The organism is uncultured Desulfobulbus sp. (genome assembly GCF_963662935.2).
Taxonomy (GTDB): domain Bacteria; phylum Desulfobacterota; class Desulfobulbia; order Desulfobulbales; family Desulfobulbaceae; genus Desulfobulbus.
Window position 1 is genome coordinate 865073 of the sequence record NZ_CAXXTL010000001.1, and the last position, 57671, is coordinate 922743.

Below are 57671 nucleotides of genomic sequence, written 5' to 3' on the forward strand. Positions count from 1 at the left end.
GATACTAACCTCACCCTGCATGTGGTCGGCCACACCGACAATGTCGGCAGTTATGACGCCAACCTCACCCTGTCCAAACGACGGGCCGAGGCAGTGGTCGCCGCCTTGACCAGCGAACACGGCATCAGCGCCGGCCGCCTGACCGCCAACGGCGTGGCCAACCTGGCCCCGGTGGCCGTTAACAGCACCGACGAGGGCCGCGCCAAGAACCGCCGGGTGGAGCTTGTGCCCCGGTAATTCTCCCGGTTAATAAAAAAAAACGGGGATATCGGCTGGCTTGCCGATATCCCCGTTGTGCTGTGCAGCAGGGGCCGAATGCACTCCCTCATTAGCCCGGCTCCGCCGTTCTTTCCCGCCTGTTTTCCCCTTACTTCTTGGCTGACTTTCTCAGAATTGCATAAATGGCCTGCTCAAGTGCCTGGTTGAAGGCATAAGGGCGATCAAGCATGAGGAAATGATCGGTATCTTTGAGCGTAATGGTTGCAAATGATTGCATGTGGCGACGATTCGCCTCGTAATCGACTGGCCAGAGGTCGCCGTTGACGCTGAAGACCGGCACTTTGATGCCGTCAAAGATGCGGGCCGCCTCGCCGGAAATGAACTGAGCCATCATCTCCTCCATGGCGCTGAGGGCAACAAACGGCGGTGCCGAGGAAATGTCGGCGAGTATCCATTCACGGATTTGGGGATCGGTGCTGGGCAGAATCATGGATTGGGCAAATTTACGACTTTCTCCCTGAAAATCATCGATCAAAGGGGCGATCATCTGGTCCAGTTCGGCGCGGGTCATGGGATATTCGATGTTGTCAAAGGTATCGACGCCAATCAGACCAATCACCCGCTCCGGCATCAACCGAGCCGCCTCGGCAATAACCGGCCCGCCCATGGAGTGGCCAACCAGAATCACAGTGGAACTGCCCGTGGGCTCGGTTACCGCCCGCACATCCTCGCCAAAGGCCCGCATGGTGTACCGGCCCCGGAGCAGGCCCGAATGGCCATGACCGGCAAGATCAAGGACCACCACTCGGTATTTTTTGGAAAACTCTTCTATCTGGGCGCGCCAGTAACGCGAATCGCAACTCCAGCCATGGACAAAGACCAAGGTGGGCTCGCCCGTACCGTAGATCTCATAGGAAATGGGCGTTCCGTCCTTGGAAATGGCCACCTGCGGCCAGGGAGTTGTTGCCTGGCTGGCCTGGATCGTGGTGGCCGCCAGCATGAATGCCAGCAGCAGGCTGGTCAAAACTGATGTCCTCTTGGTGAACAGCTGGTGAAAAAATCTGTGGTTTCTGGCGGTGATCATGGCTCCTCCTTGCTTTTTTACGCGCTGAAAAAATTTAAAGGTAGATCGTCACCTGCAAGACGATCTCCACCGGTTCTTCCTTATTGGACTTCCAGGGGCCGAATGGCCGTTATCCACGGCTCATAACGGCTGCCGCAGACTAACTCCACCTCATAACGCGGTTGTTTCCATTCGCTCAGCGGCGATTTCTGCTGTGGCAGAATGGCTTCCAGCACCAGACGATGCTCCAGGAGCACATGCACCTTGGCGGGACTGATCGATTCGAGGTACCCGGCTGCCCACTGCCGGTCCCCCTCATTGCGGTAGGTCAGGCTGACCACCCCTCGGGTAATGATGAATCGTGTAGGATCGTTGTACATTGCCCTGAGCTGCCGGGGATCGGTTCCTGCATCAACAGCAAACAACCGCGATTGGGTGAGTTCTTCCGATTGAACTCTCTTTTTTGCTTGTTGCCGGGCCGAAAGCAAACCTTTATCCGCCGGGTTGGCTCGCAACACTTCTTCCTCTTTTTCCAAGGCCCGCTCCGCCCGCCTAACCGCTTCCCGGTAGGCCGGACCGTTGTACTCCAGGGCCACAAAGACTTCCCTTGACTCCGACTCCCTGTCCCTCAGGTTGCCGGACGAAGCGCCATCGACAAACCGAAACCCCAGTTCCTCGAGCTTTTTTCCTTTGAGCCAGGAGGGCAGGCGATCATTGACGTCGTTTTCTTCCCTGCCCAGGGCCCGCCAGGTCAAACGCAGACGCAGACCACTGTTTTCCTTTTCCGACAACACATTGATCTTCGGTAGTTCGCGCTCAGTCAGCCACAGACGGGCGTCAGGATTGCCTTTTCTGTTGGTCTCCACTCCAGAGAGAACCGTGAAGTTCACCCCTGCCAGCAGGACAAATCCGGCGGCAAATAAAAGACCGGTGAGGAGGGACGATTTCATGCCGCTCCCTCCCCTTTTTGCCGGATAGAGGCATGCCGCATCCACTTCAAGACCAGCAGCATCAGGATCGCAGTCATTGCTATGGCCAAGAAAAACTGATATTTGGGCATCCAGTCCCACCACCAGTCATAAAACTTGGTGTAGAGAAACAGGGTGAAAAAGGTGTTGCCCGTGTTGACCACCTCCGGCCAGCCTTTTCTGATGCCGAGCAAGATAGCCACGGCACTGACAACAAAGCCAATAATCTGGTAGAGATACTCGACCTGCTCCTTGGGCAACTCAAGATAACTGACGGTGCCCCAATTACTGAGAATCAGCACCGGCAGGAAAAAGAGCAGCATCGCGAACACCCGGTACACAATGGCAAAACCGGTGTATCGCCGATGGGGAAGAAGGGGGACCAGAAAAAGAAACAAGGCGGCAGGAAAAAAACTCTCCGGCCGCTCACCAAACGAAATCCAATAGCAGCCGTTCCAGGTAGCCGCCTGTGCGGACAGAAATGCGGCAAAACTGATGATGCCCATGGCCAGCAGCAGGCGGGCATCGGCGGCGTAGGCAAGGAGAAAAGCGAACATCGCCCAGATCAAAAAGGCATTGGGCGTGGGCGCAATGTTGAAAATCTGGCCGAGCATGGAAAGGTTGAGCACAAAACAGACCAGACTGACGAGGGCAAACAGTTTGGAAAAATAGCCGGATTTTTCCAGCCGGACCGCCCCCATGGTGAGCACCAAGCCCAAAATAGGCATGGTGACCAGGATGATCACCTGCATTTTGGTGGCGATCCCGCCCCAGTACTGGAAATACAAAAAGTAGACACTGGCCGCCAGCCCCAAGGCCCCAAGGAAGGAGGTTATCCGCATGCCGAAGCTCAATTGCTTCTCTTGATTGGTGGCGTCGATGTCGAAGGCGGCGGCAAGGCGGTCCAGGAGTTGGCTATGATACCTCGCCAATGATGCCTGCTGGTCAGTATCAAGGGTGACAACATGCTCCCGCTCGATGATGCCCAGTTCAGCGCGAAAGGACTCTATCTGGTCGGCCCGCTGCTGCGCCTCGGTTTTTGATTGTATCTGCATAGTCTTACTTTAAGAAATGGGACACGTTGGCGTGCTCTTCACCGTGCAAGAAACAGCTGCAACGCCTCGGCAATGTGGCCGATCTGCTGGGGACAGACCGAGTGGTCCATGGGATAGGTACGGAAGGCCACGGCGTAGCCGCGATCCTTGAGAAATTCGGCGGCACGGATGCCCAGCGTCTGAGGTACAACCGGGTCGTGTAAGCCGTGCTGGATTTCAATCGGTAGGTCACGGTTGGCCTCGCTGAGGGTAATGGAATCGCTGGTGGCAAAATAGGTCGACATGGCAATCAGGCCGCCGAGCGGTTGAGGGTGACTGAGGCTCACCTGATAGGCCACGGCCCCGCCCTGGGAAAAACCGGCCAGGATGATCCGGCGGCTGACGATACCGCGTTCCAGCTCACGTTCAACGAGGCGGTTGACGGCCGCCGCCGAAACCAGCAGCTGGGCAGCATCAACCTTGCGGTCGATATCCATTTCCAGGATGTCGAACCAGGCGGGCATGACATACCCTCCATTGACTGTCACCGGAATCGACGGCGCATGGGGAAAGATGAACCGGATGCCCAATTCAGCAGGCAGGTTCAGTTCCGGGACGATGGGGGCGAAGTCGTGACCGTCGGCTCCCAGACCGTGCAACCAGATGACGGTGGCGTCCGGGTTGCTGCGTGTTTCCTGCTCAATGGCCGGCAAAAGGGACATACAAACCTCCGCTGTGATGAATGGATGGGGAAGGGGCCGGGAAGCGGCTAAACGCGGCACTATAGCACGACTGCGATCCAATGTTCAATAATGCGGGTGAAAAACAGCGGGTTGCACCGATACAGGAGGAACTCTTCACCCCAGATCCGGCTCGAATTTGTAGCCGACACTGTAGACCGAGCGGATCAGGTCGCAGCCAGGCCGAACCTGCTCCATCTTGCGCCGTAGTTTTTTGATATGGCTGTCAATGGTGCGGTCATTGACGATACGCTGATCGGCATAGATACGCTCCATCAGCTGATCGCGGCTGTAGATCAGGCAGGGACGGGCGTGGAGAAAGGCGAGCAGTTTGAACTCGACGGCGGTGAGATCGAGGTTGCGGCCATCAAGGGTGGCCCGCATAGTGGGTGGGTCGAGCAGCAGTCCCTGGTCCGGCTGGGTTTGACCAGAGGTGCGGCGGAGCACGGCTTTGACGCGGGCTACCACCTCGCGGGGGCTGAAGGGCTTGCAGATGTAATCGTCCGCGCCCAGTTCCAGGCCAAGCAGCCGGTCGATCTCTTCGATCCGGGCCGTGACCATGATGATCGGCACGGTGGAAAAGGTGCGAACATCCTTGCAGATCTCCATGCCATCGCGACTGGGAAGCATCAGGTCCAAGAGGATCAGATCCGGCCGCTCCGCCCGCACCCAGGAGGCCACGCCCCTCCCCTCGCCCAACCAGTGGCTGGCAAAACCGGCGGCGTGGAGATAATCGTCCAGGATTGACGCCAGGCGCGCTTCGTCTTCAACAATCAAAATTCGTTGCATGGGTTCAGCCGTTTTGAGGGAAGGTGATGGTGATATCCAGGCCGCCAAGATTGGACTTCGCGGCAGTGATGGTCCCATCATGGGCCTCGACAATCGTTTTGCACAGGGCCAATCCCAGACCAGCACCGCCATGAGCCCGGCTGCGCGATCCCTCGACCCGGTAGAGTCGCTCAAACAGACGTTCCAAGGCCTCCTCAGGCACACCGGGGCCGGAATCCCTGAATCGGAGCAGCACACCAGCCGCCCCAGCCGTCAAGCTCACCAGCAAGTTCCCACCGGAATCGGTATAGCGCAACGAGTTAGAGAGCAGATTGGTCAACAACTGGCGCAGCCGTTCAGCGTCACCAAACATGACCAGGGGCTGCCCCGGTCCATCAAAAGACAGGGCAATATCCTGGGTCTCGAATTGATTGTGGTACGATTGCACCGTCTGGGCAACCAAAGCCTCTAAATCGAGCTCCTCTTTGCGATAGGTCAGCGCCCCGATGTCGGCCAGGGACAGTTCGTAGAGATCGTCGATCAGGCGGCTGAGGTGGAGTATCTCGGAGTGGAGCACGTCCATGGTCTGCGGCGTCAATTGGCGGATACCGTCCTGCACTGCCTCTACTTCGCCCCGCAACACTGCCAGTGGAGTCCGCAGTTCATGGGAGATGTCCGCCACCCAGCGGCGGCGGAGTTGTTCGTTGTGCTCCAGGGTCTGGGCCAAGCTGTTGAAATCACGGGCCAGTTGTCCCAGTTCATCGGTACTGACCGAGGGCACCCGGATGTCGTAGTGCCCCGAGGCCAGACGGTTGGTGGCGGAGGCCAGAATGGTAATCCTTCGTACCAGTCGGCCTGCCAGGGGAATGGACAGCAGGGCTGCGCCAGCGGCAACACCCAGGGCAATGACGATCAGGGCATGGTGTTGTTCCTGGACAAATTGCCGCACCCGAATATCGGCCAGAATACGCGGCGGTACCAGGCCGAGGAAACCGATTTTTTTATCCCCGACCTTAAGCGGCTCAAAATACGGCGGTTGCGGCCAGGGTTCGGCCGGACCGTACAAGACCTTCCGCTCGGCATCGAGCAGCAACACCCGCAGTTCAAAGATCTGCTCACCCTTGGGCAGTGGCGGTCGCGGCGGTTCCAGTCGCAGCAAGGATGGGCCAGGCTCAGAGGCGCGGCCACCCTGCCGTTTATAGGGATTAAACAGAGGGTGATGCTGGGGGCTACTGCCTGTCACCAATTCCATCCAGGTGGTGGGCGTCTCTTGGAGAAAATTCCAGTGTTGTTTGTCGGCGTAGTATTCCTCCAGGGTGTGAGCCAGATTTTCCAGCCGCTCTTTTTCAACCTGATGGACATAGCGAAACGCGCCGCGCTCAAAGCTCATCCGGGTGATCACAAACATGCCGACAATGACGCAGCAGGCGGTGGCCAGGAAGGCAAAAAAGAGGCGGTAGCGGATGCCGATGGTCAGTTTTCTCTTCATCAAGGGTGTTCCTCCTCGCATTTTCCTACCACAACCGTGCCAGCCGCTTCCACCCTCTTTTTACCAGAAGACGTATTTCCTTTATTCCTCCACATTTTTTGCAAATTTACCGGGTACCGTGCAACCGTCGCCATCAATGGGCGCAGAGCGTGGAGTAAACAAGCACAACCAACCGGAGCCCCTCATGCAACCCAAAGGATTAGTAACCACCGTGTTGATCATCACCCTCGTGCTCGCCGCACCTGCTCTCGGCCAGATGACATTCGACAACACCATGCAGGAACCGACTGCCGGAAGAGAACGTCCTTGTGGTCGGCCACCTGAAGCCTTTATAGCCTGCAAGGGCAAAAAGGTCGGCGAGGCCGTGCTCATCGAGACTCCACACGGCGATGAAATTGCGGCAGTGTGCAAATATAGGGATGAGCGATTGGTCGCCCAGCCATTGAACGGACCACCACCACGACCGGACAACGAAAAGGAATAACTGGGTATCCAACGCAGGCTGGAGGATCGGGTTCAGAGAAATTTCCCTGACCGTTTTCCTCCAGCACACACCATCTCAAAGGGGCCTGGCACGCTGGTTTTCCGGCGACGAGGGTTAAAACATAGAATAAAATTGTAGGAATCCGCCATGAACACGATGCTCACAACTGACAAAAAACCCATCTCCAGAAACAGCCTTCTACGCGAATGGGCCACCCCCTTCACCATGGGCGCCTTTGCCCTGAGTGCGTTGACCGGGGTCCTGCTTTTTTTTAAGATTAATCTTGGCCTGGTCAAGCCAGTGCATGAGTGGCTGAGCTGGTTCTTGGTTATCGGTACGGTCTTCCACCTGCTTGCCAATTGGCGTCCCACAGTGCTTTATTTTTCTCGGCCTGTTGGTAAAACCATTTTCGTGGTCTTTTTGCTACTGATCTGCGGGTCGTTGCTTCCTTTCGGCGCAGGAGGGAAACGTCAACATCCCGCCAGTTCAATAGCGGAAGCCCTGACGCATGCGCCGCTTTCGGCGGTAGCCCAGGTCGCCAACCATAGTCCGGATGAAACCCTTGCGTTGCTCAAAACGCAAGGGATCAACCTCTTTAGCGGAGACCCAACCATTCAGGAGATTGCGGATAATAACCACCGGCGCGCCCTGGATCTCCTTGCCGTGATTTTTTAACAAAAATCAACGCTGTAACAAAAATTGACAACAAAAAGAACAGACTAGGTCTAGGCATTCCGTCTCGCATGCGATATTGTTTGGCGGAAATGGCGTGGTTTCCCGCCGATTGCGCGCGAAACCCAGACCTTCCAAGCAAACTGTACGTTGTCTTTCTTTCCGGTACCAGGTGACTCTTTGAACAGAACGACTGTGAACAAAAAATACCGCTGGCGTTATTGGCTGTTGGTGGCGGGTTTCGCGACCCTCGGAGCGGCAGTGGCTTTTTTTTATTTCCGTGGCGACAAGCAACCCGGTTATATGACCGCACCGGTCAGCCGTGGCGATATTGAAACCACGGTACTGGCCAGCGGCACGGTGGAATCGGATAATCTGGTCAGCGTCGGCGCCCAGGTTTCCGGCCAACTCGAATCATTGAAGGTGGAACTGGGTGATACGGTCAAGGCGGGGCAACTGGTCGCCCAAATCGACAGCCTGCCGCAGCAGAACACCCTGCGCACCAAAACTGCAGCCCTGGCGGCGGTCCGGGCTCAGAAACAGGCCAAGGAGGCCTCGCTGGCCCTGGCGGAGCTGACCTACAAGCGGCAGATGCAGATGCTCAAGGGCGAGGCTGCCTCCCGTGAAGATTTTGAAACCGCGGAGGCCAATCTTAAGGTGCTGCGCTCGGAGATTGCCGCCCTGGACGCTCAGATCGAACAGGCCAAAATTGCCGTCGATACCGCCCAACTCGACCTGGGCTACACCAAGATCAGTTCGCCCATTGACGGCGTGGTTGTTGCCATCATCACCAAGGAAGGCCAGACCGTGAACGCCAACCAATCGGCCCCGACCATTATCAAGGTGGCCCGGCTCGACCAGATGACCATCAAGGTCGAGATTTCCGAGGCTGACGTGGTCCGGGTCAAACCAGGGCAAAAGGTCTATTTTACCATCCTAGGTGAGCCGGACAATCGCTACCCGGCGGTTTTGAAATCCATTGAGCCGGCCCCGCAATCCATTGCCACCGAAAGCTCGTCGGGCAGCTCCTCCAGCACATCCACCAGTTCCTCCAGCACCGCCATTTTCTATATGGGTATCCTCGATGTACCCAATACCGACGGCAAGTTGCGCATATCCATGACCACCCAGGTCAATATCGTCCTGGCCGAGGCCAAGAATGCACTGATGATCCCTTCAGCCGCCTTGGGCGACAAGGGAAAAGACGGGCTGCACCCGGTACGGGTAGAGGCAAGTCCCGACAAGCTTGAAGAGCAACGGGTGAAAATTGGCCTGAACAACAATGTCCAAGCCGAAGTGCTCGAAGGTCTGCGTGAGGGACAACGGGTGGTGATCGGCGAGCAGATGAACGGCGGGACCGCTACAGGCTCGACCCAGCAGCGGCGGCCGCCGATGCCGCGCATGTTCTGATGGAAACACCTCTGATCGAACTGCGGGGGGTCTGCCGCGACTACCCTGCCGGCGACGAGTTACTGACCGTTCTCAACAGCATCGATTTGACCATCGCCTCCGGTGAAATGGTGGCCATTGTCGGCGCCTCCGGATCCGGCAAGTCGACGCTGATGAACATCATCGGCTGCCTCGACCGGCCGAGCCGTGGCACGTACCGGGTCAACGGCCAGGAAACCGGGCAGCTGGAGCCGGACGAACTGGCCTTCCTGCGCCGTGAACATTTTGGCTTTATCTTTCAGCGATATCACTTGCTGGCCAGTCTCTCGACCCTGGCCAATGTCGAGATGCCGGCCATCTATGCGGGGATTGATACCAAGGCCCGGCAAGACCGCGCCCGCCATTTATTGGCCCGCCTGGGCATGGCTGACCGGCTCGAGCATGCTCCCGGTCAACTTTCCGGCGGCCAGCAGCAACGGGTTTCCATTGCCCGGGCCCTGATCAACGGCGGATCGGTCATTCTCGCCGACGAGCCCACCGGCGCCCTCGACACGGTCAGCGGCAACGAGGTGATGAAGATCCTCAAGGAGCTCAACGACGACGGGCATACCCTTGTTCTGGTGACCCACAATATGCAGGTGGCCGAACATGCCGATCGAATCATTGAACTCAGCGACGGCAAAATCATTGCCGACCGGCGGATCAAGCCAACCTCGCGAACCGACACCCTCGTCCCGGCAGCCTTTGTCACCGCCCATCCCTGGCGCGCCCACTACGACCGCTTTACCGAGGCCTTCCGCATGGCCCTAGCAGCCATGGCCTCCCACCGGCTGCGCACCCTGCTGACCATGCTCGGCATCATCATCGGCATCGCCTCGGTGGTTTCGGTGGTGGCACTGGGCGAAGGTTCCCGGCAGCGCATTCTCAAAGATATCAGTGCGATGGGCACCAACACCATCAGTATTTATTCCGGCAAGGATTGGGGGGATCTACGTTCCGGCAAAATCCGCACCCTCGTCCCCCGTGACGCCGATGCCCTGAGTCAGCAACCCTATGTCGATACCGTCACTCCGCAGATCAGCAAATCGGTGACCCTGCTTTACCGCAATATCAGCGTCACCGCCCAGGTGAACGGCGTGGGCGAGCACTATTTCAGGGTGCGGGGCATGGAGCTGGCGGAGGGACAACTCTTTGAAAACGATAGCGTTCGCCGCAGCGCCCAAGACGTGGTTATCGACCAGAACACCCGTCGCTCCCTGTTCGGCGACCATCCAGACAAGGTACTGGGTGAGGTGGTGATGCTGGGCAAGGTCCCCTGCCGGATCATCGGGGTGACCAAAAAGGCCGATACCAGCTTCGGCGACACTGAAAGTCTCAACATCTGGGTGCCCTACACCACGGCCATGAACCGGCTGACTGGCCAACAGTACCTGCGCAGCATCACCGTGCGGGTGGCAGACAATGTGACCACGGCCATTGCCGAACAAAGCATCGTCAAGCTGCTCACCCAGCGCCATGGCACCAAGGATTTTTTTGTTTCCAACCTGGACGCCATTCGCCAAACCATTGAAAAAACCACCCAGACCATGACTCTGCTCATTTCTTCCATTGCCCTGATTTCGCTTTTGGTCGGCGGCATCGGTGTCATGAATATCATGCTGGTCTCGGTGACCGAACGGACTCAGGAGATCGGGGTGCGCATGGCCGTGGGTGCCCGCCACAGCGACATTATGCAGCAATTTCTGATCGAGGCCGTGCTGGTCTGCCTGATGGGCGGTTTACTCGGTGTGGGCCTGGCTCTGGGTATCGGGGTCGCCGTTTCGCTTTCCGGTGCCGACTTTAAAATGATCTATTCCACCACCGCTATCGTCAGCGCTTTCCTCTGCTCCACTATCATTGGCGTAATGTTTGGTTTTCTCCCCGCCCGCAACGCCGCCCGGCTCGATCCGGTTATTGCCCTGACGAGAGAATAAGGACGACTATGAAAACATGTATATGCCTATATTTCGGCATTTTTATCCTAGCTTTTTCGCTGACGGGGTGCGCGGCTCTAATGCACACACCCTACCAGACACCTCAGGTCACCCTGCCAAGCACCTGGACCCATCAAGGAGAAATCAATGGATCGGCCCAGGATCGCTGGTGGGAAGAATTTGGCGATCTGGCGTTGAATCATTTGGTAGCCGAGGCATTGCAACGCAACAACGATCTGGCCGCGGCAACCATACGCGTGCGTCAGGCGCAACTGCAGGCGGAACAGGCCGGCAGCGAACGTCTGCCGAGTTTTTCGGTGCAGGGCAACGGCGAGATCAGCCGCTATCTTGGGTCTGGAAACAGGGAGATTCGCAACGCTGCGGCCTCGGCTGCGGTCAGCTACGAATTGGATCTCTGGGGTAAACTTGGAAGTAGCTATGGCGCTGCCCGTTGGGAGGCCATGGCCACCGAAGAAGACCGTGCTGGCACCGCACTCTCTCTGATCGGCACAACCGCCTCGTTCTACTGGCAAATCGGCTCATTGAATCAGCGAATCCGTCAATCCGAAGCCAGCATCGCGTATGCCCGGAAGACCCTGCAGCTGGTGCAGGTGCAAAAAACGGCCGGAGCAGCTTCCAGCCTGGAGATTCTTGAAGCCGAAGGCAACCTCGCCAGCCAGGAGGCCAGCCACACCATCCTGATCCAGCAACGGGTCGAGGCCCGCAATGGTCTCGCCATTCTCTTTGACGGTCCGCCCCAGAGTCTGAAAACAACCGAACCGCAGGATCTCTCCCAGGCAACAGTCCCAAAAGTGAGTGCGGGACTTCCAGCCCACCTGTTAGGACGTCGCCCCGATCTCCGTGCAGCCGAGGCCCGGTTGCGCGCAGCTCTGGCAAACACCGATGCCACCAGAGCGTCCTTTTATCCGGCCATCAATCTGAGCGGCCAACTGGGCGGCAGCAGCGAGCAGCTGGCCCGTTTCTTGAGCAATCCCCTTGCTACCCTGGGGGCTGATCTGGCCCTGCCTTTTGTCCAATGGCGGGATATGCAGCGCAACATCAAGATCTCAGAGGCTGAGTATGAGCAAGCCATAATCAGCTTCCGCCAGACCCTGTACAACGCCTTGGCCGATGTCGAAAACAGTCTCTCGGCCCGGCAGCAGTACCGGGAGCAAGCGCTCAAACTGGAACAAACGCTGAGTGCCGCCAAACAAACCGAGGAGCTCTATCGAATCCGTTATCAGGCTGGCGGCAGCGCCCTCAAATCCTGGCTCGACGCTCAGGAAAACCGTCGGCAAGCGGAAATCGCCCTGGCTGAAAACCGGCTCAATCAGCTGCAGAACCATATTACCCTGTCCAAGGCTCTGGGCGGCGGGAGCGCCTTTGTGCCCGCCCCAACGAAAGGGTAAGCTCTCCCCCCCCCCCGAGCCGTGGCCGGTTACGGCACGAAACGGCAGCACTCCAACGTGGTCCGTAGAATGGTGAAATAACCTGCCGACCGAGCGACTGGCCATTTTTTAGAACGCTGCTATTTCAGGTTTTATTGATTGGTTGGAAACTCGATATAACGAGAACATACCATCCAGAAACTTGCGTCAGCTTGAGCAGTTTGCTTGAACAAGCGAGAGGTCTTTTTGCAAAATTTATTAGAATACTCGGCGGTTATGGTTAACACCAAACATCGCCTGCCATTTTATTGAATACTGCATACATCTCTTTTGAATTCCGAGAATGAAACTTCAGCACCTATTTTACACTCCCGAAGGCAGGCATCTTCAAGAGCCGTAGCATTAAAACCAGGATGATTAGAAAGCGTTGTTATTCCTGTCATGACCACAGTGCTATATCCGCTATAGTTATGTGCATATTTTTCGCAATCTATTTTGCTTTTTCTGTTATCGTCAATGCACTCTTGTGCTGAGTATTTGTGCAACCATTTGCAGTCTTCTTCGGACATAGATAGTAGTGGTGATACTTGACTATATTCAACAATCACTTTGTTTCCTTGAAGTTTCGCTTGTTTCTTGCGCTTGGCATCAAAGGCTAGTTCCACCAGTATTTCATCGCCGTTGCTAGTGATCTTTGCTGCATGATAGGAATCAAACCCTTTAGTCGTTACAACTTGAGACTTTTCGCCCGCTTTTAGGAGTAAAAAATAAAAATTACTAATGGGGGTAGCTGAACCGCCTGGATTTACACCGAATAGAATTACAACGCCTTCTGCGGTATCAACGTGGTCATAAAAACTAACATATTGAGCATCGCTGTCAAAAACAACTAAGCCATTTACAGTGATCGCCCCACGGGGGCTCCCTGGAGATTCAATGATTTTTACATCTCCCAATCGGGTGTTCAGTTTGTCGGCCGCCAAAGATAATGGTGTAACTCCACAATTCAACAAGAAGAAAGATAATAACAGTAACCATGCATTACCGGAATGCCGAGGTAAAACTCTCATAATATTCTGAATTTGTTTTATGTTTCAACAGAGTACGGACAGTTTCCAACAGGGTGGATTGCGGAAATGCAAAAACGATCTGGCCAGTCGGAACCGGGCAGTTTGCGCCTGTTTTTATTGCAGCAGGCTGCTAATCCGCTGCTCGATCTCCGAGCGCGGCACAGCGCCAACCACTTGATCGACCAGTTGGCCACGCCTGAAGAACAACAGGGTGGGCACTCCCCGAATCTGGAATCGAGCCGCACTCATCTGCTGCGTGGAGGTATCGAGTTTAAACACCAGCAGACGACCGGCATACTCCTGGGCCAGAATCTCAAGAACGGGAGCAATTGAGCGGCAAGGACCGCAGGTGGGCGAGTAGAAATCCACGAGTACCGGCAGGGTCGACTGCTCGACCCGTTGATGGAACTGGGGATCAGTAAGGGGATTGACCATTCCGGAAAGCGGGGCACCGGCAAGGGAACCACCGCAACGGCCGCATTTGGGGGTGAGATGTTGTTTCTCCGCCGGAATCCTGTTTTTGGCCCCGCATCCGGGACAAATCATCAGTGTACTCATAGTGAACACCTCATCGTGCCGAGGGCACAGTTGACAGTTCATCGTAACCCAAAAGGGTGAACCCAAAAGCTGCTTTGCCACTGCACCGCGGCTTTTCAGTTTCTTGTAACTATAAGAAGGGTCACACGATTTACCTCTCCCTTTTCTGATGGTCTACAGCCGATGCAAGCGTGGACCATGGCTGTAACCAGGGGTTGGAGTGAGCAGAGCTTGCCCCTCGTATCAGGAGACAAATACCATTTTCTGCCCACTTTTTTTCCTCTCCACTGAAAGATTAGGTGCCCGGTGCATATCGCTGTTTGCCCTGTTCCTGCATACCCACAATGGCAGCGCGAAGGTTGTGTTTTTCCGCGAGCCAGCCGGGATAATCTCGCGCCGCCTGCAAGGCTGCATACAGAGCCAGGCAGTTATACAACCCCACCGTCTCTTCGATCACCGCCGCCGGGAAATGCTCGTCCAAATCGCCGGGACGTGGTTCCTGCTGATAAAAAGCCAGGCGGCCGAAATAAAAGGCCAGTTCCTCCAGCAGATCCCAGAATCCCTCGCGCCAGGTGGCTATCGTTGCCGCACCTTGCACCCCCTGTAAGGCGGCGTTGATCCCCTCTCCGGGAAACGCCACTTGGGCAAACTGATAGTGGCCGCCATCGGGCCGGGCCTCTCCGTTGACCTCATGCCAGGAGACCAAGGCATGGGCGCGAGTGGCGATTTTCATCGCCTGAAATTTCGTCCAGAGAAGAAACTCGTAGTAATGGTCGGCAATGGCCTGCTCGGGTTCTAACCGGTAGACGTTGCCGTGATCGGCATTGAAGCGGCTGAGATTGCCGAGATGGACCAGCTCGTTGACCAGGGTGTGAATGTAGGAGAGGCCGGAAATGTTCGTTTTGTTGAGCAGAATTTTGTGGGCGCCGTCCTTAGAGGTGTTGAACACCAGACGGGCGTTGTTGTTCTCCAAACCGAGACCGGCGAAGTAGGGCGCTATTTGCTCGCATTCATCCGCAAAATTTTCGGTCTTAACGATGAGGGTCCGGGACGCCAACCGATCGAGGTCGACCTCCTGTTTGCCGATGAACCCGAGGGCCTGGTTGATCCGGCTGGTCTCACCGGCAGAAAAATTGAACATTTCCATACACAATCCTTTTTCCATGAAAAAAGGCAGCCGTGTGACTGCCTTATCGTCTCCCGGCTCGCATCCAAGCCGGGGTTTATTGGCAAGGTGCGGTTTTCGCTCTCCCCTGCCCTGGCTTATTTGGTTTTGTTTTGCTCGGCGTTTTTGGCGGCCATGTATTCGGCCTCCTGTTCCAGCAATTCCCCCAAGGCCTTGGCGGTGTCACCGACAACCTTGAGGCAGTGCTGCCGGCGGCTCTCGGAATTACCATAAAAATCCTTGACCTGATCCCGGTCCATCCAGTTGACCCGGGCGATCTGGCAGCAGTTGATGCCGCCATGCGGCGCAGCCAGTTCCTCGAAATTCTTCATCACCGCCTTGGTGGCCGCCCACATCCGGGGATTTTCCTTTTCCTCCAGACTGGACCGGCTGTACAAACTGCCGATGACACTGGCCGCTCCCACCAGCGCCCCGCAGATATTGCCGGTGCCGCCGATGCCGCCGCCAAAGGCGCCCAAGGCCTTGATCACCGAAGGATCTTCGATGCCCAGTTTTTCCAGGCCGACCATGGCCAGCACCTGGCTGCAGTGCAACCGTTGGGTGAACAGTTCAATTGCTTTTTCCCGCATTTCATCTGGCCGCATCATTTCCTCCATGCATTGAGTTTGAAGGTGGATTAGAGTATGAGTCCGTTGACTGTACCCGATTCATCCCCGATCTGCATTGCGATTTTCACCGGGATCTCTGCGGCCGCCTTTTTTACCGATCAGGTGGGGCAGTTCGGTCATCCACCCGTTTCCTTTATTGTTTTTGGATCCTGTCCATGCCCAGTCCCGCCGTCATTGTCCTTGATTTTGAAACCACTGGCATGTCTCCTGCCTACGGCGACCGGCCGATCGAGGTGGGCGCGGTACGCATCGAACACGACCGGATCGTCGACCGCTTCCAGGAGTTGATGAATCCCGGGTTTACCATCAGCTGGTTCATTGAATCCCTGACCGGGATCAGCAACGACCTGGTAGCCGAGGCCCCGCCCTGCGAGGAAGTCATGACCCGTTTTGCCGATTGGATCGGCGAGACCCCGCTGGTTGCCCACAACGCCGGTTTTGACCGCAAGTTTCTCGATGCCGAGCTGGCCTTGGTCGGCAGGGAACGAACCAATCCCATGGCCTGCACCGTGCTGGCAGCCCGCCGTCTCTATCCTGAGTCACCCAACCATAAACTGGCAACCCTGGTAAGCCACCTGGGCATCTTCACCGACGGCACCTTCCACCGCGCCCTCGCCGATGCCGAGATGACCAGCCATCTGTGGATCGCTATGACCGATCTGCTCTGTAGTCGTTACAACCTCAGCGAGATTCCCTTTGCCCTGATGCAGGAAATGACCCGGATCGGCCGGAGAAAAGTGGATCGCTTTCTTCGAGGGTATACGGAACTGCACGCTGGCAACCCCATGGAGACGGCATGGAGCAGATAACGGAAACCGGCCCCTCGACAATCCGCCAGCAGATCATCGAGCTGCTGGCCGCCGAAACCCTTGGCGCGCGCGAACTTTCCCAGGAACTGCACCAGAGCGAAAAAGAAATCTACGCCCACCTTGAACACATCGAGCGCAGCCTCAAGGCCGAGGGCAAGCGGCTGGTGATCGAGCCGCCAGTCTGCCTGGGCTGCGGCTTTGTTTTTGAAGAGCGTCAACGGCCGCAACCGCCGGGTCATTGTCCCCGGTGCAAAAAGACCCGCATCCGCCGCCCCCGCTACAGGTTCGGCTGAAGTGTTCTCCACTTACTCTTGCCCATGATGGATGCATGATTCTGCTCAACGCCCTCTTCCCGGTCCTGGCCTTGATCCTCTTCGGCGCGGCAGTCAAACACTGGCGGATTACCGACGTGGCGTTTCTCCGCACCTCGGACCGGCTGGTTTATTTTGTCTTTTTCCCCCTGATGCTCTTCTGGAAGATCGGCTCGGCCCCGCTCCAGTTTGACGACGGCTGGCGCTACCTGCCGGCTTCGGCCCTGGCTGTCCTCGGCGTCTGCGGCCTCAGCCTGGTGTTTATCCGCTTCCTGCCGGTGGCCGCGTTCCAGGCCGGTTCATTCAACCAAGGCTGCTATCGCTTCAACACCTACATCGGCATGGCAGTGGTCATCAACGCCTTCGGCGAGGCTGGGGTGCAACTGTACGGTATTCTCATTGGCCTGATTATCCCGATGATCAATGTCCTCTGCGTCTCGGTGCTGATCTGGTATGGTGAGGACGCCCGTAACCAGGGCAACCGGCTGACCGCCACCCTCAAGCACCTGCTGGCCAATCCGCTGATCATCGCCTGCGTCGCCGGCATCCTCTATTCCCGGTTAATCGGCTCCTTTGCCGTACCCATCGACAACACCCTCAAGCTGATGTCCCAGGTCACCCTGCCGCTGGCCCTGTTCTCCATCGGCGGCAGCCTCACTTTCTCCAATCTCCGCGACAACATGGGCCTGGCCCTGGCCTCGGCTGCGTTCAAACTGGCGGTGCTGCCACTGCTGGGGCTGTTGCTGCTGTGGCTGTTTGGGGTCACCGGCCTAGCCTGGAAGGTGAGCATGCTCTTTTTCGCCCTCCCCACCTCGACCGCCATCTATATCCTCTCCTCCCAGCTCCATTCCGACACCGAGCTGGCCTCGGCGGTGATTGTAATGTCGACCCTGCTGTCCTTCGGCTCGATGGCGCTGATTTTGTTAATCGTGGGATAACTTTTGTAGGTATTATGAAACGATCCATCCTCCTCAGCTTTTCGATCGCAATCACTGTGAACGCCTACGCGCAACAAAACGCCAATTCACTTAACCCCGCTAACATCATTGTTGCTGCGCGCCCTGACGTCCAATGGGACATATCAACATTTGTTGAAGGAGACTTCAATGACGACGGAAAGAAGGACTATGCCATTATTGGTTACAAAGGCGCTGGAATCGTTCTAGCTGTGCGCACTACGTCAGCACAACGTGGCGAAAGCAGCAAAACGCAGTATTTACCATTTGACATCAACCCATCAATGCAGGCAGCCATCTGCGAAAAACCTGCTACACTCCATGTCGAGAAGCAAGTATGCAGCCCAATAGACGAACCGCTCCCTGGATGCAAGCCTTCGAACACAGCAAATTCACTGAATTTAATTGGGGGTGCTTGCGATCCAATTCGTCTCTAATGGAACCATAAAACAAAGCGAATGGAATGGTGGCGACTTTGACACCAAATTCTTAGGTTATCGCTCCAAAACCTGGACGATTTCAACCGTGGTGAACAGCCACTTGCCGTCGATGGAGCGCATCTCGGCCCGAAGCTCATGGACATCGGCCACCTTCCCGCCCGCGCCCTCGCCGCGCAGGCGGATGGTGCCGCGCACAACAGCGGTTTTTTCAGGAGTTATATCGATGGTGATATCGTGCAAGGAGACCTTTGCCTGGGTATAGAAACCACGGACCATGAGCAGACGGTCCTGGATCTGCTTGCGCGGATATTCGCCCGCATGACTGGCGGATGCCACCGTCAGTTGGCAGGGGTCGCTGAACAAGGCGGCGATCTGCTTGGCCTTGAACAGCGCCTCGATGGACTTTTCCGCCGGTTCCTTGGATCCGGCCTCCTCGATCACGGCCAACTGCTGGCGAATCGCCCGTTCATCGCTCGGCCAGAAGCGGAAGGCACCAACCGCCGCGACCAGGACGATCAGCACGAAAACAAAAACCTTTCCGCTCACCACACCACACCTCCCAGAATCCGCTCCTGCTCCACCTGGCCCACATGGTGGCGGTCCAGGGTCACGGCGCGGTTATCGCCCACCACATAGACCTTGCCCGGCTCCACGGTGCGCGGAGCCAGATTCCAGTCCGAAGGCATGCGCACATACGGCTCTTTGACCCATTGCCCGTTGACAAAGAGCGACCCGTTTCGAAATTCGACCGTGTCCCCGGCCAGTCCAATGATCCGTTTAAGCAGCGTCACCCTTCGTCCGGCAAATCGGATCACCACCACATCGCCCCGTTTGGGTTCCGACACAAGATAGCGCCCCCGCCAGCAGAGGTTGAAGCCGCCGTCGTCATAGGTCGGCTCCATGCTGTGACCCTCGATGCGCAGAGGGATCAATATCTGGGTAAAAACAACCACCGCCGCCAGGGCAACCAGCAGCAGCCGAAGAATTAATTTCCTATTCAAATCGGGCAGCATGAAACGACGGAGCCTGGAAGTTGCCATGATTGACCGCGCTATTGGGTAGTTTGAAAGAGTTGGACATTGGTCTCCAGCATTGGGCCCGCAAGCAGATCGTCCATGGCCCGCACGAAAAGGGCCGTCTCCGTGCTGGGGACGGGGTAAACGGTGCTCCTGCCATCATTGCCGCAACACCAGAAGACGATCACCACGGTACCATACATCACAAGAGGAGGCCGCAAAAAGAGGGCCATCTCTGTGCCCGGATCTCCGTAGCCTGTTGTCGGAATGCAAGCAAAAGCCGGTTCCCTCTCGACCTCCTCCCTGGTATGTTGGCCGATAGTGACCCCGCCGTTATGCCGGACTCGCTTCAGCGGCAAAAAGGTCGTTTTCAACCGCAGTCAGGAGATCCATGCACTTTTCCGATTTGATCACCCGCAGACAAAGCGTACGAGCTTATGTAGACCGGCCGGTGGAGCAGGAAAAACTCGACCAGTTGATCGAGGCGGTCCGCCTGGCCCCTTCCGCCAGCAATTCCCAGCCATGGAAACTGATCCTGGTCACCGATCCCATCCTGAAAGACCGGGTGGCTCGGGCAACCTACAGCACCCTGGTGTCATTCAACAAATTCGTCCCCCAGGCCCCTGCCCTGGCGGTGCTGGTCATCGAAAAACCCAAGGTGATCACCCAGATCGGGGCCCGGCTGAAGGATAGGGAATTTCCCCTGATCGACATCGGCATCGCGGCCGCCCACTTCTGCCTGCAGGCGACCGAACTGGGACTGGGCACCTGCATGCTCGGCTGGTTTGACGAAACGGCGATCCAGGAGCTGCTGCAGATCCCGAAACACAAGCGGATCGGGTTGCTCATCAGCCTCGGCTATGCCGCACCGGATAACCCCATCCGCCAAAAAATCAGGAAAACCACTGCAACCATGAGCAGCTCCAACAGGTACTGAGCCTTCTTGCCCGCTGACATGACGGGCAATCCACCTCACACCCTTTCAGCAACGATTCCCGCAGCACCATCCCCCAAGAGAGAACCGCATTCTCTGCGCGGTTTTTGGTACCTCTGTCGTAACACCCATTCAGGTATACAATAAAGAAGACAGAAGAAAAAAAGCACGGATCATCTTCGAAAGAAGGCCTGCTTCGATTCCGTCCGTGACGGAAAGAATTGTTCCCAAAAAAAACACCCTATTCCTTTTTCGCTTTTATTTCGTGAATCTACCCCCCTATAATACCCTCACCGACAACAACCGCCCCTTCTGCGAGCTGAAATGATCAACAACCTGCTGCCTTCCCGCAACCTCTCCGCCTTTGCCAGCGAATTCAAAGTGAACATTTTTCACCTGGTACTTTCCTCCCTGGTCATCAACCTCCTTGCCTTAGCCATGCCGATCATGATGCTCCAGGCCTATGACCGGATCCTGCCCAACTATGGCTTCGGCACCCTGACCTTGCTGGTCACCGGCGTGATCATTGCCGTTCTCCTGGAAATATTGCTCCGCCTGACCCGCTCCTACCTGACTGCCTGGTCGGGCGCGGTCTTTGAACACACGACCTCTTGCGAAGCCATGCGCCACATCCTCAACTCCTCGATCCAGGCCTTCGAACGCCAGGGATCGGGTGCGTATCTGCAAAAAATGGCGGCCATCAGCCGGTTGCGCGGCTTCTACTCGGGCCAGGCCCTGCTGACCATCGTCGACCTGCCGTTCATTTTTATCTTCCTCTATCTCATCTGGTACATCGCCGGCGGCCTGGTTCTGGTGCCGCTCACCCTTTTCGTGCTCTTCTGCCTCCTGGCCTGGTATGTCGGCTACTGCTTGCGGCAGCAAGTGCAGGAACAGGATTTCAGCGGCAAGATCCGCTACAATTTCATCATCGAGACGCTCTCCCACATTCATACCCTCAAGGGCATCGGCCTGGAAAAATTCTTCCTTCGCCGCAACGACCGGCTCCAGCAGCGCATCTCCATGGCCCACTATCAGGTGGCTTTGACCACCAACATTGCCCAGAATTTTGCCACCCTTTTTGCCCAGATCATGACCGTGGCCGTGGTCTCGGCGGGCGCCCTCAGAGTCATCCACGGGGATATGGGCACAGGCGGTCTGGCAGCGTGCATTCTTCTCTCCGGACGGATCATGCAGCCGGTACAGCGGGCCCTGTCGCTCTGGACACGTTTCCAGAGTTTTTTCATCGATCAACAGGAGCTGCGCGACATCTTTGCCCTGCCGGTCGCCGAATACAACGATCCCCGCGGCATGCAGAAACCGGAAGGCCGGGTGGTGCTCGATGGCGTCGATTTCTGCTATGGCGAAAATGCGCCCCTGCTGCTGCACAACCTCACCCTCAGCCTCAACCCTGGCGACTCCATCGCCGTCTCCGGGGCGGCCGGCTGCGGCAAAACCACCCTATTGCAGCTGCTCACCGGCATCCTCCGTCCCAGTGCCGGGATCCTGACCGTTGACGGCGTTGAGCCGCACCTCGTCAATCCGGCACTGCTGAGCACCCACGTTGGGTATCTCCCGGAAAAAGGAGCTATTTTCTACGGCACCATCCGCGAAAACCTGACCTTTTTCGGCGCCACCATTGAGGAGGACGCCATGACCGCCGCCCGTTTTCTCGGGATCGACGAAGCGGTGGCTCTGTTGCCGGAGGGGTATGAAACCATGCTCACCGACGGCGTCACCGATCCCATTCCACCGGGGCTGAAACAACGGATCGCCATAGCCCGGGTTCTGGCCAATAAACCGCGGGTCATTCTCTTTGACAATGCCGACCGGGGTCTGGACAAGAACGGATACAACCTGATCTTTTCCGTTCTCGGCCGCCTGAAACGGCGGACGGTGCTGATCATTATCTCCGATGACCGCAACATTCTCCGTCTCGCCGACCGGGAGTATTTCATCGTCAACTCCACCTTGCAGGAAACCGCGCCCACCGACTCCAAAATCCATGGTGTGCTGCCCTTCCGGGAGTTCAGTCTATGAGCGGCGAAGCCATGTATCTTAAAACCGCCCAGTCAATGCGGGCCATCCTCGAACCTCCCGGCTGGCTCGGCCTTGACCGAATCTCCCCCTTTGCCCGAGCGCTGCCCTTTCTCCTGGCTGCCCTCGGTTGGCAGAGCGGCATCAGCCGGGTCTGCGAATCCCTGCCGCACATGCCCGGCGAACTCGATCGGGTCGACTTGATCAACACCATGATCAACCTGGGGTTCCACGCCCGCTCAACCCGCATCCGCCTGCACCACTTCGACCAGCGCCTAGCTCCCTGCCTGTTCATTGCCGATGACCGGAAAAATGTGCCCGGCATGCCCTTGGTGCTCATCCCGGGTCCAGAAGAATCCGGACTCGCCAAGGTGTATAACCCCGCCGACGAGTCCATGCTGTCGCTGACCGATCTTCCCGATCAGCCCGGAACCCTGTATGTTTTTTCGTCCCAGAGCAAAAAACTCATCGCTCAAAACCGGTTCAGCGCCAATGTCGACGCCAGCCCTTTCCGCTGGTTCCGCAGCCTGACCCGTCGATTCGACTCAATTTTTCTCCAGACCTTCGGGGTCAGTTTCCTGATCAATATCCTGGCGCTGGCCTCTTCGCTCTTTGTCATGGTGGTCTATGACAAGGTAATCGGCAGCCGCTCGGTCGAGACCCTCGAACATCTGGTGGTCGGTGCCCTGATCGCCATGATCATGGAAACGTGCCTGCGCTACCTGCGCGCCCGCTCCCTGGCCTACTTCGGGGTGCGGATCGATGCCATCACCAGCCAAGCCATCTTTGAACGGTTACTGTTCCTGCCGCCCCGGCTGATCGAAGGTTCGTCCATTCCCTCCCAGGTCGCACGGATGCGCGATTTCGACTCGATTCGCGAATTTTTCACCGGCTCGACCAGCGTCAGTGTGCTCGAACTGCCCTTCACCCTGATCTTTATTACCGTCATCGGAATCATTGGCGGCCCGCTGGCCTTCATCCCGATAGCCCTGGCCCTCTGCTACATTGCACTGGCCATGATCATGCTGCCCAGGATTCAGGCGAGCACCGAACACGGCGCCGTCGCTTCGGTGCAACGACAAGCCCTCCTTGTTGAAACCATGAAAAAAAATCGGGCGATCAAATACCACGGCCTTGGCGAAACTTGGCTGCAGCGTTTCCGCGAAGTATCCGGCGAGGCCGCTTTGACCTCATTTTCCTCCTCGTTCCTTACCTCGATCATCGAGGCTGTTGCCTACGGACTCTCGATCCTGGCAGGTGTTATGACCCTGACCTACGGCATCTGGCTGGTCTGGCAGGGACAGATCACCACCGGCGCCCTTATCGCCTCGATGATGCTTGTCTGGCGGGTTCTTTCACCCTTGCAGGCTATCTGCAATTCCCTGGTCCGCATCCGCTATATCTTCCGCAGCGTGGCCCAAGTGCATAAACTCATCAAGACTCCGCCCGAATCCAGCCCCTCCTTCAGCCAGGCCCAAACCATCAAGATCAACGGCCAGATCACCTTCACCGGTGTCGGCCTCCGCTACACCGGTGACCGGGGACCGATTCTGGCTGGACTCAACCTCGACATCCAACCAGGCGAAATCATAGCCATAACCGGAGCATCAGGCGCAGGCAAGACCTCGCTGCTCAAACTGGCCAACGGCCTGTATCAGCCACAAATAGGGTCAATACTTATTGATCGACTGGACATCCGGCAGCGCGACCCGGTCGAACTGCGCAAATGCATCAGTTACGTGCCCCAGGTGGTGGAATTGTTTCATGGCACCATCGAGAAAAATTTGCGCATGGTCAAACCGGACGCCTCCGATCAGGAACTGCACGAGGCCCTTGCCCTGGCCGGTGCCCTGGAAGAGGTCAATGCCCTGCCGGCCGGACTCAATACCTTTATCGGCGACTACCGGTCCGACCAGTTGTCGTCAAGTCTCGCCTTTCAGCTCAGCCTGGCCCGCGGTTATCTGCGCGATGCGCCTATCATGCTCTTTGACGAATTTCCCTCGGCGGTGCTCTACGGCATCACCGGGCAAAGATTCCGGGAATTCCTTAACCTACAGCGCGGCCGCAAGACCATCCTCTATATCACCGAGCGCAGAGCCGACGTTCTCCTCGCTGACCGGCTGGTCTACTTGCCCGGAAATGGACAGGTTTTGGCCGGCAAACCGGCTGAACTGCTTGATTCCCTGCAATCCTGACCAGTACATACATCGACCTACCCAAGGACAGACCGACCATGGCACAGAAAAACGCGGATACAACCAGACAACTCAGAATCCTCTCGCAATCAGCGATGCTGGAGGAGGCACGCACCCCTTATTTGATCAGGACCACCACCTTGATCATCTGCCTGTGCTTTATCTGCTTTGTTATCTGGTCCGCCTACGCCCAGATAACCGAACGGGCAACCACTGCTGGAACCATTATTCCTTCGGGATATGTGCAGACCATTCAGCACCTGGAGGGCGGAATCGTCGAACGAATTCTGGTGCATGATGACGACCGGGTCCACAAAGGGCAGATCCTGATCCAGCTTCGCGGGGACGAACAGACGCGCGATGTCAACCGGCTGGCCAACAAACTGCAACTGCTGAACCTGCAGACTTCCCGGCTCAAGGCCTTTCTCAGCGGCGACCATGCTGCGTTCGAACGATTGAGCAAGGAAAATAGTGAAGCCGGCTCGGCTCAGAAAGACATATTGATCAGCATGTCCGAAAGCCAGCGTCAGGAACAGGAAGTGCTTAAACAGCAGATCATCCAGAAACGCGAACAGGTCAACCTGCACAAGCGTGAACTGGCAACTGCCCGGGAAGGATTGCGCATTGCCGGTACCGCCTTTGCCACCCAGGATAAGCTGTACAAGGAACGCCTGGTCTCAGAGACGACCTACTTGGCCGTTCTCCGCGATAGAAATGAACAACAGGGCAAAGTCGACACCTTGGTGATCAGGATCAGTCAGGCCGAAGATTTGATTGATGAATTCGAGGGCCGCCTGCAATCCCTTGTCGCCGAAGGCCGCAATAAGGCCCTGCATCAACTCGAAACCGTGGAAGCCGATCGAGCTGAAACCTCGGAAATGCTGGAAAAAATCCAGCTGCAGGCTGAACGGCTCGCCGTCCGCTCACCGCTGGACGGCATTGTCAAAGGACTGGAAATCCACACCGAAGGCGGGGTGATTCAATCTGGCCACAAGCTCATGGAAATCGTGCCCACTGAAGGTGAAATATTTGCCGAAGTTCGCATTTCGCCCAATGACATCGGCCACATCAAAGTCGGGTATCCGGTCATTGTCAAGATCAGCAGCTATGATTTTACCCGCTACGGGTCAGTCGACGGAACGGTCAAGGGACTGTCGGCTACGACCTTTGTCGACGAGAAGGGGCAAAGTTTCTACCGTGGAGTCATCACCATGGAGAAAAATTATCTGGGTGAACAACCCGGCAACAACATGATCCTGCCCGGAATGATCGTCAACGCCGATATCATCACCGGCACCAAGAGCCTGCTGGAATATTTTCTCAAGCCCATTCACCGGGCCCTTAACTCAGCCTTTACTGAACGTTAGCCTACCCTGCACATCTAAGGAACACGTATGATATCCAGTCCACTCAGCACATCCGCCGTCCCGCCCCGACCAACTTCGGTCCTGGTGGTGGAAGACAACCCCGCCGCCTTACACCTGGTGGCCTCCATTCTCGAAAAAGAACAATACGCCGTGACCAGGGCTGTCAACGGCCTGGAGGCCATGCAAATCCTCGAGGAACAACCCGCCGGTTTCGACGTCATTCTGCTTGACCGGATGATGCCGGTAATGGACGGAATGGAGGTGACCCGCAAGATGCAGGCCGACAGCCGGCTCCGCTTCATCCCCATCATCATGTTGACTGCGGCCGATAAACCCGAGGAGATCAGCGAGGGCATCAAGGCGGGGGTTTTTTACTATCTGACTAAACCCATTGAGCGCAAGACCCTGCTTTCCATCATTTCCTCGGCGGTCAAGGAGGTCAAGCATCGCAAGGCGCTGCAAACCGAAATGCGCCGCCATCGGATGAGTTTCGGCCTGATCCAAGTCTTAAAGGGAAGTTATCGCACCCTGGATGAAGCGGAAAGCATGTCTTCATTCCTCGCCAACTGCTTTCCCGATCCGGAACGGGCGTTGACCGGGGTCTCCGAACTGCTCATCAATGCAGTGGAACACGGCAACCTGGGGATTAACTATGATGACAAAACTGAACTCATGGACCGCAACGACTGGCGTCAGGAAGTCGAACGCCGTTTGCAAGCCCCCGAGTACCGCGACCGCCAGGTGACGGTGATTTTTGAACGAAAAAATGACTCCTATTATTTACAGATCACCGATCAGGGCGAAGGCTTCAATTGGAAGGGCTACTTGAAATTTGATCCTTCCCGCGCCACCCATAACCATGGTCGCGGCATCGCCATGGCTAACATGATCGCCTTTGACCGGTTGCTGTACAATGAGCAGGGCAACCAGGTGACAGCCATCATGGAAAAATCTGATGCCGACTCAACCACCGACGATTACTGGAGTTAAAAGATTTTTGTCCAATATATCAGAAAGATCCTTCGTTCACGGCACACAACAATGCTCTCTCCGGCAAGAGGGGACCACCGGCTGCCCGGATGTGCAGCACATCGAATGCACGGTTTTTTAATCAATATCGGAAAAATTTTGTCACTCAGTTCTGTACAGACAATTGTCTTTTGCAAAACAAGGCCCAACCCATCGCAAAATGGCGACGAAAAATCACTGGCCCCGCGAGATGGCGCAACCGGATTGCCTTATCCTTTGGCTAGTCCAGCTTTTCATTGTGAAAAAGAATTCTTGAAAACAACATTCTTCAGATTGTTCCGTGCAAGGGGTTACCATGAGTGAAAAAGAACCAACAAAGACTGAAGGAAACCCGACCAACCAGAAGACAGATGATTCTTCCTGGTATTACGCGGAGAACGATCAAGAGGGCAAAGACCGGCTCAATGCTCGTACCTGGGATGTTTCCCGGAGAATCATTGATGATTCCTCCTCTCTGGGAAATCTGCATTACGGAGCCACTTTCCAAGAAGATCTGATTCAGGATATCGACAAGGTACCGGAAACATCTGTCGCGTTGGAAGCAGAAGAAACTGGCAGCGACACTTTGTCGTTGACGAAGGCACTTGACAGCCAGGCAGAATCCTTTTCTGCCACGACTATGGCCGAAGACAGGGAGGTTTTTACTGCCGAGGAAATCACTGAAAAACAGGGGCAAGAGGTTGAGGATCTCGCCTTTACCAGTGCACCCTCTATCGTATCGGATCCGACAGAATTGCCAACGGAGGATCGGCTCAGGCCTGTTAAGAAAGAAATTGTTACAAGCCGGGAAGACAGCTCCCTGACAGATGAAATCGCTGCCGTCGCTCCTCCGACGGGTCAATCGCAGCAGGCCGCGGTCATCACAGGCATCGGTGAGAGCGTTACCGAGGACGATGCAGTCGCCGTCTCCGGGAAGCTGGATATTACCGACACAAATACCGGCGAGGCCACCTTTGTATCAGAAACCGTCACTGGAGTATACGGGGCCTTTACCATCGACGCCACCGGCACTTGGGCCTATTCTCTGGCCAATGACCAAGAAAATGTCCAGGGTCTTGTTGAAGGCGAAAGGGTCACCGATACCTTTACCGTTACCTCGGTCGACGGCACAACCCACATCCTCACCATCGCCATCTACGGCACCAATGATCAGCCCGTAATCGGCGGCACAGAATACGGCAAGGTTGTCGAGGAAACTTCTCTAGATACCTCCGAATCCCTCACCATCGAGGACGCCGACAGGGGCCAGGCCTATTTTCAGGCTGGCGAAGTACATGGCGACTTCGGCACCCTCACCATCGATGCAGCAGGCAACTGGAACTACGCCCTCGATAACTCCAATGAAAAAGTCCAGGCACTCGGAGCAGGCGACACAACCGAGGATGTTCTCATCGTCAAATCCGCCGACGGCACTGAGCAGAAGATCACCATCTCCATTACCGGCACCAACGATGCCGCCGTGATTGGTGGGACAACCACCGAGGGTGTGACCGAGGATGAAGGCAAACAAGCATCCGGCACCCTCACCATTGTGGACGCCGACAACGGCCAGGACCATTTCCAGGCCGGCGAAGTGCACGGTAACTTCGGCACCCTCACCATCGATGCAGCAGGCAACTGGAACTACGCCCTCGATAACTCCAATGAAAAAGTCCAGGCACTCGGAGCGGGTGATAAGACCGAAGACGTCATCATCGTCAAATCCGCCGACGGCACTGAGCAGAAAATCACCATCTCCATTACCGGCACCAACGATGCCGCTGTGATTGGCGGGACAACCACCGAGGGTGTGACCGAGGATGAAGGCAAACAAGCATCCGGCACCCTCACCATTGTGGACGCCGACAACGGCCAGGACCATTTCCAGGCCGGCGAAGTGCACGGTAACTTCGGCACCCTCACCATCGATGCAGCAGGCAACTGGAACTACGCCCTCGATAACTCCAATGAAAAAGTCCAGGCACTCGGAGCGGGTGATAAGACCGAAGACGTCATCATCGTCAAATCCGCCGACGGCACTGAGCAGAAGATTACCATCTCCATTACCGGCACCAACGATGCCCCGGTTGTCAACGGAGAGGCGGCTCCGATACTTACCGCTGCTGAAGACTCAACCGTCCTCATCCGGCCTGAAGAGTTGCTGACCAATGCCTCAGATATTGATGGCGATACCCTTTCCGTGGCCAACCTGCACGTCATTGCAGGAGGCACCATCCCGATCACCCTGAAAATCTCAGGCGATCACTATGATCCAAAAAATATCGACGATATAGGCGCCGGTTCTCCAAAATTTCAGGTTTCGATCAACGGTCAGGCCGTCAATGTCGATGGAGAAAGCACCTTTACTGTAGAGGCGATGCGTGGACAGTGGGAATATTTCACGGTCAGCGTGCCAGCCGACACCGTCATCGAATCGGTTACAGTCCGCTTTGTCAATGATGCCTATGACAACTATGACAACGACAAGGATGGCAAGCTTTATGAAGACCGGAATCTGATCGTCGACAAAATCAATGTTGGGGGGCAAGTCACTGATGCCGGAGCCTTTGTTAGCGGAGTCACAATGGAGGCTGAAAAGGCCTATTACGACGCGCCCAAAGCTACCGGTTACGAAACCATGGCATGGAGCGGTTCTCTCAAGTTTGACGTCTCCAATGTGGAGCCCTCAGAGTACTCACCCATCTCCGTCAATGCCGACGGAACTTATACCTTGCGACCGGGCAGCAACTTCAACGGCACCATCCAGCTCGCCTACGATGTGGTCGACGGCCACGGCGGCATAACAGCGGCTACAACTGCCATCGAAATTGAGGCTATTAACGATTGTGCCGTCATCACCGGGGAAACTGGCGGCAAGGTGGTCGAGGACCAGGTACTGTCGGCCAGCGGCAGGCTGACCATCGAGGATGTCGATACCGGGCAATCATTGTTTGATGCGGGTGAACACGACGGCAGTTTCGGCACGCTGACGATCGACCAGGAGGGCAACTGGACCTATGCTCTCGACCCCAAGAATGAGAAGATCCAGTCTTTGGGCGCTGGAGAGCGAACCGAGGACGTCATCACCGTTACCTCCGTCGACGGCACCGAGCAGAAAATCACCGTCACCATCACCGGCACCAACGATGTGCCGGTCATCGCCGGGGAAACTGGCGGCAAGGTGGTGGAGGACCAAGTGCTGTCGACCAGCGGCAAACTGACCATTGCCGATGTCGATGCCGGGCAATCAGCGTTTGATGCGGGGGTGCATGACGGCAGCTTCGGCACCATCAAGATCGAACAGGAGGGCAACTGGACCTATGCCCTTGATCCCAAGAACGAGAAGATCCAGGCTCTGGGCGCTGGAGTGCAGACCGAAGACCACATCACCGTTACCTCCGTCGACGGCACCGAACAGAAAATCACCGTCACCATCACCGGCACCAACGATGTGCCGGTGGTCGGGGCCGTCCAACTGGCATCTCTGGCCGAGGACACCTCCCGCCTCATCACCAGTTCGCAACTACTGGCTGCCAGCCGGGATGTCGACGGCAATGATACCCTGCAGGTCAGCGACCTGATTGTCGACGAGCGCTATGGCAGCCTGCGCGACAACGGCAACGGTACCTGGACCTTCACTCCCGGCCATAATCTCAACGCCGAAGACATCCCCTTCTCCTTCACCGTCAGCGACGGCCACGAGCGAGTCAGCGGCAGTGCGACCCTGGACCTGGTCGCAGTGGCCGACGCGCCGACCCTGATCGTCGAGGCCGCATCGGGCAAGGAAGACACGGCCATCGCCCTGCACATCGGCACCGCTCTCAGCGACCTCGACGGTTCCGAAACCCTGTCGGCCGTCACGATCAGCGGGGTACCGACCGGCGCCACACTCTCCGCTGGCACCAATAACAGCAACGGCACCTGGACCCTCTCCCAGGCGCAACTCGAGGGGCTGACCATCACCCCGCCGGCCAACAGCAGCACGGACTTCACCCTCGGTTTGTCGGTGACCGCCACCGATGCCAATGGCAGCACCAGCACCAGTACGGCGTCGCTACCGGTAACGGTCACAGCAGTAGCCGACACCCCCACTCTGACCGTCACCGCTGCTAAGGGCAACGAGGATACGGCTATTGGCCTCACTATCACTTCGGCTCTGAAAGACCTGGATGGATCCGAAAGTTTGTCCTTCACCATCACCGGCGTACCGACCGGCGCCAAACTCTCCGCCGGCACCAACAACGGTGACGGCTCCTGGACCCTCACCCCGGCCCAGATCAGCGGTCTCAAGATCACTCCGCCGGCCAACAGCGACGTGGACTTCCAACTGCAGGTCACCGCCACCGGCACTGAGGCGGAAAACGGTGACCGTGCCAGCACCAGTGCCACCCTCAATGTCACGGTCACTGCGGTAGCCGACACCCCCACCCTGACCGTTGCCGCTACCAAGGGCAACGAGGATACGGCTATTGGCCTCACTATCACTTCGGCTCTAAAAGACCTGGATGGATCCGAAAGTTTGTCCTTCAGCATCACCGGCGTACCGACCGGTGCCAAACTCTCTGCCGGCACCGCCAATGCCAACGGCAGCTGGACATTGACCCCGGCGCAACTGAGCGGACTCACCATCACCCCAGCGGCCAACAGCGATGCGGATTTTACGCTCACCGTCACCGCCACAAGCACCGAGGCGGAAAACCTCGGTAAGGCAAACAAGTCCGCCCAGCTCCTGGTGACCGTCAACGCGGTGACTGACGCTCCGACCCTGGCGGTCAGCGCCGCCAGCGGCAACGAGGATTCGACGGTATCCCTGCATATTACCAGCGCCCTCACCGACCAGGATGGTTCCGAAACCCTGGCCGTGGTCATCGGCAATGTCCCGACCGGCGCCAAGTTCACCGCCGGCACGGAGAACGCCGACGGCACCTGGACGCTGAGCCCGGCCCAACTCAATGGACTGGGCATCAAGCTGGCACCCAATTCCGGCGACGACTTCGCCCTGACCGTCACCTCCATCAGCACTGAAACCTCAACCGGTGCCCGCTCCCTTACCACCAGTTCCCTGCCGGTCACAGTCAATGCCGTGGCAGACACCCCTCTGTTGAGCGTCAGTTCCGCCCGTGGAGAAGAGGACAGCGCCATCCGCCTCAACATCACCAGCAGCCTGAGGGATACCGACGGCTCCGAGCATCTCGGGGTGGTCATCGGCAACGTGCCGGATGGCGCCAGCCTCTCCGCCGGCATTTATAACGGCAACGGTTCATGGACCCTGACCCCGGCCCAGTTGTCGGGACTGACCCTCACCCCGCCGGCCAACAGCGATGCGGACTTCACCCTCACCGTCACCGCTATCGCCACCGAAGGCGAAAACGGCAGCAGCGCCCAGCGCAGCTATGCCCTGCCGGTGACGATTTCGGCGGTGGCAGACCTGCTGGATCTGGGGCTTGATGCCGCAGCCAGCGGGAGCGAGGACAGCCGCATCGCCCTGCACATCGATGCCGGGCTCATCGATAGCGACGGTTCCGAATCGCTGACCCTCACCCTGGCAGGAATTCCAGATGGTGCCCTCCTTTCCGCCGGCATTGACAACGGCGATGGCTCCTGGACCCTCACCCTTGACCAACTGGCTGACCTGGCCATCACCCCCCCGCCCAACAGCGACCGTGACTTCACCCTCACCCTGAGCGCAACCACCCTGGAAGGTGCCAGCGGTGACCGTCAGACCACCACCCTGAATATCCCGGTGCAGGTCAGCGGCGTAGCCGACGAAGCGATCCTGACTGCCGGGCTGGCCTCCGGTACCGAAGACCGGGCCATTGCCCTCAATTTGAACACGGCCCTGACCGATAGCGACGGTTCCGAAACGCTGTCCATCACCATCGCGGGGCTGCCCGCGGGTGCGTCGCTTTCGGCCGGCATCCGCAACGACGATGGCAGTTACACCCTGACCCCGCTCCAACTCCGGGGACTGACCGTCACCCCGCCGGCCAACAGCGATGGGGACTTTCATCTCAGCATCACCGCCACCACCACTGAGCGCGAAGGCGACATTCACCATACCACCATCGATCAGCTGGTCACCGTGCGGGGCGATGCCGACGCGCCGCAGCTGACGGTGCAGCCCGCCGCCGGCGAAGAAGACAGCGCCATCTCTCTCAACATCGCCTCGCGGCTCACCGATGCCGATGGTTCGGAATCACTCAGCATTACCATTTCTGACATCCCCGAGGGGGCGGTACTCTCTGCAGGCACCCTGAACGCGGATGGCAGCTACACCTTGAGCGTAGACCAGCTCACGGGACTGACCATCACCCCGCCGGCCAACAGCGACGCAGACTTCAGCCTCACCGTCACCGCTACCGGTATTGAAAACGAAAACGGCGACCGGGCCACCACGGTGCTCAAGCTGCCGGTCTCGACCAGTGCCGTGGCTGACACCCCGGAGATCACAACCACTCTGTCGCAGGGGCAGGAAGATCACTTTATCGCCCTCCACATCGATCCTTTTCTGACCGATACCGACGGTTCCGAGACCATCTCGCTCATCATCGACAACCTGCCCGCAGGGGCCCTGCTCTCCGCCGGCACGATAAATGACGACGGTTCCTGGACCGTGGCGGCCGATGAGATCGCCGGGCTGGCCATCCTGCCGCCAGCCGATGACAGCGGTAATTTTATCCTCAGTGTTACCGCCGTGGCCACCGAGGTGAACGGTGGTGTCAGTGCCCGTTCCGCCCCTGTCAACCTGCCCGTCTCTGTCACCGGCATGGCCGATGCTCCAACGCTCACGGTCCACGGCACCACCGGCGACGAGGATACGGCCATCGCCCTGGATATCAGCTCAGCCCTGACCGATACCGATGGCTCCGAGACACTCACCATCGCCATCGCCGGGGTGCCACCGGGGGCAACCCTTTCCGCCGGCACCAAGAGCGGCGACGGTTCGTGGACGCTTTCCAGCGACCAGTTGGCGGGATTGACCATCACCCCGCCGCGCGACAGCGATGCCAACTTCACCCTCACCGTCACCGCCACCGCGACGGAACAGGACGGTAACCAGGCAACGGTCAGCTACGAGTTGCCGGTAATCGTCAACGGTGTGGCCGACGCGCAGCAAATCGCCGGCAGCTCCATTAATCTGCAAGGAATGAGTCTGGATGCAGTGACCGGCAGAGAAGACACGGCTATTGCCCTTGATCTGCCTTTGTTCGGCGGTGACCAGGATGGCTCCGAGAACGCACTCGCCATCCTGGTTCGCGACGTGCCTTCAGGGGTACAACTCTCGGCCGGTACCGACAACGGCGACGGCACCTGGACCCTCAACCTTGCCCAGATCGAAGGGCTGAGCGTCACCCCGCCGCAGGATTCCGCCAACGACTTCACTCTCCGCTTCGAAGTGACCAGTACCGAATCCGGTTCCGGCCATACCACCGTCACCAGCTTCAACGTGCCGGTGGAAGTGGCGGCCGTTGCCGACGGCTTGATTCTGCGGGCGGACAGCGCCTCGGGCCTTATCGGCCAGCCGATCAGGCTAAACATCATCCAGCAGGAACTGGACCGCGACGGTTCCGAAACCTCGACCTTCGTCATCGGCAATGTGCCTTCGGGTGCGATCCTTTCCGCCGGCAGCAACAACGGCGACGGCTCCTGGACGCTTTCCGCCGACCAACTGAGCGGACTGACCATCACTCCGCCGGCGGGCACCGCCGCGAACTTCACCCTCACCGTCACCGCCACCAGTACCGAGGCTGAGAACCAGGAGAGCACCAGCAGCAGCATCGAACTGCCGGTCTATATCCGCACATCCACAGGCGGCGGCACGAGCACAGTCTCCGTCACCACCTTAGAAGATACAGCGGTGACCATTGACCTGGCCGCACATATCCCACAACTGCACGATGCCGTTTCCGGCAGCATCACCATCTCAGGGGTACCCGAGGGCGCACTCCTTTCCGCCGGCACAAACAATGGCGACGGAACCTGGACGCTCAGCACGACCGAGACCGCCGACCTCACCCTGACTCCGGCGGCGAACAGTGGCGACAACATCCACCTCGATTTCAGCGCCTCGCTGGCATGTCCCACCGGGAATCTCCAGATTCCCGATGACGGCAGCATCGTCTCCGCCGAAGGTGGTGTCACCGTGATCAAAGGCGAGATCGTCGCCGAGGGTGACAGTGGCTCCAGCATCAACACCTGGATTTTCCACCACAACGGAGGAGCGCTCACCATCGACACCCTCTCCGAGAGCGGCGCCAATTACATCGACATCGACGGTGACGGCGTCAAAGACCATATCGACAACATGATGCGGCTCTACGACGGCGACGGTAACCTCATCGCGGTGAGCGACGACAGCAACCTCGGTACCGCCGACGGTTCAACCAATGACCTGATAGGCCATAACCAGGATGCCTATCTGCACTTCGACAACCTGCCCGCCGGTGACTATGCCCTGGCGGTGGGTTCCTGGGATCTGAGCGAGCAGGAGGTGACCGCCGGCCACAACGATAACAACGACATCGGCTACAGCTACGACCATGATCAGGACACCGGCCCCTACCAGATCTCCCTCAGCGGTAACATTGCCTTCCTACCGGAGCTGACCACGGTCACGACCCATGCAGACCTGATGATCCAGGTGACCGACCTGGCCGATGCGCCGGAACTTACCGGCAGTACCGTCAGCGCTGTCGAGCATACGGCCACCGACCTTGGCCTGAGCGCCACCCTGGCAGACAGCGACGGTTCTGAATATCTCAGCATAACCATCAGCGGCGTGCCCGTTGGTGCGGTCCTCTCCGCCGGCACCGAAAATAGCGACGGCTCCTGGACGCTTTCCGCGGGCCAATTGAGCGGACTCACCATCACTCCGCCGCGCTACAGCTCAGAGGACTTCACCCTCACGGTCACCGCCACCAGCAGCGAATACGAGAACGGCTCGCAGGCCAGCACCTCATTCGAGCTGCCAGTGACGGTGAGCGGAAGCGCCGATGCGCCCATTCTGGTGGTCAAGGCCGGTGCCGGCGCCGAGGAAAGCCCCATCGCCCTCCATATCGATGCAGCCCTGACTGATACCGACGGCTCCGAAAGTCTCGGCATCACCATCACGAGCGTACCGGCAGGTGCCGTTCTTTCCGCCGGTCAGGACAACGGTGCCGGCTCCTGGAGTCTCACCGCCGAGCAGCTCGCCGGCCTCACCATTACCCCGCCTGCCCACAGCGGTGAAGACTTCACCCTCACGGTCACGGCCACCAGTATCGAGGCCGATTCCGGCAACACCACCCAGACCGTGCGCAGTCTGCCGGTGATCGTCAATGCCGTGGCCGACGCCCTGCAGGTGTCGGTGGAGGCTGCGGCCGGGACCGAGGATACTGCTATTGGCCTCGATATCGACACCACCCGGCTGGACACTGACGGCTCCGAACTGGTCAGCATTACCGCCGACGGGTTGCCCGATGGTGCGGTGCTTTCCGCCGGCAGCCGCAACGACGACGGCTCCTGGGACTTGACCCTGGACGAGCTGGAAGGACTGACCGTCACCCCGCCGGCCGACAGTGACAAGGACTTCACCATCCACTTTACCGCCACCACGGTGGAACGGGAAAACGGCCAGACTGCTGTCAGCGAATTCAGCGTCCCGGTCAGTGTGGCAGCGGAGGTGGACGGCGTCACGGTGGAGAGTGCAGCGGTGACAGGCCGGGAAGATACGGCCATTGCCCTGGATATCACAGCGGCCATCGGCGACAGTGACGGCTCCGAGGCCTCCACCGTCACTATCAGCGGTGTGCCCGTAGGTGCCGTCCTCTCGGCCGGCAGTGAAAACGAAGACGGTTCCTGGACCCTGACCACCGATCAACTTAAGGGACTCTCTATTACCCCGCCCGCCAACACGGCTGACGATTTCACCCTCACCCTCACCACGGTGAGCAGTGAGGAGGCCGGTGGCAGTGTCACCGCCTCGTATGATATTCCGGTAACGGTAACGGCGGTGGCCGACGCCCCTGTCTTGAGTGCCGACAACGCTGCCGGTCGTGAGAACGAGGCCATTAGTCTGAATATCAGAGCCGCCTTGAGCGACATCGACGGCTCGGAAAGCCTGTCCGCGATCACCATCAGCGGTATGCCCGTGGGGGCGACTCTCTCTGCCGGACACGACAACGGGAACGGTTCCTGGACGGTTGGAGTCGACCAGCTTAACGGGCTCACCGTCACCCCGCCGTTGTACAACGACAGCGACTTCAACCTTACGGTGCAGGTCAGTACCACCGAGGTCGAGGGCGACAGCGCCACCAGCACAGTCACCATTCCGGTGACGGTCAATGCCGTGGCCACCACTCCCTTGCTCACAGCCAGCACCGCCGGTGGCGACGAGGACACTGCCATTGCCCTGGATATGAGCTCGACTCTGGTCGATACCGATGGTTCGGAAAGCCTCGCCATCACCATCAGCGGCGTACCCAACGGCGCCCGCCTCTCGGCCGGCAGTGAAAACGAAGACGGCACCTGGACGCTCAGCGCCGATCAGTTAGAAGGACTCTCCATCCGGCCGCCGCGCGACTGCGGCGACGACTTCACCCTCACCGTCACCGCCACCAGCACTGAGGCCTCAGGCGGCAGCAGCAGGACTACCGTCTCTCTCCCTGTGACGGTCAACGCGGAGGCCGATGCGCCGCAATTACGCATTGACAGTGCAGCCGGTTCCGAGGATCGTGCCATCGCCCTCGACATCACTTCGACTCTGACCGACTCCGACGGCTCGGAAAGCCTCGTCATCACCATCAACGATGTGCCCGATGGAGCGGTGCTCTCCGCCGGAAGCGACAACGGCAATGGTTCCTGGACGCTTTCCCCCAATCAACTGCACGGGCTCACCATCACCCCGCCGGCCGACAGCGATGCCGACTTCAACCTCACGGTCACCGCCACCAGCACAGAGACAGAAGGCGCACAGACCAGCACCAGTTACGTACTGCCGGTGAGTGTCGAGGCAGTGGCCGACGGGGTGATCTTCACCTCCGCTGCCAGCGGCGACGAGGATACGGCTATCAAGCTCACCCTCGCCGCTGTTCTAGCCGACGAGGATGGATCTGAGACCATGAGCGCCATCACCATCAGCGGCATGCCCGCAGGCACTTTTCTCTCCGCCGGCACCAAAAACGACGACGGCACATGGACGCTCAGCACCGACCAGTTGGAGGGGCTTACCATCACCCCATCGCATAACAGCGGTGACAGTTTCAACCTCATTGTCAGCGCCCGCACCACGGAAAGCGCCTCCGGCACTGGGACCACCACCACCTATGTCCTGCCGGTCTCGGTCCATGCGGTGGCCGATGCCCCGACCCTTAGTGCCAGTGCTGTCAGCGGCAACGAAGACACGGCCATCGCCCTCAGCATCTCCACCGGTCTGACCGATACCGACGGGTCGGAAACCCTGTCAGCTGTTACCATCAGCGGTATGCCCGACGGCGCCCGCCTCTCCGCCGGCACCAACAACGGTGACGGATCCTGGACTGTTGCCCGGAGCGCTCTTACGGGACTCACCCTTACCCCGCCGGCCAACAGTGACGCGGACTTTACCCTGCATCTGGCTGTCACCTCCACCGACAGCTCCGGCTCAATCAGCACCACCACCGCCGATCTGCCGGTGACCGTCAACGCGGTGGCCGATGCCCCCACCTTCAGCGCCACCAATGCCAGCGGCAACGAGGATGCAACCATCGCCCTTGATATCCGCGCGGCCCTGAGCGATACCGATGGCTCCGAGACCCTGTCCGCCGTAACCATCAGCAGCGTCCCCACGGGTTCGGTCCTCTCCGCTGGCACGAACAACGGCAACGGCTCCTGGACCGTCAACGCCGCACAACTGGAGGGACTTACCCTCACCCCTCCGACCAACAGCAGTGAAGACTTTACCCTCACCCTGGCTGTGACTTCTCAGGAAGCCAGGGGTGGCAGCTCCACCAGTACGGCGCAGTTACAGGTAACGCTGACAGGTGTGGCCGATGCCCCCACCCTGACAGTTTCGGCGACCAGCGGAGACGAGGACAACGCCATCGCCTTGCCCATCAATAGCGCTCTGACCGACCGCGATGGTTCGGAGAGCCTGTGCGTCGCCATCAGCGGTGTGCCCAACGGAGCAACACTCTCCGCCGGCACCGACAACGGTGACGGCACTTGGACCCTTGCCGCTGATCAACTCACAGGCTTGACCGTAACACCGCCGGACAATGCTCACGGTGCATTCCAGTTGACGATTACGGCCAGCAGCACGGAGACCGACGGCGGCGACACTGTGGCAGTCACCCGCACGGCCACAGTGACCGTCAACCCGGTCAACGACACGGCCTCAATCACCGGCAATAGCGTTGGCACGACCAGCGAGGACGGTACCACCACGGTCTCCGGTGCTCTCACGGTGACCGATGTTGACAGCGGTGAAGCCCATTTCACCGCCACTGCGCACCAAGGAACCTACGGATCTCTTGCAATCGATGAACAGGGCGCCTGGACCTACAACCTCAACAATGAGGCCGACAGCGTCCAAAGTCTAGGCGATGATGAGACCGCCACCGATACCATCATCGTCACCACCGCTGACGGCACCACCCAGCAGATCAGCATCACCATTGCCGGAAGCGACGATGCGGCCCAGATCACCGGGACGACCACCGCCGAGGTCCGAGAGGACGACGCCACCACGGTCTCCGGCACTCTCGCGGTAACCGACATCGACAGCGGCGAGGCCCATTTCACCGCCGCGACGCACCAAGGGAGCTACGGCTCCCTGGCCATCGACGAACAGGGCGCCTGGACCTACAACCTCAACAACGACGCCGACAGCGTCCAAGGTCTTGGCGATGGTGAGACCACCACCGACACCATCACCGTCGCCACCGCCGACGGCACTACCCAGCAGATCAGCATCGCCATCGCCGGAAGCAGCGACAGCCTCATCGGCACCGAGGCAGGAGAAACCATTGCCGGTGGCGACGGCAGCGACACAATCATCGCCGGTGGCGGGGATGACGTCTTATCAGGCAACGGAGGGAATGACTCTCTGGTCGGGGGAGCAGGGGATGATCAAGTTTTTGGCGGGTCAGGGGAAGATGTGGCCGTTTTCTCAGGAGAGAGTAACCAATACTTCTTCCAAAACACCGGTTCTGGCCTGGAAGTAATCGATACCCTGGAAGGCCGCGACGGCAAGGATATGACGTATGATGTCGAGGTGTTTCAATTCCAGGATATCACCCTTGACCAGGAATTCCTTTTGGCCAACATGGACAACTTGAACCGTCAAACACAGGAATATCTGGACTCATCACCTGACGTTTTTGCCCTTGCTTCAGAACAAGAGGCATCCTCAACAGACCAATACCTTGTCACCGATACAGAGACAGAGGATATTCCAGCCATGGATGCACAGATTGAAGCCCCTGTTGAAACAAAGGCCGAGATCAGCGAAGCAGGCCTTGACGTCCAAGATAGCGTTGTCTACGAACCGGATGATTCCTCTCTAACCACCCACCACGACCCGATGACATAAAGTGCTCTGAGCAGGATTCCCAGTCTTTAACCATCCACCAACAAAAATCAACACACCTGTTTACTTGAACAAAAAAACAATGAATTACACAAAACATCTCATCCTTTTTCTCTTTTTCAGCGGACTCGCACTGTTGCCGGCCGCTCTCCCGGCTGCCTCCCCCGAGGGATATCAGCCGGACACTCTCATCTCGCCTTCCAAGACCACAAAAACCAGAGCCTTACCAGCAAAGGCTTCCGATACGCCCCCCGCGCCTCAAGCAGGACAGATCGATCAGAAGAAACCAAGCCCCCCTCTAGAAGAGATCGACCAGATCATGGAAGAGTTCGTCGCCAACATTACTTCCAGTGAAGATCGCGCCATCCTTGCAGTCTTTGACGATCTTTTCCGGCTGACCTACTTTTCGGCGCCGGAACTCCGCATTGCCAGGGAAAATCTCACCCAGAAAGGCAAGGAAGGCTACACGGCATGGGCAAAACGCTTCGCCCCAGCCCTGAGCGGTACCCTTTCAGGGGTCAGTGAGATAAACCCTGACACGAGTGCGTCATTGACCGAGCAGGATGACGATACCCATGGCGACTGGGGCCTGAACATGGATCTTCCAGTGTATCGCCGCGCTCTCTCGGTCCGGCTTGATCTTGCGGAGACCGAGGAGCGGCTGGCCGAGAACAATCTTCAGATCAAGACGCAGGAGTTGGATCTCAAACTTAGAGAACTGCTGGCCAGCTATCTTGAAAGCAGTTACCGACTTTTCAACATCCGCAACTCGGTGCGGATCTCCCAGGAGCATGTCGACCGGATAAATCGGGGCTACGAATTGCGCGACCAAACCCGGCTTGAGCTGCTCCGGGCTGAAGCAAACCTGAAAGAGCTGGAATCACGCCGGGATCTCGATGAACAGAACCTCGCAGCCGCCCAGCGGGCACTTTTGGATTACACCGGCCTTCCCTCCTCCCACCCGGTCTTCGAACAGTTAAATCAATTGCTGGCGGATGAGACCAGAATCGCCGGCTGCATCAATTCCTTGGCCGCACTGGACAGTTCCTATCCGCTCATTGAACCGTACATCGCCGGCATGAACGACAAGCAGCTCCGCAGTCAGTTTGAAAAGGAAAGCCTGCTCTACCGGAAAATCAAACTGGAGCATGAACTGGCGGGCAACAAGGCCAAAACATACACCGCCGAGGAATATCCCGATCTCGCGGTCAAAGGCTCCCTTGCCCGCAAGGAGGATACCCGGTTTGACAAGTATGAAGAGGAAGGAAGGGTTGCGCTGGTTTTGTCGGTGCCGCTGTTCACCGGTGGCACCCTGAACAGCAATCGGGGTACCCAAGAGGCTGCAGAGCAGATTGCCGGCATTGCCCAGACCCAGAGCATGCGCCAGACTGTCCATTCCATTGAAAATACTCGCGACCTGATCACCAGTCTGCGCAAGGTGTACGCCACCCAACAGGCCAACCTGCGGCGGCAACAGGAGATTGTCACCCTCTCGGTCAAGTCCTACGGCATTAAACAGACCTCGATGGAGGATCTGCTGACCTCGAAAAACCGGCTGATCGATGCCAAGAATGCCCTGATGAATACCACCAACCGGCTCGGTCTGCTCATGCGCCAGTTTGTCTGGCAGCTGGGTGCCCCTTTGGCCACCACCAGTCTTCAACCCAAGAAGTGATCCACCGGCTGGCCTTGCAACTACCCTGCACTCGGTCGAGTGAGGCACCAAGATCCCGTTGCACCCATATCAGCTCTTTATAGGTCTTGATCAGTCGCATCGGGCGGAATCGCCCGTGGTTCCTTTGGTTGTGTCGATGGTCGCGGTCACCGGCATGCCGAGGCGCAGTTCCTGCTGGGGATCGCAGGCAAAGATGCGGGCCCGGTAGACGAGTTTGGTGCGCAGTTCCGTGGTTTCCACGGTTTTGGGGGTGAATTCGGCAGTGGAAGAGATGAAACCGACCCAGCCTTTGTAGGTCTTGCCGGGCAGGCTGTCGGTGTGCAGTTCGGCCGGCATGCCTTCCCGCACCCTGCCAAGGTCCGGTTCGCTGATGTAAGCCCGAACCCAGAGCGGATCGGTCAGGGCCAGGGTGAGGACCGGCGCACCGGCCGAGGCCATGGCGCCGGGCTCTAAAATCCGGTTACGAATGAACCCGTCGGCGGGCGCGAGCAACCGGGTATCAGTCAGCCGCTGCTGTGCCAACTCCTTGGCGGCTTGGAGGGCAGTCAGGTTAGCCTCTGCAGCGGCAATATCCTCCTTGCGCGGTCCCTCGAGCGCCAGTGACTGCTCTTCCTCGGACACCTTCAAGGTCGCCTGCCAGGTCTGCACCCTGAGCCTGGCGCTGTCCACCTCCTGTGTGGAGATGCGGTTGGTGAGCAACAGTGACTGCTTGCGGGCCAAGATAAGATCAGCATCCTTGAGATTGGCCTTGGCTGAAGCGACTGCTGCCCTCGCTTTTTCGATCTCCTGGGGCCGACTCCCGCTCTTGAGCCGCTCCACGAGCTGCGTCTGGGCCATCACCTCACCACCCAACCGTTCGGCATCCATCTGGAAACGAGCCGGATCCAATTCGGCAACCACCTGCCCCTTCTTAACCTTGGCGCCCTCATCGACGGCCAAGTTACTTATCCTGCCCGCATCCTGAAAAGCCAACTGTACCTCACGGATATCGACATTGCCGTATAAGGTGAGGGATTCGGCCACGCCTTTTCGTTCACCTTGGTCGGAACATCCAGCCGCAGTACTGATGATAAACAACAGCGCTGGCACAAACAGGCGCTTTCCAAAACAAAAAAACATAATGCGATAGCTCCGTGGTATCCAGAAAATCAGTGAGAACGCCGGTTCCGGTTCATTCACCGATGATCTTGACCAGCACCCGTTTCTTCCGCCGCCCATCGAACTCTCCATAGAAAATCTGTTCCCAAGTCCCAAAATCCAATTTACCACTGGTGATTGCCACGACAACTTCTCGACCCATAATCTGCCTTTTCATGTGTGCATCTGCATTATCTTCGAATCCGTTATGGCGGTACTGGCTGACCGGTTCGTGCGGGGCCAATCGTTCCAGCCACTCCTCGTAATCTTGATGCAGGCCGGCTTCATCGTCGTTGATGAACACCGAGGCGGTGATGTGCATGGCGTTACAAAGTAACAAACCTTCCTGAATGCCACTTTCCTCAAGGCATTGCTCCACCTCCGGGGTGATGTTGATGAAGGCGCGCCGGGTAGGCACATCAAACCAGAGTTCCTTACGGTAAATTTTCATTATTTCCTTGTATTACAAACAGATAAACGAAAGTTTATACTATATCAATTATCCTCATAGCCATTGTGTCGGTCATGGCTGATCGGATCATGCGGGGCCAATCGTTCCAGCCATTCGCGTCTCTTTATCACATGTCACCTTTGCCCGACCTGTTTTCAGTACTCCCCCAATGGGGATCGTTCGAGAAAGCATAGTCTACCACCAGCTTTCATGTACATTGCCCTCGTTATTCCTACTTCTTAACGTCTAACCAATCAACAACCTAATCGATTTATCTATCGGCGACCGCCGAAACGTTAGACCCCTCAAGAACCACCGTACCCTATGGTCACCTGACCATTAACAACAATCACCGGAACCTTCCGTTGGCCCCGACTGTGCTTCAACATTTCGTCCATCCGGCTTGCATCAATTTTCACATCATAATAGACACGCTCTGGATTCGCCTCACGGGCGCGAGTGGTATGAGGTCAGCCCTGCTTTCCGTAAATAATTGTCTCGCTCATATTGTTCCTCTCTTTGTATGATTACCAGGATACATTTAATTTTATTGAAATTATTTTGAGTAGTTAATTAGCTGGAACAACCACCCTATTTCCAATAGCTACGCTCTCCTTTCGTTCGCTCCTCATTGCACACTTTTACTCAATGGTTATTAATTATTTATACAAGAATAATAATTCTCAATCAAACAGTGGGTGAGCGAATCGCCCATCTCATATCTCCCTGTTACAGACAGAAGGTGTTATCATGAAAAACAATAAAACAGCATTTATGAAAGGACAGTACCATTTTCTCCGGGGCGAATTCGGGAGAAGCATTGTCGACTTCGGCAATGCTCTAAAGTCGAGCATGGATGCTGGCAAGGTCCATGTTCCATTGGGACTAGCTTTTTTCAAGAACGGTAATTTCTCCGAGGCCGCAGTTGAGTTCAGTTGTGCTTTGGATCATGACCAGACAAACGATTATCTCCTCTTTCTGCGCGGCATGACGTTTATGAACATGGGCAATTTGGAGGAAGCGGTGGACGATTTAAACGCCTCCATCAGCCTCAATGGCCAGCGTGGCTTCGCCTATGTTGCCCGCAGCCTGGCTTTCAGGGCGATGCACTGGGATGCTGAATCGGAAAACGACCTGAAATCGGCTTTAGCCCTTGCCAATGTTGAGGTTGAACTTTTTATCAGGGAGTTCTGCGTTACTCCGGCACTCCAGCGCTTAGCCCTTTCGCTCTTTGATGTCGGTAAAGAGGCGTGGGGCAAAGAACTGTGGGAGATACGCTCCTCAAGTGCTACCCATTGATTTCCGTATGAATAACCCATTGGACAATATAATTATTTTGCCTAATGAGCCTGTCACGGACAGCCTCCTTTGTGGGGGGGCTCAACCGACACCGGTATTTTTAAACCCTGGGTAAAAAGTATCCAATCCCCAGAATAGCCTGCTTTTGTGATTCAATAAACTGTATCCATGGCTAATGAATTGTTTTATCATGTGAATTTTATTCTTTTCCAGGCTGGCCTACAAAAAATAAACGTAAAAATTACTCAGTTGGGCACAAGGATTGCGATTTCTTCCAACCTTTAGTTATTCTTTAACTCACTAAAAATTTGGAACTATATCCTGACTGCGCTTGTTTTTTCATGTTTGGCATGACAAATGCTTTAAAACTCATACCCTCTGTACCCTCCTTTTCCGGCTTACTCCATGTTGGGGTGAGCCGGTTTTTTTTAAAGCACCCTGCTTGCTATCAAAAAAGACGCTTAGGCGTTCACCGTTTTAACCTTCCTCAACACGCAAGATAGGAAGAACTTGCCATGTTCTTCAATGAACGACCAGAATCAATGATTCTGGCCATTTTCGCTTATTTTAAGAGATATGATCATGATAGAAGAAAAAGGAATACTGTCCTCCCGCAAGAACAAGAAAGGGTTGGAGGAACGCTACAAGAAAGCTCGTCAAGATATTGCGAGTGCATTTTTAGATAAATCACCTCCATCAGAGAACGTCGACATATCAGAAGCTTACCAGCAAAGCCGTAGCCTTCTGGGAGACTATGTTACGCTTGATTGGCAACATAGACAAGATATCTTAAAAATCATCAACCAGATCAAAAGGTATGTGGATGATGATACCCTTCGAAGACCACTGAACATTATCATGCAGGCTGAGCCTGGCTCCGGCAAATCTCACATGGTGCACTGTTTAGCTCGAAAACTTGAGAGTCACCATGCAACGGCTGTTAATTTTAATATGGCCAGTCTGCATTCTATCGATGACCTAACACAACCTCTTGATGAGGTGAGAAATCTGAAAGTTGTTGATCGCCTGCCAATTCTTTTTCTTGATGAATTCGATAGCAACCCAGCTAACTTCCCGATGTTGTTACCGCTTATGTGGGATGGGGGATTGCAGATTAGTCACCGTGATCTGAAATTAGGAAAACTTGTGATCGTTCTTGCCGGTAGTGGCAAGAATATTGAGCAGGAAATGAAATCCGCAAAGGCGATGCAAGCGGTTACGGAAGCACAAGAAACAAAATTAGTGGATCTCTTATCCCGTATAAATGGAGGTGAGCTAGAGATCCCAGCCCTCGATACGGTCTCCCTCGATAAAGATCGACGTGTTGATAAAGTATGTCTCACTATTGCCCTACTGCAAAGTCGATTTGCCTGTAAATTGGAGACTATACCATGGGCATTGCTCCGTTTTGTTGTCATGAGCAAGTTCAGGTATGGGGTACGGAGTATTGCTCATCTTGTTGATCTCGTTTCTCCGCTGGGAGAGAAAGCAAATTCACTTCAACTCTCGAATCTGAATATGCCTCTTGGTTCTGTTCCGATACTCCGTGATAGCAGCCTCGCGTATCATATATTTTCAGAAGACGGGCCGGCATCGATAATCGAACTGTGGAATGAATGCTGCCAAAGCGATATAGCCGTTCGGGTTAAAAAGAATGTTGAAGAAGAAGATTATTCGTAGAATTCTTCAGCTTTCAATCTCCGATTCGGATCGAGATAAAAAGATTACAAGTTCGCAACGGTTCGGATTGAGAAGGCAAGGGCAAATATCAATACGGATACGGATCAAGAAGAGAGGAGATGTTCGGTGTTGATGAAACTCCTCATCCATTTTGTCCTTCTTCTCCTTCTTCAGTTTTCATTACCGGGCACGACTGAAGCGAGAGTCTATGCTTACATCGACGCCAGAGGAGAACTCTATTGCGCACCGGTCGCGGGCGGTGGACTGCGCAAGCTAGGGTCGAAGTCAGTAAAAGGGAGTAAACCACTGGTCCTTGTTGGCAGATCAACTGTGCCATTGAAATCAGGTTCGGCACTAGAGGGCACCGGTTCGGTTACCCGGTCGTTGAATGACTTTATCCAGTCCACTGCCACGAAACACCGGGTCGATCCGCTGTTGGTCAAGGCAATCATCAAGACCGAATCCAATTTCGATCCCGGTGCAGTATCGCCTAAAGGCGCACAAGGATTGATGCAATTAATGCCTGCGACTGCTAAGGATCTCCAGGTTGCCGATCCCTTTGATCCTCAGGAGAACATTGCTGGCGGCACCAGATACTTGCGTTCTTTGCTCGACTGTTATAACGGGGATGTCGAGTTAAGCCTGGCGGCGTACAACGCAGGGCCTGGTAATGTTAAAAAAGAGATTCCCGACATCCGTGAAACAAAAACTTACGTTTCCAAGGTGTTGGGAAACTATCAATCCTATCGAAAAAACAAGTGAACCAATGGGTATCCAAAATCCCCTCCAGTCAGAGTATGATTTCAAGAACCAATCGATTGCCTGGCTCAATGTCAGGCTACCTGGAGGACCGATTTCAGCTCTTCAAGAAACTCGTCAAAAAGCGCATGGTCGACAATCCAATGGCCCTTGTTGCCGTCCAGCTTGTAACCAAGCCCATTTTGGGCAATCCATCGTGTTGCAGTTGATCGTGAAATGATACGGCCAGTCTGGTCTATGATTCGCTGCCTGGCTGTTTTGAAAGAGATGAAGTCGGTGGGTAGTTTGGTAGGCTGGGCATCGACAAGAGTGCTGAGCACTCTTTGAAGAGATGATTATGTCTTTTGTTTTGGCAGGTTATCGTTCCGGCAAGTAGGAAAGGAGTCGGTGTAACTAGATTTGCATGGCGTTACACAACAACAGCCCTTCTTGAATGCCACTCTCAGCCAGGCATCGCTCCACCTCCGGGGTGATGTTGATGAAGGCACGCCGGGTAGGCACATCAAACCAAAGTTCTTTGAAGTAACTTTTCATGATTATCAGGTTAAGAAAAAGGAAAGAGGCTGTCGGGCTCGCTGTCAGTCGAGATTATTGGCCGCAATCTGCCGGAAGTGGGGCTCCACCTCTAAAAAGGCGTCAATCAGGATCGGGTCAAAATGGGTTCCCTTACCCTCGAGCATGATGGACATGGCCTCTTCGTGGGACAGAGAATTTTTATAGACCCGTTTGGAGATAAGGGCGTCGTAGACATCGGCAATGGCCATGATCCGTCCGGCCAACGGGATTGCGTCACCAGCCAGCCCCCGCGGATAGCCGCTGCCGTCGTACTTCTCATGGTGACTGCCGGCAATATCCTTGGCACAACTGAGAAAGGAGGTCGGCTTTCCGGCCATCTGTTCAAGATTGGCAATGACCTCTTCGCCATACTGGGCATGCATCTTCATCTCATCGAATTCCTCGGGAGTGAGCTTGCCGGGTTTGAGCAGAATGGAATCGCGAATGGCTACTTTGCCGATGTCGTGTAACGGCGCACATTTCCACAACAAGACGATGTATTCCTTGGACAAGAGTTCAAGAAAATGTCCTTGAGCGACCAGAGCTTCGGCAAGCAACTGCACATAGGCACGGGTGCGATGAATGTGACTGCCGGTTTCGGGATCACGATACTCCGCCAGCTCGCCCATAGCTTCAATGATAACATCCTTGAGCAATTCCGCCTCCCGGCTCCGTTCCTCCACCAATCGTTCGAGATTACTCCGGTAGGCATGGAGTTCCAGATGGTTGCGGACACGTGAGCGCAATTCCACCCCCTTGAACGGCTTAGTGACGTAGTCGACGCCGCCGAGCTTGAAACCGCGGACCACATCCTCCGATTCAGCTCTGGCAGTGAGGAAGATCACCGGAATCGAGCAGGTCTTCTCGCTCCTGGTGAGCGCTTCCACGACCTGGAAACCGCTCATTCCCGGCATCATGACATCCATGAGGATCAACTGGGGACTGGTGGCGGCAATCCGCTCCAGGGCCTGCTCGCCGGATGTGGCGTAGGCAAAGTCGCAGTCGAGCTCCTTCAGATGCGACATGGCGATCTGAATGTTTTCGGGCACATCGTCGACAATGAAAATAAGGGGCTTTTTAGTCTTCATGGCTCTTTTCGGTCCATAACCTTGGACAGCCTGGAAAGAAGGCGATCCACACCCAAAATATTGGGTTCATTGGCGTAGTGCATCAATTCATTCCCCAGCTCTGCCAGCATTGGTTGATTTTCCGTCAAGCCCCTTTCTTTCATGGCCATGCCCAGAGAGGCTGCATCTGCCAGGCTACCGGAACGAGAGGCCTGGCGGCGCAATAATTCCAGATCAGTATTCCATACGCTTGCGACTCGAATAACCAGGAGCCGTTCATCTCCGTCAGCGCTGTCATGCGTAGCCGATTGCGGCCCTTGCCCTGAAGAGGTCCGGGCATAGCGGACGACAATCTCCTTGAGTGTTTCCAGACGGAAAGGCTTCTGCAGAAAATCATCGAACAACGGCCTGTAATCCGCTTCCTCCAGCATCTCGCCGGTCATGACGACCACCGGTATCGAGGCGGTTTCAGCCGTTCGCCGCAACCGCTCGGTCACACTTTGACCGTCGGTACCCGCCAGATTGAGATCCATAAAAATAACAGCAGGCTGTTCCGAAACGGCAAGGGACAAAGCATCATCACCGTTGGTGGCAGTGAGCACCTTGTAGGGACTGTCCTGGAAAAAATCGACAAAAACATCCTTGATCAAATCAACATCATCGACCACCAATAATTTTCTTTCCTGCTCGGAGCTCTTTGCGTCCCAGTCAAATGCCAGCTCATCAGGGGCCGGTTGCGCAAGCTGTATGCCGTATAGAAAGACGGTAAAGCGGGCGCCCTCCCCTTCGTTGCTGGCCAGCTCTATCCGGCCGCCCATCATCGTCGTCAGGCGGCTGCAGAGGGTCAGACCCAGGCCAACCCCGCCGTACTGCCTGGTGATGGCGTCTTCCCGCTGCCGGAAGAGTTCAAAAATCTTTTGCTGATCCCGAATCGGAATACCGATACCGGTGTCTTTGACTGTAAACCGGAGATCAAAACGATCTCCATTTTCCGCAGACGGATCGCCCTCCACCAACAATTCGACAGCGCCTTCATTGGTGAATTTAACCGCATTGCTGACCAGATTTTGCAGAATCTGCTTCAACCGCACGCCATCGAGAATATAGGATTGGGGCAGATGTTTCGCTATCCGGCAATGCAGCCGAAGCCCCTTTTCCTCGGCCAGATCCTTGAACAATCCTTCCACCTCGCTGATGATCGGCGGCAGGCGGATTGAGCTGACCATTATCTGCAGCCTTCCGGAATCGATCTTGGACAACTCCATGATATCGTTAAAAATAGAAACAAGCGCCATGCTGCTCCTGTGAATAATGGCAACAAACCGCTTTTCCTTGGGACCAAGCTCGGAATTGGCCAGCATCTCAGTGTACCCAATGATGGCGTTCATCGGGGTGCGGACCTCATGGTTGATGTTGGCGATAAACTCGCTCTTCATCCGGTTGGCCGACTCCTCGGCCTGAGTGGCCGCACTGCTGGCCGCCTGAAGCTGCTTTCTGTTGCCCGGCGTTGTGCCGAACCAGAGAATCTGGTCCTGGCCATCGACGGTGACCTGGGCCAGAGCGCCATTGTCCGCGCGCTCCTGTTCTTCTGGATGGGGTAAATGGGCGGACAGCACCGGGGGCCTTTCTCCTTTCGCCGCTTGCCAGGCAGCAACAACAGGATGGCTGACCAGCTCTGGTTGCAGGTCAAGCAGGTTGGCGCCGATAAGCGCACGGCGATCATCGGAGGAGGCGCATCGATTGGCCTCAATGACGGTGAAATCTGTTTTGAGGCGAAGGATGGGCAGAGGCGCTTGATCCACGATCTGCTCGGCCAGCTGCAGACGGGCGATCAAAGCGTTTTTGTCTTTGAGCAACCGCTGTCCTCGCAGCCAAAGCCAGAAAACAGCGGCGAGCAGGCCCACTGTGGCAAAGAGCAGAAGAGAAAAAGGGGAGGAAAAAATGGCGCCATCAGCCGCGGCAGCGGCATGAGGCAGGAGGGTAGCGAGACAGGCAATGAGAACCGACTGTTTTTTCAAAATCGTGACACCTTTGCAAAGAAGATTCGTTGGCCTCAGTATATAGCCCGGTCCGGCGGATGTCAAAAACAGCTTATAAACTCTCCCTGTTTCTGCAAGCTTGATGCGGCAGAAATCAAGACCCGGAAAAACGAAGGAAAAAGAGCGGGAGAATGCCGCTCAAACCAGGGATGCGGCAATGGGCTTTCCTGCAGAATACCTGCGAACTGCGGCAATGAAACCTTCCACCCATTGCGGCGTGCCCGAGGCCATCACATGGGTGTAGAGGGCAAGGACATTGTTTTTGACCAGCCCATCGCGGCCCCCGGAGAAGCCGGCACCCCGTTCCATTTGGAGAACCAGATCCTCCGGTGCCCCATCCCACTGGTGGACAGTCGAATAGCGAAATTCATGCCCCTTGATCCGAGCGCCGACAGGGTAAAAGCTGTTGGCCTTTTCCACCGTAAAAGCCGAATAACCATGGGCCTGAGGTTTGGAGGAGATGGCAAAGGTCACTGGAAAGACCCCTGCCAGCGGATACTCCTGCCCCTGAAGAAGGATGGAGCGACCAAGAAAAATCAGGCCGCCGCACTCGGCATAGACCGGCAGGCCAGCGTCGATGCAGTCGCGGACCGATTGCCGGAAACTGCTGTTATCGGCCAGTTGCCGGGCGCTGGTTTCGGGAAACCCGCCGCCGATATAGAGGCCGTCCAAATCGGCGGGTAAGGCACCGGAATGAAGGGCGTCGATCATCACCAACCGGGCTCCGGCCGCCCTCAGGGCCTCCAGATTCTCCTCGTAGTAGAATTGGAAAGCAGCATCGCGGAGCACGCCGATGGTCAGCTTCGGCGGGATCTGCTCGCTGGTCACCGGCGGCAACGGCATAACCTCCCGCATCCGGGAGATGATCGCATCCAAATCAAAATGGATCTCCGCCAGAGCCACCAGTCTGTCCACTGCCTCGCCAGCTTCAGCATATTCCTGGTGGGGGGTCACCCCAAGGTGGCGCATGGGGAAGATATCCTTTTTCAGCCGGGGCATGATCCCCAAGACCGGCAGATCAGTGTAGTTTTCCAGAGACTGGCGAATAATCGATTCGTGCCGGGAGGTGGCAATCTGATTGAGGATGACGCCGGCAAAACGGATGCGCGGATCAAAGGCCTGGCAGCCGAGCACCAGCGCCGCCACCGTTCGGGTGGTCTTCGAGCAGTTGACCACCAGCAGCACCGGCAGGTCAAGCTGCAGGGCCAGCTCGGCGGTGGAAAACTCGCCTTCGGCGTTGACTCCGTCGAAAATGCCGCGATTGCCCTCGACCACGGCAAAGGTGCTGCCGTGAATATGCCCCTGAAAGGTGGTCGCTATGGCCGCGGGCGTCATCAGATAGGGGTCGAGGTTGTAGCAGGGCTGCCCGGCTGCCTTGCTCATCCAGCCGGCATCAATATAGTCCGGCCCTTTTTTAAACGGTGCCACGCCCTTGCCGCGATTTTTCAGGGCCGCAATCAGGCCAACCGAGACCACCGACTTTCCCGACCCGCCGCTTAACCCGGCCAGCACCAGACATCTCACTCTTTCCAAACCAATCTACCCCTGCAAATGCTTTTTTCTATCAGCAACCGCGTCAACCACGCTCACCACCAATCACAGATTATCCTGATCTCTGTCAGGTTCCCTTATTTTTTCTTCGAGGAGCACCCGTATCATGCGCCGACCTGCCGACCTCATGCCAGGCGGCATCATACAACCGGTTGAGACGTGCTTCCAGTTCCAAGCGATAGTCTTCAACCTGCGCCGCGTTGACCACGGCCGGGACCACCAGCGGGTCGCCAACCCGCACCACGATGGTGGCAAAGGGCAGCGGTATCACGGTCCGGTCCCAACTGTTGAAGATGATGGCACGATTGGTGGCCCAGGCCACGGGAAAGATCGGCTTGCCCGATTTGCTGGCCATGAGGATGCACCCTGCCTGTGCCTGCCGGGCCGGTCCCTGGGAACCGTCGGCGACGATGGCGCTGTTTTTCCCCTGCTGCAACTGCTCGATCATGGCCCGAAGTGCTTTGACGCCCCCGCGATTGGAGGAGCCCCGAACCGGCACATGGCCCATTCGTTGCGCCAGCCGGGCAATGTATTCGCCGTCCCTGCTGGCACTGACCATAACAGCGGCGGGGAATTTCCGGAAATAATAAAAAAGATACAGGAACGAGTAATGCCAGAAGGCGGCGATACCGGTATCGTGGCGGGCAAATTCCCGCAACGGCCCATCACCCCGCACCTTGACCCGGCAGGTGGCAAACCACAAGCGAATCAAACCGGCCACCAGCCAGGGCGCCACTACCAACGAACATTTATACCAAAAATCAGCCAACCGCCAGCTCCATCATTTTGAGTTCCCTGATTCGATCCCGGTAACCGGCTGCTTCTTCAAACGCCAACAACCGGGCCGCCTCTTGCATTTTCTTTTCCAACTCCTTAATCTCGCGATGAATCTCGGCCACGCTGTGATAGAGAATCTCCGGTTCAGCAGTCACCGCCAGGGGCCAGCCAGCCGCATCCTCCGCGCTCACCCAGCCCGAGGCCTTGAGGTGCTGGGCCATGGAATCCTTGATTTCCGAGATAATCGTCTGCGGCGTGATGCCGTGCTCACGGTTATAGGCATCCTGGATGGCACGCCGCCGGTTGGTCTCGTCGATGGTGTAGCGCATCGAGTTGGTTATCTTGTCGGCATAGAGGATGACCATACCCTCGGCGTTGCGGGCCGCCCGGCCGCAGGTCTGCACCAGAGAGCGCTCGGAGCGCAGGAACCCCTCCTTGTCGGCATCGAGCACCGCCACCAGGGAGACCTCGGGAATATCGAGCCCCTCGCGCAGCAGGTTGATGCCGATGAGCACATCATACTCGCGGTGCCGCAGATCGCGGATCAGCTCCACCCGCTCCAGGGTCTTGATGTCCGAGTGCAGATAACGGACTCTGACGCCCAGGTCTTCATAATACTGGGTCAGATCCTCGGACATCCGTTTGGTCAGGGTGGTGACCAGCACCGCCTCGTTGCGTTCGACCCGGATGCGGATTTCCTCCAGCAAATCGTCCACCTGGGTGGTGGCGGGCCGCACCTCGATGCGGGGATCGAGCAGGCCGGTGGGCCGGATCAACTGCTCCACCACATGCTCGCCGGCATGCTTGAGCTCATACGGACCGGGCGTGGCCGAAACATAGACCACCTGGCGAATACGCTGCTCAAACTCGTCGAAGCGCAGCGGCCGGTTGTCCAGGGCCGAGGGCAGACGGAAACCGTAATTAACCAGGGTCTGCTTGCGCGAGCGATCGCCGTTGAACATACCGCCGATCTGCGGCACCCCGATGTGCGACTCGTCGATGATCAGCAGGTAATCGTCGGGAAAATAATCGAGCAGGTTGGGCGGCGCCACCCCAGTGGGCTTGCCGGTGAGGTGGCGGCTGTAATTCTCGATGCCGTTGCAGTAGCCGAGTTCGGTAATCATTTCCAGGTCGAACAGGGTCCGCTGCTCCAGACGCTGGGCTTCAACCAGCCGATTCTCCGTCTGCAGTTCAACTAAGCGCACCTGCAGCTCATCCTGGATCGAGCGCATGGCTTTTTTGAGATTTTCCTGACTGGTGACATGGTGGCTGCCGGGAAAAACGGCTATCTCCCCGACATCCGACAGCACCACGCCGCGCAGAGGGTCGATGATGGTGATGGCTTCGATGGTGTCCCCAAAAAACTCCACCCGCACCGCATGTTCTTCCTCATGGGCCGGGAAGATGTCGATCACATCGCCCCGGACCCGGAAGGTACCGCGATGAAAGGAGTAATCGTTGCGCTCATAGAGCATGAACACCAGCCGCCGCACAACCTCCTCCATGGGATAGTCCTCGCCGGTCCGCAGGAACAGGTGCATGTTTTTGTATTCATCCGGCGACCCGAGGCCGTAAATGCAGGAAACCGAGGCGACGATCAGCACGTCGCGCCGGGTGAGCAGCGAGCGGGTGGCCGAGTGGCGCATTTTGTCGATGGCGTCGTTGATCGACGAATCCTTTTCGATGTAGGTGTCGGAAGCCGGGATATAGGCCTCGGGCTGATAATAATCGTAGTAGGAAACGAAATACTCCACCGCATTGTGGGGAAAGAGTTGGCGGAACTCGCCGAACAACTGCGCCGCCAGGGTCTTGTTCGGGGCCATCACCAGGGTGGGCCGCTGCACCCGCTGGACCACATGGGCCATGGTGAAGGTCTTGCCCGAGCCGGTAACGCCGAGCAGGACCTGCTCGCGCACTCCGGCCTCGATGTTGGCCGTCAGCCGCTCAATGGCCGCAGGCTGGTCGCCGGAGGGAATGAAGTCGGAAACGATTTCGAAGGGTTGATCGCTATGGAATAAGGGGGTTTGCACGGCAAGATATGATTCTGCTTCTGGTTCGATCGGTTAACGCCAAAATCAGCGGCGGCTGCAAGACGTCCGCTGGATTGCCATGATACTAGAGAAGGCCCCCTGAGCACCCGGCGGACTATTCCGCTATAATGGGGGTATCAGCAACCCTTAGCAAGGAGGCCTTCTCATGCGATTGTACACCAAGCAACACAAGCATTACTGTGGAATCGACCTGCACACCAACAAAATGTACCTGTGCATCCTCAGCCAGGAAGGGGACATCCTGCTCCATCGCAACATCAAGACCGAGCCGGAAACCTTCCTCAAAACCATCGCCCCCTATCGGGATGATCTGGTGGTGTGCGCCGAGTGCATGTTCTCCTGGTACTGGCTGGCCGATCTCTGCGCCACGGAAAACATCCCCTTTATCCTCGGTCATGCGCTCTACATGCGAGCCATCCACGGCGGCAAAAGCAAGAACGACAAGATTGACTCCCAGAAGATCGCTGCCTTGCTCAGGGGCGGCCTCATTCCCATGGCCTACGTGTATCCCCAGCGGATGCGTGCCACTCGGGACCTGATGCGCCGGCGCAACCATCTCATGCGCAAGCGGGCCGAGCTCTTTGCCCACACCCAGAATACCGCCAGCCAGTACAACCTGCAGGTGCCTCTGGGCCGGATCGCCAAACCGCAAAACCGGGAAGGCTTGCTGGATCGGTTCGACGATCCCTCGGTGTGCATGTCCATGGCCGCCAATCTCGACATGATCGACGCCTATGACCGGGTGTTGGCCGTCCTCGAACAGGACATCATTGCCCACGCAAAGGAGCATGACCCGACTGCTTATGCCCTCTTGAAGAGCATCCCCGGCGTGGGCCGGATCAATGCCCTCAATCTGCTCTATGAGATCGAGGACATCAGCCGCTTTCCCAGGGTTCAGGATTTCGCCTCCTATTGCCGCCTGGTCACCTGCTCCAAGGAATCCAACGGCAAGAAATACGGCAGTGGCGGCAAGAAGATCGGCAACGCCCATCTCCGCTGGGCCTTTTCCTTGGCTGCGCAACTGTTCCTCAAAAGCAACGAACCGGGCCGGCAATTCCACGACAAGCTGGTGCGGAAACACGGCAAAGGCAAGGCGCTTTCCATCCTGGCGCACAAGCTCGGCCGAGCGGTCTATTTCATGCTGAAAAACCGGCAGGGGTTCAACATGCATACGTTCCTGGCCGTCTAATCGAGGGGACGGGCGAGCCCGACACCTAACTGGAGCTTTTTTCGAGCATATCCGCATGGCCCTCCGGAGCATATCCTCCGTCTGCCGTCAGCATTATGGGCCATGGTCTGCCGGTTGCACCGCAGCCAGAAGGCTTGATTGGCCGTCCGTCCCGCTCGTTGAACATCTGCTTGTTGATGTGGTTCTGCCCCTCACCCGAGCCCGGCTCTAACTCTGGCATGCCGCCGCATGACCAAGCCGTTTTGAATGGGACGGCACGAGGGTACGCGATTGTTTCTAGGACGCGACAACAAAATCCTTGCCGCAATCACCCGGCCTTCGTTCCCGGCGAGCCCGCGAATGGAACCCGGTCTCCGACGAGCAAGAGAGTGGCCCATTCTCGACCGGGTTCCATTCGCTCGTTGCTCTTGCCAGCATCGTCTTAACTGGCAAAGTGGTTGATCCTCGATAAGTGTTTGGCGCAGAGTCACTCTGTCGTCGAATATGAAACCCAAGTCAGGGCGCGCTTCATCGGGCAATTGGTCGGATTGTACCGACCACAGAGTGATAAGTTCATCGCTCCCGGATACCTTTATCCGTTGACAACCGGGGGCCTTCTAAGTGTTGGGCCGCTTTGTCCTTCTATTCGCTGCAATTTGTCGTAAAATGAGACCCTGCTTTCAAGTATTTGTCTCGCATTTCAGAATCGGCTTCGTACTTTAGCGCAAGATCGAAATTTTTTATTGCTTCGTCACTTTTTCCTTCGCACTTTTGTAGACATGCCAACGTATAGTACGCAAAAGCGTATTTTGGATTTATCTGAATCGCCTTCTCCAAGTGACGGGCCGCGGCGGGTCTGTCACCAGTTCTCATGAGAACCGTGGCAAGTTCCCCGTGCGCTTTGAAGTAGTCACCCTTCACTTCAATAGCTTTGAGCAAAGCCGAAACTGCAGGCTGGTAGTCTCCGTCGCGCTCCAGTGACAGTCCCAAATTGAACCAGGCCTGGTAGTCTCCACTGTCCAGTTGTGAAGCCTTTTTAAAACCGGCCGCGGCTGACTTGAAATCTCCTTTATTGCTGTGCTGTAAGGCCTTCCTAAAGTATTCGGCGGCCTCTGCCAACCGGAACCTTCCCAACCAAGAGTGAACACGTATCTCGTTATTCCCTGTCACCTGAATCCTGATGGGGACAAAATCTTTATGTATATACCGTTCAGATTCCAATACAATAGTTCCTGACGGACTCTCCGATCTAATTCTG

Annotated in this window: 45 protein-coding genes and 1 pseudogene (2 of these 46 running past the window's edge); 21 read left to right on the forward strand and 25 right to left on the reverse strand. The window is 56.8% G+C overall.

From position 1 onward, the window contains the following. A protein-coding gene (locus ACHZCX_RS03735) for an OmpA family protein (RefSeq protein ID WP_319585885.1) crosses the window boundary here: on the forward strand, nt 1–237 show its 3' end. Its footprint begins 711 nt before the window's first position; 237 of the gene's 948 nt are visible here — the last part of the coding sequence; the start codon falls outside the window, past its left edge; the stop codon is at nt 235–237. 130 nt (nt 238–367) lie between these two features. Here the strand turns inward: ACHZCX_RS03735 and ACHZCX_RS03740 are convergent, their stop codons facing one another. The 6 genes from ACHZCX_RS03740 to ACHZCX_RS03765 all read right to left on the reverse strand — a co-directional run bounded on the left by ACHZCX_RS03740 (nt 368) and on the right by ACHZCX_RS03765 (nt 6281). Then, nucleotides 368–1303 carry an alpha/beta hydrolase gene (locus tag ACHZCX_RS03740; protein WP_319585886.1) on the reverse strand — a complete coding sequence of 312 codons (936 nt, stop codon included), beginning with the start codon at nt 1301–1303 and terminating at the stop codon, nt 368–370. An 80-nt stretch (nt 1304–1383) separates the two neighbouring features. Next, a complete protein-coding gene (locus tag ACHZCX_RS03745) occupies nt 1384–2232 on the reverse strand; it encodes a DUF4824 family protein (RefSeq protein ID WP_319585887.1) in 849 nt (282 codons plus the stop codon). Continuing rightward, nucleotides 2229–3305: a DUF2157 domain-containing protein gene (locus ACHZCX_RS03750; RefSeq protein ID WP_319585888.1), complete on the reverse strand. Its 1077-nt coding sequence runs from the start codon at nt 3303–3305 to the stop codon at nt 2229–2231. The genes ACHZCX_RS03745 and ACHZCX_RS03750 overlap by 4 nt, the downstream gene beginning before the upstream one ends. A 38-nt stretch (nt 3306–3343) precedes the next feature. Beyond that, nucleotides 3344–4006, reverse strand: a complete 663-nt coding sequence (locus tag ACHZCX_RS03755) for a dienelactone hydrolase family protein (RefSeq protein ID WP_319585889.1) — start codon at nt 4004–4006, stop codon at nt 3344–3346. A 135-nt stretch (nt 4007–4141) separates the two neighbouring features. Next, a complete protein-coding gene (locus ACHZCX_RS03760) occupies nt 4142–4813 on the reverse strand; it encodes a response regulator (protein WP_319585890.1) in 672 nt (223 codons plus the stop codon). A 4-nt stretch (nt 4814–4817) separates the two neighbouring features. Beyond that, nucleotides 4818–6281: an ATP-binding protein gene (locus tag ACHZCX_RS03765; protein ID WP_319585891.1), complete on the reverse strand. Its 1464-nt coding sequence runs from the start codon at nt 6279–6281 to the stop codon at nt 4818–4820. A 184-nt stretch (nt 6282–6465) separates the two neighbouring features. Here ACHZCX_RS03765 and ACHZCX_RS03770 point away from each other — a divergent pair, with 184 nt between their 5' ends. The 5 genes from ACHZCX_RS03770 to ACHZCX_RS03790 all read left to right on the forward strand — a co-directional run bounded on the left by ACHZCX_RS03770 (nt 6466) and on the right by ACHZCX_RS03790 (nt 12208). Continuing rightward, on the forward strand, nt 6466–6765 hold the full coding sequence (locus tag ACHZCX_RS03770; protein WP_319585892.1) for a hypothetical protein: 300 nt from the start codon (nt 6466–6468) through the stop codon (nt 6763–6765). 147 nt (nt 6766–6912) lie between these two features. Beyond that, a complete protein-coding gene (locus ACHZCX_RS03775) occupies nt 6913–7440 on the forward strand; it encodes a DUF4405 domain-containing protein (protein ID WP_319585893.1) in 528 nt (175 codons plus the stop codon). Between the two features lie 177 nt (nt 7441–7617). Beyond that, nucleotides 7618–8847 (forward strand): efflux RND transporter periplasmic adaptor subunit, encoded by a 1230-nt coding sequence (locus ACHZCX_RS03780; protein WP_319585894.1) that lies wholly within the window; start codon nt 7618–7620, stop codon nt 8845–8847. Beyond that, nucleotides 8847–10799: a MacB family efflux pump subunit gene (locus tag ACHZCX_RS03785; protein ID WP_319585895.1), complete on the forward strand. Its 1953-nt coding sequence runs from the start codon at nt 8847–8849 to the stop codon at nt 10797–10799. Before ACHZCX_RS03780 ends, ACHZCX_RS03785 begins: the two co-directional genes overlap by 1 nt. An 8-nt stretch (nt 10800–10807) precedes the next feature. Further along, nucleotides 10808–12208, forward strand: a complete 1401-nt coding sequence (locus ACHZCX_RS03790; protein WP_319585896.1) for an efflux transporter outer membrane subunit — start codon at nt 10808–10810, stop codon at nt 12206–12208. A gap of 284 nt (nt 12209–12492) precedes the next feature. Here ACHZCX_RS03790 and ACHZCX_RS03795 read toward each other — a convergent pair whose 3' ends face one another. The 4 genes from ACHZCX_RS03795 to ACHZCX_RS03810 all read right to left on the reverse strand — a co-directional run bounded on the left by ACHZCX_RS03795 (nt 12493) and on the right by ACHZCX_RS03810 (nt 15567). Beyond that, nucleotides 12493–13257, reverse strand: coding sequence for a hypothetical protein (locus ACHZCX_RS03795; protein WP_319585897.1), 765 nt, complete (start codon nt 13255–13257; stop codon nt 12493–12495). Between the two features lie 114 nt (nt 13258–13371). After that, a complete protein-coding gene (gene trxA / locus ACHZCX_RS03800) occupies nt 13372–13815 on the reverse strand; it encodes a thioredoxin (RefSeq protein ID WP_319585898.1) in 444 nt (147 codons plus the stop codon). A 274-nt stretch (nt 13816–14089) separates the two neighbouring features. Next, nucleotides 14090–14941: a hypothetical protein gene (locus ACHZCX_RS03805; RefSeq protein WP_319585899.1), complete on the reverse strand. Its 852-nt coding sequence runs from the start codon at nt 14939–14941 to the stop codon at nt 14090–14092. Between the two features lie 116 nt (nt 14942–15057). Continuing rightward, entirely contained in the window at nt 15058–15567 is a 510-nt protein-coding gene (locus ACHZCX_RS03810; protein ID WP_319585900.1) for a C-GCAxxG-C-C family protein, read from the reverse strand. Between the two features lie 176 nt (nt 15568–15743). Here ACHZCX_RS03810 and ACHZCX_RS03815 point away from each other — a divergent pair, with 176 nt between their 5' ends. The 4 genes from ACHZCX_RS03815 to ACHZCX_RS03830 are packed head-to-tail and all read left to right on the forward strand — an operon-like array spanning nt 15744 to nt 18101. Then, nucleotides 15744–16397, forward strand: a complete 654-nt coding sequence (locus ACHZCX_RS03815; protein WP_319585901.1) for a 3'-5' exonuclease — start codon at nt 15744–15746, stop codon at nt 16395–16397. Further along, complete coding sequence (locus tag ACHZCX_RS03820) at nt 16385–16690, forward strand: transcriptional regulator (RefSeq protein ID WP_319585902.1); 306 nt, start codon at nt 16385–16387, stop codon at nt 16688–16690. The genes ACHZCX_RS03815 and ACHZCX_RS03820 overlap by 13 nt, the downstream gene beginning before the upstream one ends. A gap of 35 nt (nt 16691–16725) precedes the next feature. Then, nucleotides 16726–17646: an AEC family transporter gene (locus ACHZCX_RS03825; RefSeq protein ID WP_319585903.1), complete on the forward strand. Its 921-nt coding sequence runs from the start codon at nt 16726–16728 to the stop codon at nt 17644–17646. Between the two features lie 14 nt (nt 17647–17660). Further along, on the forward strand, nt 17661–18101 hold the full coding sequence (locus ACHZCX_RS03830) for a hypothetical protein (RefSeq protein ID WP_319585904.1): 441 nt from the start codon (nt 17661–17663) through the stop codon (nt 18099–18101). A 57-nt stretch (nt 18102–18158) separates the two neighbouring features. Here ACHZCX_RS03830 and ACHZCX_RS03835 read toward each other — a convergent pair whose 3' ends face one another. The 3 genes from ACHZCX_RS03835 to ACHZCX_RS03845 are packed head-to-tail and all read right to left on the reverse strand — an operon-like array spanning nt 18159 to nt 19494. Next, nucleotides 18159–18650, reverse strand: a complete 492-nt coding sequence (locus tag ACHZCX_RS03835; protein WP_319585905.1) for a hypothetical protein — start codon at nt 18648–18650, stop codon at nt 18159–18161. Then, entirely contained in the window at nt 18647–19144 is a 498-nt protein-coding gene (lepB, locus tag ACHZCX_RS03840; protein ID WP_319585906.1) for a signal peptidase I, read from the reverse strand. The genes ACHZCX_RS03835 and lepB overlap by 4 nt, the downstream gene beginning before the upstream one ends. A gap of 11 nt (nt 19145–19155) precedes the next feature. After that, nucleotides 19156–19494 (reverse strand): hypothetical protein, encoded by a 339-nt coding sequence (locus ACHZCX_RS03845; protein ID WP_394708748.1) that lies wholly within the window; start codon nt 19492–19494, stop codon nt 19156–19158. A gap of 17 nt (nt 19495–19511) precedes the next feature. On the opposite strand from ACHZCX_RS03845, the gene ACHZCX_RS03850 reads away from it, so the two are divergent. The 7 genes from ACHZCX_RS03850 to ACHZCX_RS03880 all read left to right on the forward strand — a co-directional run bounded on the left by ACHZCX_RS03850 (nt 19512) and on the right by ACHZCX_RS03880 (nt 41879). Continuing rightward, nucleotides 19512–20057, forward strand: coding sequence for a nitroreductase family protein (locus ACHZCX_RS03850; RefSeq protein ID WP_319585908.1), 546 nt, complete (start codon nt 19512–19514; stop codon nt 20055–20057). Nucleotides 20058–20378: 321 nt separating this feature from the next. Next, nucleotides 20379–22091, forward strand: a complete 1713-nt coding sequence (locus tag ACHZCX_RS03855) for an ABC transporter transmembrane domain-containing protein (RefSeq protein ID WP_319585909.1) — start codon at nt 20379–20381, stop codon at nt 22089–22091. Continuing rightward, nucleotides 22088–24283 carry an ATP-binding cassette domain-containing protein gene (locus tag ACHZCX_RS03860; protein ID WP_319585910.1) on the forward strand — a complete coding sequence of 732 codons (2196 nt, stop codon included), beginning with the start codon at nt 22088–22090 and terminating at the stop codon, nt 24281–24283. Before ACHZCX_RS03855 ends, ACHZCX_RS03860 begins: the two co-directional genes overlap by 4 nt. A gap of 38 nt (nt 24284–24321) precedes the next feature. Next, the gene (locus tag ACHZCX_RS03865; protein WP_319585911.1) at nt 24322–25650 is read left to right on the forward strand and encodes an HlyD family type I secretion periplasmic adaptor subunit; all 1329 of its coding nucleotides are present in this window, start codon (nt 24322–24324) and stop codon (nt 25648–25650) included. A gap of 27 nt (nt 25651–25677) precedes the next feature. After that, complete coding sequence (locus ACHZCX_RS03870) at nt 25678–26640, forward strand: response regulator (protein WP_319585912.1); 963 nt, start codon at nt 25678–25680, stop codon at nt 26638–26640. A gap of 334 nt (nt 26641–26974) precedes the next feature. Next, nucleotides 26975–40207, forward strand: coding sequence for a VCBS domain-containing protein (locus ACHZCX_RS03875; RefSeq protein WP_319585913.1), 13233 nt, complete (start codon nt 26975–26977; stop codon nt 40205–40207). Nucleotides 40208–40286: 79 nt separating this feature from the next. Next, complete coding sequence (locus ACHZCX_RS03880; RefSeq protein ID WP_319585914.1) at nt 40287–41879, forward strand: TolC family protein; 1593 nt, start codon at nt 40287–40289, stop codon at nt 41877–41879. A 90-nt stretch (nt 41880–41969) separates the two neighbouring features. Here ACHZCX_RS03880 and ACHZCX_RS03885 read toward each other — a convergent pair whose 3' ends face one another. From ACHZCX_RS03885 to uxx1, 3 genes are all read right to left on the reverse strand, one after another. Continuing rightward, nucleotides 41970–42902, reverse strand: a complete 933-nt coding sequence (locus ACHZCX_RS03885) for an efflux RND transporter periplasmic adaptor subunit (RefSeq protein ID WP_319585915.1) — start codon at nt 42900–42902, stop codon at nt 41970–41972. A 148-nt stretch (nt 42903–43050) separates the two neighbouring features. Continuing rightward, a complete protein-coding gene (locus tag ACHZCX_RS03890; RefSeq protein WP_319585916.1) occupies nt 43051–43467 on the reverse strand; it encodes a secondary thiamine-phosphate synthase enzyme YjbQ in 417 nt (138 codons plus the stop codon). A gap of 305 nt (nt 43468–43772) precedes the next feature. Further along, nucleotides 43773–43973, reverse strand: coding sequence for a UXX-star selenoprotein family 1 (uxx1, locus tag ACHZCX_RS03895; RefSeq protein WP_319585917.1), 201 nt, complete (start codon nt 43971–43973; stop codon nt 43773–43775). 244 nt (nt 43974–44217) lie between these two features. On the opposite strand from uxx1, the gene ACHZCX_RS03900 reads away from it, so the two are divergent. From ACHZCX_RS03900 to ACHZCX_RS03910, 3 genes are all read left to right on the forward strand, one after another. Next, complete coding sequence (locus tag ACHZCX_RS03900) at nt 44218–44766, forward strand: hypothetical protein (protein ID WP_319585918.1); 549 nt, start codon at nt 44218–44220, stop codon at nt 44764–44766. A 582-nt stretch (nt 44767–45348) separates the two neighbouring features. After that, nucleotides 45349–46446, forward strand: a complete 1098-nt coding sequence (locus ACHZCX_RS03905; RefSeq protein WP_319585919.1) for an ATP-binding protein — start codon at nt 45349–45351, stop codon at nt 46444–46446. A 132-nt stretch (nt 46447–46578) separates the two neighbouring features. Further along, a complete protein-coding gene (locus ACHZCX_RS03910; protein ID WP_319585920.1) occupies nt 46579–47208 on the forward strand; it encodes a lytic transglycosylase domain-containing protein in 630 nt (209 codons plus the stop codon). 71 nt (nt 47209–47279) lie between these two features. On the opposite strand, the gene ACHZCX_RS03915 is transcribed toward ACHZCX_RS03910, so the two are convergent. The 7 genes and pseudogenes from ACHZCX_RS03915 to uvrB form a co-directional block, all read right to left on the reverse strand. Beyond that, nucleotides 47280–47525, reverse strand: a complete 246-nt coding sequence (locus tag ACHZCX_RS03915) for a hypothetical protein (RefSeq protein WP_319585921.1) — start codon at nt 47523–47525, stop codon at nt 47280–47282. Nucleotides 47526–47601: 76 nt separating this feature from the next. After that, a pseudogene (locus tag ACHZCX_RS03920) lies at nt 47602–47739 on the reverse strand (YjbQ family protein); the annotation flags it as partial. A 44-nt stretch (nt 47740–47783) separates the two neighbouring features. Beyond that, nucleotides 47784–48848 (reverse strand): HD domain-containing phosphohydrolase, encoded by a 1065-nt coding sequence (locus tag ACHZCX_RS03925; RefSeq protein ID WP_319585923.1) that lies wholly within the window; start codon nt 48846–48848, stop codon nt 47784–47786. Further along, nucleotides 48845–50845 (reverse strand): ATP-binding protein, encoded by a 2001-nt coding sequence (locus tag ACHZCX_RS03930; protein ID WP_319585924.1) that lies wholly within the window; start codon nt 50843–50845, stop codon nt 48845–48847. The genes ACHZCX_RS03925 and ACHZCX_RS03930 overlap by 4 nt, the downstream gene beginning before the upstream one ends. A gap of 159 nt (nt 50846–51004) precedes the next feature. Further along, nucleotides 51005–52390, reverse strand: a complete 1386-nt coding sequence (locus ACHZCX_RS03935) for a cobyrinate a,c-diamide synthase (protein WP_319586059.1) — start codon at nt 52388–52390, stop codon at nt 51005–51007. 94 nt (nt 52391–52484) lie between these two features. Then, nucleotides 52485–53186 carry a lysophospholipid acyltransferase family protein gene (locus ACHZCX_RS03940; RefSeq protein ID WP_319585925.1) on the reverse strand — a complete coding sequence of 234 codons (702 nt, stop codon included), beginning with the start codon at nt 53184–53186 and terminating at the stop codon, nt 52485–52487. Next, nucleotides 53179–55224, reverse strand: a complete 2046-nt coding sequence (gene uvrB / locus ACHZCX_RS03945; RefSeq protein ID WP_319585926.1) for an excinuclease ABC subunit UvrB — start codon at nt 55222–55224, stop codon at nt 53179–53181. Before uvrB ends, ACHZCX_RS03940 begins: the two co-directional genes overlap by 8 nt. A gap of 166 nt (nt 55225–55390) precedes the next feature. Between uvrB and ACHZCX_RS03950 the strand changes: the two genes are divergently transcribed. Beyond that, nucleotides 55391–56434 carry an IS110 family transposase gene (locus ACHZCX_RS03950; protein WP_319585255.1) on the forward strand — a complete coding sequence of 348 codons (1044 nt, stop codon included), beginning with the start codon at nt 55391–55393 and terminating at the stop codon, nt 56432–56434. A 25-nt stretch (nt 56435–56459) separates the two neighbouring features. Here ACHZCX_RS03950 and ACHZCX_RS03955 read toward each other — a convergent pair whose 3' ends face one another. Together ACHZCX_RS03955 and ACHZCX_RS03960 are read right to left on the reverse strand one after the other, a co-directional pair. After that, nucleotides 56460–56654: a hypothetical protein gene (locus tag ACHZCX_RS03955; protein ID WP_319585256.1), complete on the reverse strand. Its 195-nt coding sequence runs from the start codon at nt 56652–56654 to the stop codon at nt 56460–56462. Between the two features lie 401 nt (nt 56655–57055). Continuing rightward, nucleotides 57056–57671, reverse strand: the 3' end of a protein-coding gene (locus ACHZCX_RS03960; protein ID WP_319585927.1) for a tetratricopeptide repeat protein. Its footprint extends 716 nt past the window's final position; 616 of the gene's 1332 nt are visible here — the last part of the coding sequence; its start codon lies off the right edge, out of view — the gene reads right to left on this strand; it ends in the stop codon at nt 57056–57058.

Bases quoted from the DNA above. Each gene is read 5' to 3' on its own strand.
- trxA (WP_319585898.1), bottom strand. From the start codon at position 13,815: ATGAGTACACTGATGATTTGTCCCGGATGCGGGGCCAAAAACAGGATT.
- ACHZCX_RS03785 (WP_319585895.1), top strand. From the start codon at position 8,847: ATGGAAACACCTCTGATCGAACTGCGGGGGGTCTGCCGCGACTACCCT.
- ACHZCX_RS03815 (WP_319585901.1), top strand. From the start codon at position 15,744: ATGCCCAGTCCCGCCGTCATTGTCCTTGATTTTGAAACCACTGGCATG.
- ACHZCX_RS03740 (WP_319585886.1), bottom strand. From the start codon at position 1,303: ATGATCACCGCCAGAAACCACAGATTTTTTCACCAGCTGTTCACCAAG.
- ACHZCX_RS03855 (WP_319585909.1), top strand. From the start codon at position 20,379: ATGATCAACAACCTGCTGCCTTCCCGCAACCTCTCCGCCTTTGCCAGC.
- ACHZCX_RS03890 (WP_319585916.1), bottom strand. From the start codon at position 43,467: ATGAAAATTTACCGTAAGGAACTCTGGTTTGATGTGCCTACCCGGCGC.
- ACHZCX_RS03865 (WP_319585911.1), top strand. From the start codon at position 24,322: ATGGCACAGAAAAACGCGGATACAACCAGACAACTCAGAATCCTCTCG.
- ACHZCX_RS03925 (WP_319585923.1), bottom strand. From the start codon at position 48,848: ATGAAGACTAAAAAGCCCCTTATTTTCATTGTCGACGATGTGCCCGAA.
- ACHZCX_RS03750 (WP_319585888.1), bottom strand. From the start codon at position 3,305: ATGCAGATACAATCAAAAACCGAGGCGCAGCAGCGGGCCGACCAGATA.
- ACHZCX_RS03880 (WP_319585914.1), top strand. From the start codon at position 40,287: ATGAATTACACAAAACATCTCATCCTTTTTCTCTTTTTCAGCGGACTC.
- lepB (WP_319585906.1), bottom strand. From the start codon at position 19,144: ATGGCAACTTCCAGGCTCCGTCGTTTCATGCTGCCCGATTTGAATAGG.
- ACHZCX_RS03830 (WP_319585904.1), top strand. From the start codon at position 17,661: ATGAAACGATCCATCCTCCTCAGCTTTTCGATCGCAATCACTGTGAAC.
- ACHZCX_RS03900 (WP_319585918.1), top strand. From the start codon at position 44,218: ATGAAAAACAATAAAACAGCATTTATGAAAGGACAGTACCATTTTCTC.
- ACHZCX_RS03910 (WP_319585920.1), top strand. From the start codon at position 46,579: ATGAAACTCCTCATCCATTTTGTCCTTCTTCTCCTTCTTCAGTTTTCA.
- ACHZCX_RS03770 (WP_319585892.1), top strand. From the start codon at position 6,466: ATGCAACCCAAAGGATTAGTAACCACCGTGTTGATCATCACCCTCGTG.
- ACHZCX_RS03755 (WP_319585889.1), bottom strand. From the start codon at position 4,006: ATGTCCCTTTTGCCGGCCATTGAGCAGGAAACACGCAGCAACCCGGAC.
- ACHZCX_RS03790 (WP_319585896.1), top strand. From the start codon at position 10,808: ATGAAAACATGTATATGCCTATATTTCGGCATTTTTATCCTAGCTTTT.
- ACHZCX_RS03775 (WP_319585893.1), top strand. From the start codon at position 6,913: ATGAACACGATGCTCACAACTGACAAAAAACCCATCTCCAGAAACAGC.
- ACHZCX_RS03820 (WP_319585902.1), top strand. From the start codon at position 16,385: ATGGAGCAGATAACGGAAACCGGCCCCTCGACAATCCGCCAGCAGATC.
- ACHZCX_RS03950 (WP_319585255.1), top strand. From the start codon at position 55,391: ATGCGATTGTACACCAAGCAACACAAGCATTACTGTGGAATCGACCTG.
- ACHZCX_RS03810 (WP_319585900.1), bottom strand. From the start codon at position 15,567: ATGATGCGGCCAGATGAAATGCGGGAAAAAGCAATTGAACTGTTCACC.
- ACHZCX_RS03850 (WP_319585908.1), top strand. From the start codon at position 19,512: ATGCACTTTTCCGATTTGATCACCCGCAGACAAAGCGTACGAGCTTAT.
- ACHZCX_RS03795 (WP_319585897.1), bottom strand. From the start codon at position 13,257: ATGAGAGTTTTACCTCGGCATTCCGGTAATGCATGGTTACTGTTATTA.
- ACHZCX_RS03875 (WP_319585913.1), top strand. From the start codon at position 26,975: ATGAGTGAAAAAGAACCAACAAAGACTGAAGGAAACCCGACCAACCAG.
- ACHZCX_RS03905 (WP_319585919.1), top strand. From the start codon at position 45,349: ATGATAGAAGAAAAAGGAATACTGTCCTCCCGCAAGAACAAGAAAGGG.
- ACHZCX_RS03955 (WP_319585256.1), bottom strand. From the start codon at position 56,654: ATGCCAGAGTTAGAGCCGGGCTCGGGTGAGGGGCAGAACCACATCAAC.
- ACHZCX_RS03760 (WP_319585890.1), bottom strand. From the start codon at position 4,813: ATGCAACGAATTTTGATTGTTGAAGACGAAGCGCGCCTGGCGTCAATC.
- ACHZCX_RS03805 (WP_319585899.1), bottom strand. From the start codon at position 14,941: ATGGAAATGTTCAATTTTTCTGCCGGTGAGACCAGCCGGATCAACCAG.
- ACHZCX_RS03825 (WP_319585903.1), top strand. From the start codon at position 16,726: ATGATTCTGCTCAACGCCCTCTTCCCGGTCCTGGCCTTGATCCTCTTC.
- ACHZCX_RS03860 (WP_319585910.1), top strand. From the start codon at position 22,088: ATGAGCGGCGAAGCCATGTATCTTAAAACCGCCCAGTCAATGCGGGCC.
- ACHZCX_RS03870 (WP_319585912.1), top strand. From the start codon at position 25,678: ATGATATCCAGTCCACTCAGCACATCCGCCGTCCCGCCCCGACCAACT.
- ACHZCX_RS03745 (WP_319585887.1), bottom strand. From the start codon at position 2,232: ATGAAATCGTCCCTCCTCACCGGTCTTTTATTTGCCGCCGGATTTGTC.
- ACHZCX_RS03765 (WP_319585891.1), bottom strand. From the start codon at position 6,281: ATGAAGAGAAAACTGACCATCGGCATCCGCTACCGCCTCTTTTTTGCC.